Source organism: Neisseria wadsworthii 9715 (assembly GCF_000227765.1).
GTDB lineage: Bacteria > Pseudomonadota > Gammaproteobacteria > Burkholderiales > Neisseriaceae > Neisseria > Neisseria wadsworthii.
Genome location: NZ_JH165159.1, coordinates 1256798 through 1312686 on the forward strand (window position 1 = coordinate 1256798; position 55889 = coordinate 1312686).

Below are 55889 nucleotides of genomic sequence, written 5' to 3' on the forward strand. Positions count from 1 at the left end.
CAGGCTGTTTAACTTCAGGCTGTTTAACTTCAGGCTGTTTAACTTCAGGTTGTTTAACCTCAGGTTGTTTTTTAGGGTTGGAGTCTTTGCCGCTGTTGGCAATAGCAATGCCTGCGATTGCTGTTGTGGCAACGCCTAAGCCGATTAGGCCTGTCTGAAAACTGGTGAGTGTGCCGCCAATGGCTACTTGTTCCGCTACGGGTGCGGCCGCTTCAACCGGTGTGGCGCCGAGTGTGCCTAAATGGCCGGCGTTGGTTGTAGGGTAGATATTTTGGTAGTTTTGTAAGATTAGATCGGGTAGGCCATCAGTGTTTGAGTTGAGATGCACCCATAAATCTTCGTTAACCAGCTGCACTTCGGGCTGGGCGATCAGTTTGCCTTGTTCGTCGAAAATTTGGTAAACGGTATCTGGTTGGGCGGGTAGAGAAAGGGGTTGGTCAGAGGTAAGCGTGATAGATTCAGTTTGTCCATTGTGAGTAATATTGAGTTTGTAATGTGTCATGGTAATCGTTCTTTAATTATGTAAATTGAATATTTAAAGCTAATGTAATTTAATTATAGATTAAAGTAATTTCTTTAGATATTACTTTTATGGTTACTATTTTAAAATTTAATTATCTTTAATAATCTTTAAATAGGCGTTATGCATATATTGCTTTTGATGTTTGTTTTTAAAAAGATAAATTGTAAAGAGTAAAAAATAGATGCCTGTCTGAAAATGTTACAATCGCATTTTCAGACAGGCATTGTGAATTTATGGCAAAAGCACCGAAAACCGTTTACCAATGCAGCGAATGCGGCGGCACCACATCCAAATGGCAGGGCAAATGCCCGCATTGCGGCGAATGGAACACCTTGCAGGAAAGCCTCGTGGCACCTGAACCGAAAAACGTGCGCTTCCAATCGTGGGCGGCGGATACGGCACAAGTGCAGGAGCTTTCTCAAGTAACCGCCACCGAAGTGCCGCGCGAACCCACCGGTATGGGCGAACTCGACCGCGTATTGGGCGGTGGTTTGGTGAGCGGCGCGGTGATTCTGCTCGGCGGCGACCCCGGTATCGGCAAATCGACGCTGCTTCTGCAAACCGTGGCGATGATGGCGAAAAACCGCACAGTGCTGTATGTATCCGGTGAGGAATCCGCCCAACAAGTCGCTTTGCGGGCGCAACGCTTGGGCTTGCAAAGCGAAGGCGTGAACCTGTTGGCGGAAATCCGCATGGAAGCCATTCAGACGGCCTTAAAACAACACGAACCCGCCGTGGTGGTGATCGACTCGATTCAAACCATGTATTCCGACCAAATCACTTCCGCACCCGGCTCCGTATCGCAAGTGCGCGAGTGTGCCGCGCAGCTCACCCGCATGGCCAAGCAGATGGGCATTGCCATGATTTTGGTCGGCCACGTGACCAAAGACGGAGCCATCGCCGGCCCGCGCGTGCTCGAGCACATGGTCGATACCGTACTCTATTTCGAGGGCGACCAGCATTCCAACTACCGCATGATACGCGCCATCAAAAACCGTTTCGGCGCAGCCAACGAGCTGGGCGTTTTCGCAATGACCGAACACGGCTTAAAAGGCGTATCCAACCCTTCGGCGATTTTCCTCGCCAGCTATCGCGACGACGTGCCCGGCTCATGCGTGTTGGTTACCCAAGAAGGCAGCCGTCCGCTGTTGGTGGAAATTCAGGCATTGGTTGACGACGCACACGGCTTTACGCCCAAGCGCCTCACCGTCGGCCTCGAACAAAACCGCCTCGCCATGCTGTTGGCCGTTTTAAACCGCCATGCCGGCATTGCCTGTTTCGACCAAGACGTGTTCTTGAACGCCGTGGGCGGCGTAAAAATCAACGAACCCGCCGCCGACCTCGCCATCATCCTCGCCATGCTTTCCAGCTTCCGCAACCGCCCGCTGCCCGAAAAAATGGTGGCATTCGGCGAAGTCGGTTTGAGTGGCGAAGTCCGCCCCGTTGCGCGCGGGCAGGAACGCTTGAAAGAAGCGGAAAAACTCGGCTTCAAACGCGCTATTGTGCCTAAAGCCAATTTGCCGCGTAATCCTAAAGATTTTCCGGGCTTATTGATTTACGGGGTGAATAGTTTGCAGGAAGCGGTGGATATCGTGAAATAACTGAAAACAATGGAATACAGCCTGTTTTTATAAATTTGCGACATTTTCAGATATTGTTTGTGATGTTGGTCATCCGTTTTGCGGAGGAGAATGATTTTTTCAAGATTGCACCTGATGGTGAGCCAACTTAAAAATAGATACTCCCCATACTTGTGTTTGGACCGAGTACCTTGAGTTTTAATAACGTTGAAAGCTATAGCAAACTTGTTTTGGGTTTGGGCTATTTCTAACAGCGATATTGTTTTGCCGTATTATTCTTGTTTTTTTGATTTCTCCGCCAGCATGGCACGCAAACCGGCCAGATTGCTTTTGCCTTCTTCTTTACTCACAATCGGCTCGCCGCCTTTCCTGCCGAGAATGCGCAAATCTTCCTGCGGCATTTCGTCGATAAAGCGGCTAGGTTCGGGAAACTGCCATGTGCCCTGCCGTTTGCGCTTCACGCAGTGGGTGAGCGTGAGCTGGCGTTTGGCTCTGGTAATGCCCACATACATCAGCCGACGTTCTTCTTCAACATTGCTTTCTTCAATACTGTCGGCGTGAGGCAGCATGCCTTCTTCGCAGCCTACGAGAAACACATACGGATATTCCAAACCTTTGGAGGCGTGTAGGGTGGAAAGTTTGACCGCATCTGTTTCTTCTTCGTTTTTGCCTTCGAGCAAGGTCATCAGGGCGATAGTTTGGGCGATTTCGATGATGTTTTTGCCGTCTTGCCCGCCTTTGCGCGCCAGCCAGTCGGTGAGGTCGGTAACGTTGCGCCATTTGATTTCGCCGGCTTTGCCTTCTTCGCTGCCGAGCAGATGGGCTTCGTAGGCGATGTCGGAAAGCAGGTTGTTGACGAGTTCGCCCGCGTCGTCGTGTTCGGCACGGGCGCGGTAATCTTCCATTAAGGCCATGAATTGTTGCAGGTGCTCGCGGTTTTGCGCGTTTAAGACGGCCTGTGCTTCGGGGGTTAACGCCGCTTCATATAGACTGCATTCGTGGCTGTGGGCATAGGCGTTGAGCTTGCCGAGGGTGGCTTCGCCGATGCCGCGTTTGGGCGTGGTAACGGCGCGTAAAAAGGCGGGATCGTCGTTGGGATTGGCAAGCAGGCGGATGTAAGACAATACGTCTTTGATTTCGGCTTTATCAAAAAAACTCTGGCCGCCTGAAAGCTGGTAAGGCACGCGCGCGCTGCGCAAGGCTTCTTCAAATACCCGCGCCTGATGGTTGCCGCGGTAGAGGATGGCGAAATCGGCGTATTGGGTTTTGTCGCCGCCCACCAGTTTCTGTTTCACAATCTGGCTGACCACCCATTCGGCTTCATGCTGTTCGTGCTGACAGGCGACGATTTTGATGTGTTCACCCATGCCGAATTGCGACCACAAGGTTTTTTTGAACAGCTTGGGGTTGTTTTCAATCACCTTGTTGGCCACTTTCAATATCCGCGCGGTGGAGCGGTAGTTTTGCTCCAGCTTGATCACTTTCATTTGCGGATAGTCTTCCTGCATTTGGCGTAGGTTTTCCATGTTTGCGCCGCGCCATGCGTAGATGGATTGGTCGTCGTCGCCCACGGCGGTAAACATGCCTTCCGCGCCGGTGAGCAGCTTCATCAAAGTGTATTGGCAGGCGTTGGTGTCTTGGCATTCGTCCACCAGCAGATAGCGCAGGCGGTTTTGCCATTTGTGGCGCACGTCGCTGTTTTGCTGCAACAGCACGGCGGGCAGGCGGATTAAGTCGTCGAAATCGACGGCCTGATAGCTTTCCAGCGTGGCCTGATAGCCGGCATACACTTTCGCCATTTGGCTTTCCCACTCATTAGAGGCCGTCTGAAGAATCTCTTCGGGCGTTTTCAAATCGTTTTTCCACAAAGAAATCTGATGCTGGGCTTTGAACACCGCTTCTTTGCCGGTGCTGCCGAGCAGCTCGTTGACGATTTTTGCGCTGTCGGTGCCATCGAGAATGGAAAAGTTTTTCTTGTAGCCGATGTTGGCGGCCTCTTCACGCAGAATACGCATGCCGAGCGAGTGGAAAGTACAGATGGTCAGGCCGCGCGTTTGGCTTTTCGGCAGCATTTTGCCCACGCGTTCCTGCATTTCTTTGGCGGCTTTGTTGGTGAACGTGATGGCGGCGATGTGGTGGGCGGGATAGTTTACTTGCGTAATCAGGTATTTGATTTTTTGGGTGATCACGCCGGTTTTGCCGCTGCCCGCGCCTGCCAAAACGAGCAGCGGGCCGCCGAGGTATTGCACGGCTTGTTGTTGCTGGGGGTTGAGTTTCATAGAGCGGTCATCAGTAAGAAATGCGGCGGAAATTATATCATTGTGCATTCATGCCTGTCTGAAATGCGGTTTCAGACAGGCATTTTATTGATTACAATATCCAGATATCCATTTGAAAAAAGAAAGCGCCCAATCATGCAGAAAATCACTTTGGTTGCCGCCTGTGCCGAAAACGGCTGCATCGGCATCGACAACACCATGCCGTGGCACATTCCCGAAGACTTTGCTTTTTTTAAAGCCTACACTTCGGGCAAGCCTGTGGTTATGGGGCGGAAAACTTGGGAGTCGCTGCCGAAAAAGCCGCTGCCCGGCCGCCGCAATATCGTGATTACGCGGCAGGCGGATTATGCCGCCGAAGGTGCGGAAACAGCCGCTTCTTTGCAGGAAGCGCTTGTAGCCTGCGCCGGTGCGGAAGAAATCGTCATTATGGGCGGCGCACAGATTTACGCTGAATCCATGCCGCTTGCCACCGATTTGCGTATTACCGAAGTGAAGCTCAATGTGGCGGGCGATGCGTTTTTCCCGCCGATTGATCAAACCGTTTGGCAGGAAGCTGAGCGGGAAGAGCATGAAAGCAGCAAAGGCATAGGCTATGCTTTCGTGCATTACCGCCGAGCATGAATGCCTGTCTGAAACACTGTCTATCATTATGCAAAAGGATTTTAGGATGACACAACGATTATTGTGCGTCGCCTTATTGGCAGCATCGCTCGCCGCTTGCAGCGCAACCCGAAACAAAGAAGACGCGCAAACCCTGCGCGCCCGTCTTGCCGAAGCGGAAACCGCCGCACGGCTTTCCGCAGAAAATACCAAGCGCATAGAAGGCATGTATTCCGATATTTACTTTGAACTCAACAGCTTGACCGTTAAAAATTTCGAAGCCAAAGTAAAGCGCGGCGACACGTTTTATGCCTATATCGGCCGCCCCAACTGCGGCGACTGCAACGCGTTCGAGCCGCTGCTCAAACGTTATGTCAAGCAGCATAAGCTGGAAAACAAGCTTTATTTTGTCAACGTGTACCGGCTGCACCAAGACAAAACCGCATGGGCTGCGTTTAAGCAGACTTATGGTTTGAGCGGCACGCCCGTGCTGGCGAAATACAGCAAAGGTAAACAGGTGAACAAACTGGATTATGAAGATAACGGCGGCATTTCGGGCGATGACTTGGCAGCATGGCTCAAGCAGAACAAGCTCTAATCAGAAATGCCTGTCTGAAAAGGTTTCAGACAGGCATCAACCATCAAACCAAACAAATCATAAGGAGAAACCATGAGCGTTATCTTACAATTCGATTTCGAACTGCCGCCCGAAGTGTTGGGCGACGCACTCTCGGCCAGCGCGCAGGATTTGGCAAAATCCATCACGCAGGAGCCGGGTTTTATCGCAAAAATCTGGACGGAAAATCTGCAAACCGGCGATGCCGGCGGCTTATATCTGTTTGAAGACGAAGCCAGCGCTTTGAAATATGCCAAAATGCACAGTGCCCGTGCCGTACAAATGGGTGGTGTGAATCCGCGCTTTAAAATTTATACGGTCAACAAAACGCTCAGCAGCATCACTTCAGGCGACAAATTTACCCGTATTTTGGCGGAGTGAGCCGGTGTTATAGTCAACCTGCTGAATTCTAACAACAACGTCATACTCGGGCTTGACCCGAGTATCTTGAGTTCCAATAACTTTAGGAGATACTCGGGTCAAGCCCGAGTATGACGAGTGTACTATTTTTAAGTTGATTCACTATAAATCCACCTGTAATGCTTGAAATAAGTTTGTCTGCCATAAAAATGCCTGTCTGAAACCGTTTTCAGACAGGCATTTCGACAATGCGTTACGCTATTGGGTGTGTTTGCCTTCGGCCTTGTCGCGCAATACGCGGCGCAGAATTTTGCCCACGTTCGATTTGGGCAGCTCTTCCCAAAATTCAATATCGCGCGGCACTTTGTAGGGCGTGAGCAGGCTGCGGCAATAGGCGATAAGCTCTTCTTTATTCAGCGATTCGTCTTTTTTCACCACAAACAGCTTCAATGCCTCGCCCGTTTTCTCGCTGCTCACGCCGATGCAGGCGGCTTCGGTTACTTTCGGATGGCCGGTTACCACATCTTCCACTTCGTTCGGGTACACATTGAATCCCGACACCACAATCAAATCTTTTTTGCGGTCTACGATTTTCAGCCAGCCTTTTTCATCCATCACGGCAATGTCGCCGGTTTCCAGAAAACCGCGCGTATCAATCACTTTGGCGGTTTCTTCGGGGCTGTTCCAATAGCCTTGCATAACTTGCGGCCCGCGTATCCATAATTCTCCGGCCTCGCCTTGGGCCACTTCGCTGCCGTCGGCGGCGCGCAATTCAACTTCCGTGCTGGGCAGGGGCAGCCCGATGGTGCCGGTGTATTCTTTGATATTCAAAGGGTTGCAACACACGCCCGGGCTGGCTTCGGTAAGCCCGTAGGCATCCACGATGGCTTGGCCGGTGAGCGCTTTCCAGCGTTCGGCCACGGATTTTTGGGTGGCCATGCCGCCGCCCAAACACAGGTGCCAAGTGCCGAAATCCACCTGCTTTAATTCGGTGCGGTTCAAGAGGCCGTTGTAGAGCGTGTTCACGCCGATAAAGACGCTGACGCTTTCTTTTTTCAACTCTTTAATCAAGCCTTTTAAATCGCGCGGATTGGCGATAAGGATATTTTTCGCGCCGGCCTGCGTAAAAATCATCAGGTTTACGGTAAAAGAGAAAATGTGGTAAAGCGGCAGGGCGGTTACGACGGTTTCTTTGCCTTGCGCAAGCTTGGGTTTGATCCATTCGGCAGCCTGCATCATGTTGGCGCAGATGTTGCCGTGGGTAAGCATGGCGCCTTTGGCCACGCCGGTGGTGCCGCCGGTGTATTGCAGCAGCGCTAGGTTTTCGCGTTTCAGGTCGGCGGGTTTCAGGGTGTTTGCCATGCCTTCTTTCAAGGCCTGTCTGAAAGGGGTGAAATGTTTGATTTGAAAAGGCGGCACCATTTTTTTGACTTTGCGGACGATGAAATTCGCCAGTATGCCTTTGAATGTGCCGAGCATGTCGCCTATGCTCGCCATAACCACATGTTTGATCTGCGTGTTGGGCAGAATTTCGGCCAAGGTGTGCGCGAAATTTTCCAATACGATAATGGTGCTTGCGCCGCTGTCGTTTAATTGGTGTTCCAGCTCGCGCGGGGTGTAGAGTGGGTTGACGTTAACAACCACCATGCCGGCTTTCAGTGCGCCGAAAATGGCAATCGGATATTGCAGCAGGTTGGGCATCATCACGGCCACCCGCTCGCCTTGCGGCAGCTTGAGTTTGTTTTGCAGAAAAGATGCGAAACGGTTAACGCATTTCGACATCTCGCCGTAGCTGATGCTTTTGCCTAAGCTTTTAAACGCCGTTTGATTGCGGAATTTGGCCACGCTTTGCTCAAACACATCAATGATGGATTGGTAGCGGGTGGCGTCGATTTCTGCATCAATTCCCTTTTCGTAGCTCTGTAACCAGATTTTTTCCATTCAGGATCCTTATTATGAGGCCCGGCGGGCGGTTCGGGTGATTATAGCGGCTTTAATGTAAAGCTGTGAAAATAGCAATGCCTGTCTGAAACTTTTCAGACAGGCATTGCAGAAATATCTGGTTTGAATTAGGCATGTCGGGTAACGATAACCGGTTTGTCGGTGGCAATAATGATGCCGCCGCCCAAGCATACGTCGTCGTCGTAAAGTACGGCGGATTGCCCCGGTGTTACCGCCCATTGCGGTTCGTCGAATATCAATTGCGCGGTGTCATTATCTAGATAGCGCAGTTCGCAGGCCGCATCGGCCATGCGGTAGCGGGTTTTGCAGGTGTATCGGCCGGGTTTGGGGCGCTCGGACAGGGTGAAGCTCAAATCGTTCATGGTCAGGCTTTGGGTGTAGAGCAGGGGATGGTCATGGCCTTGCACCACGATTAATTCGTTTCTGGTCAAATCTTTGCCGGCTACAAACCACGGCTCGCCCGCGCCGCCGATGCCCAAGCCTTTGCGCTGGCCTATGGTGTAAAACATCAGGCCGACGTGTTCGCCCACTTTTTTGCCCTCGGGCGTAACCATGTTGCCGTTGTCGGTGGGCAGGTATTTTTGCAGAAACTCGCGAAACGGGCGCTCGCCGATAAAGCAGATGCCTGTGCTGTCTTTTTTGGCGGCGGTCGGCAGCTTGGCTTCGGCAGCCAAGCGGCGCACTTCGGGCTTTTCCAAATCGCCCAGCGGGAAAATGGCGCGTGCCAGCTGGTGCGGTTGCAGGCGGTAGAGAAAATAGCTTTGGTCTTTGTTGGCATCCAATCCTTTGAGCAAGTAATGCACGCCGTTGCGCACTTCTTTGCGCGCATAATGGCCGGTGGCAATCACGTCTGCGCCTTGCTCTATGGCGTAGTCGAGAAAGCATTTGAATTTGATTTCGGCATTGCACAACACATCAGGGTTCGGCGTGCGGCCTGCTTGGTATTCCTGCAGGAAATAGGCGAATACTTTGTCTTTGTATTGGGCGGCGAAATTCACGATGTCGATGTCGATGCCTACGATGTCGGCCACGGCGATGGCGTCGAACGAATCCTGCTTGATGCTGCAATATTCGTCGCTGTCGTCGTCTTCCCAGTTTTGCATAAACACGCCGCGCACATTATGCCCCTGCTGTTTGAGCAGGTAGGCGGTTACGGAAGAATCAACACCGCCGGATAAACCGACGATGATATTTTGCGGAGCGTGGGAAATGTTCATTGCGAAAATATGGGGAATCATGCTGAATTGGAAAGAGGCGTAACTTTAACATATTTTTCAGACAGGCATGGCCCGATAAAAAACCGGCGTTTTGCTTAAGCCCAACGCCGGTTCGTTTTAAGAAGCTTCCGCCCGAATCTGTTTTAAAAAGCGGCGGGTGCGTTCGTGTTGCGGGTGCTCGAACAAATCTTTCGGTTTGCCTTGTTCGACAATCACGCCGCCGTCCATCACCACCACGATGTCGGCTACTTCCATAGCAAACTTGATTTCGTGTGTAACCACCACCATCGTCCAGCCTTCGCGTGCCAGCTCTTTCATGGTGTTTAGCACTTCCTGCACAAGCTCGGGGTCAAGTGCGGAAGTCGGCTCGTCAAACAGCATTAATTCGGGGCGGATGGCCAAAGCGCGGGCAATGCCTACGCGCTGTTGCTGGCCGCCGGAAAGCTGGAAAGGATAAAGCTCGGTTTTGTCGCCCAAGCCCACTTTTTCCAAAAGCTTCACCGCTTCCCCGCGCGCTTGGTCTGCCGATTTGCCTTGCACGGCCACCGGCCCTTCCATCACATTTTCCAGCGCGGTTTTATGAGGGAAAAGATTGTATTGCTGAAACACCATGCCGGATTTTCGGCGCAGCGCGAGGATGTCTTTTTTGCCCGGTTTTTTGCCGAAATCGATATTGAGCGGTGTTTCATTATCGAATTTCACCGTGCCAGCTTCCGGCATTTCCAGAGCATTAAGGCAACGCAGAAAGGTGGTTTTCCCGGAGCCGGAAGGCCCGAGAATCACCACAACCTGGCCTTTGGCGATGTTTAAATCAATGCCGCGCAAAATGGTGTTTTGGCCGAATGTTTTTTGAATATTGCGGATTTCTATCATAGCGGCTCCTTATTTCGCCACATAGCGGTCGAGGCGTTTTTCCATTTTGCCCTGCATGTGCGTCAGCACGGTGCAGATTACCCAATAAATCAAACCGGCTTCGGTGTAGATCAGGATGAATTCGTAATTGCGCGCCACAATCACTTGTGAGGCTTTCATCAATTCGGGAATCAATACCAACGAAGCCAGCGAGGTTTCTTTTACCAAGCCGACAAAGGTGTTCGACAAAGGCGGCACGGCCACGCGCAAGGCCTGAGGCAGCACGATGCGGCGGAAGGTCTGCATATAGGTCATGCCGATGGAAAAACCGGCTTCCCATTGCCCTTTGGGAATCGACAAAATGGCAGAGCGCACGGTTTCGGAAGCATAGGCGCCGATATTGAGTGAGAACGCGATAATGGCCGTGGGCACGGGATCGAGCTTGAGGCCGATTTCAGGCAGGCCGTAGAAAATGATAAAAAGCTGAAGCAGCAGCGGCGTGCCGCGGATAACCGACACATAAAAACGGGCCACACCGTAGAAAAACTTGTGTACCAAACCTTCCTGCGGCACCACACGGATTAGCGCCACAGCCAATGCAATCAGCAAACCTATGATAAATGAAACGATAGAAAGCGGAATGGTATAAACCAAAGCCGCTTTCAATAAAGGCCAAAATGCGTCGATAACGATTTGGGCCTTCGCCTCATTCATAAACGGCAGAGCCGCCAGAATATTATTTAACACTTATGTCTTCACCAAAAAATTGTTCGCTCAGCTTTTTCAACGTGCCGTCTTTTTGCAGCTCAACCATCGCTTCGTTCACTTTGGCTACCGCAGCATCTTCGCCTTTACGGAAAATCAGGCCGGAACCGCGCAATTCGCCGGCGTCGGCAACCAGTTTGATTTCCAAGCCGCTGTCGGTGTGTTTTTTCAGATAGTCCAAAATGGCCAGGTGGTCGTTTAAGGTTAAATCGACGCGTTTTTGTTTGACCAGCTCAATCGCTTGCGCCATGCCGTCTACGCCGGTGATTTTTGCACCGTATTTCTCGGCCATTTCGCGGTAGTTGCTGGTTAGCGATTGGGCGGCATCCAAGCCTTTGATGTCGGCCCACGATTTAACGCGCGCATCGTCTTTGCGCGCCAATGCGGCCGGGCCGCTCCAGCTGTATGGTTCGGATTTGTCGTATTTGGCCTGACGCTCGGGGGTGGTAAGGCTCACTTGGTTGGCGACTATATCGAAACGTTTGGCATCCAAACCGGCCAGCATGGCATCCCATTGGGTTTCTTTGAAATCCACTTTCACGCCCAGTTTTTCAGCCACCGCGCGGGTAACTTCCACATCGTAGCCGGTGAGCTTGCCGCTTTCATCGTGGTAGGTAAAAGGCGCGTAAGTGCCTTCGGTGCCCACAGTGATGGTGCCTTTGTTATTGATGCGGTCGATTAAAGGCGCATCCGCGCCCACTTGGGTGCCTGAAGCGGCCTGGTTGGTGTCGTTTTTACTGCAGGCGCCCAATGCGAGGGCAACAGTTGCTGCCAGTGCGAATTGTTTTAACATGTGTATTCTCCAATTTGGGTAAGACGGTTTTGTCAAAAAATGTAATTTTACGCCAAGCGCGTTGCAATACAAAGCACGCTTGGTTCTATGGCATAGAACCATTAATTCTAATGCCTGTCTGAAAATGTTTTGCGGATTTTCAGACAGGCATTGGCATATTCAAACAAACGGCAAATTATTTGCGCTTTTTTAACGTTTTTGATACGCAATCAATATTCAACGCGCCATTCCACTTCGCCGCCCGCGCGCATGGGCACAAGCTCGCCGTCGCCGAAGGGAACGCTTTCGGGCACACGGCCAAGCTGTTTGACCAGGGTAATCGTGCGCGGATTTTCAGACAGGCCGTAGAAACGGGCGCCGTTTTTCGAAGCAAAGGCTTCCAGTTTGTCGAGTGCGCCGGCTTTTTCAAACACTTCCGCATAAAACTCAATCGCATTGATGGCGCTGAACATGCCTGCGCAACCGCAAGCGTTTTCTTTGGCGTGTTTCGGATGCGGCGCGGAATCGGTGCCGAGGAAAAATTTGTGCGATTTGTCGCCGGTAACGGCGGCAACCAAAGCGGCGCGGTGGGTTTCGCGTTTCAATACCGGCAGGCAGTAATGGTGAGGGCGCACGCCGCCCACCAATAAATCGTTGCGGTTGAGCAATAAATGCTGCGGCGTTACGGTGGCGGCCACGTTGTCGCCCGCTTCGCACACTAGCTTGGCGGCATCGGCGGTGGTGATGTGTTCGAACACTACTTTCAGCCCCGGCACTTTTTCTAACACAGGCTTCATCACGTGCTCGATAAATACGGCTTCGCGGTCGAAAATGTCGATATCGGGATCAGTCACTTCGCCGTGTACCAAAAACAGAATGCCTTCTTCGGCCATCGCTTCCAACACGGGAATCAGCTTGAATAAATCGGTTACGCCGGAATCGGAATTGGTGGTTGCGCCGGCCGGGTAGAGCTTGAACGCCACAATGCCTGCCGCTTTGGCTTCGCGCACGGTTTCCGGCGAGGTGTTGTCGGTAAGGTAGAGCGACATCAAAGGCTCAAACGGCAAACCTTCCGGCACGGCATCGAGAATTTGCTGTTTGTAGGCCAGCGCCTGCGCCACGGTGGTAACCGGCGGTTTGAGGTTGGGCATAATCAGCGCACGCCCCATTTGGCGGGCGGTGTAGGGCACTACGGACTTTAACGCGGCGCCGTCGCGCACATGCAGGTGGAAATCGTCGGGCTGGATAATGGTGAGGGTTTGCATGGTGTTCCTTTGCTTGAATGGAGGTTTCAGACAGGCATATGCCTGTCTGAAAGAGTTATTTGTGTTTCAAAACCAGCTTGAACACGCCGCCGTCTAAGGTTTCAGAGGCCAAAAGCGCGTGGCCGGTCTGTTTGCAGAAAGCGGCAAAATCATCGGGTGCGCCGGCATCGGTGGCCAATACGGTGAGTTCGTCGCCCGTTTCTAAAGCTGCTAACGCTTTTTTGGCTCTCAAAATCGGCAGCGGGCATTTCAGGCCGGTTACGTCCAGGGTTTGTTGGGTCATGGTAAGCTTCCTTTTCTCTTATCTTAATATTATAGCTTGTTTCGCCGCGGCGTTTAAGAATGCTACAATGCCGCTTTCTGTTTGATTTCCCGCAAGGAAAACGATATGCAACGCTGGATTCTTTTGTTGGCTTTGGCCGCACCCGCTGTTTTCGCCCAGTCGCGTACCGACAAAGATACGCTGGTTAACACGCGCTATGTCGAGCGTAATCCGAATGAAGCCGATGCTCAGTTTAAAGAAGCGGAGCTGGCATTGCCGCCCATGCCGGGCAAAGACGCGCAATGGTTTGATCTTTATATCAAACCCGATTTTCCGCAGCAGCCGCAAATTGATTTGAACAGTGTCATGCTGGCGCCGGACAATACCGTGCGCTATGTGCTGAACCTTCGTTCCGCGCGCGGGCACGACAATTTGAGCGCGGAAGCCCTTTATTGCTCGGAATCTGCTTTCAGCGCCAAGAAAAAATCGTCTTATAAAGTATACGGCTACGGCGATCCGGTGAATAACCGCTGGATACAGCCGCGCAATCCGCAATGGAAGGAAATCGGCGCCATCCTCAATACCGCTGATCCGGTGCGCGGCGTGTTGTACCGCGCTTTCTGCGAAGACGGCTTGCCGGGCAGCAAAGAAAAACTGGTGCAGCGCCTGAAAGAGCGCTCGGGTACGCAATCCAAATTCCATTGGACCAAATAAAGCCCGCTTTTGATGGACGCCCATTTTCTTTTTCTGCTGCTTATCGGTTTTCTGGCCGGTTTGATGGATGCGGCGGTTGGCGGCGGCGGGCTGCTTCAGATTCCCGCGCTGTTTAACACGTTTCCCGCCGCCGCTCCTGCTTCGGTTTTGGGTGTGAACAAATTCGCTTCCGTTTGCGGCACGTTTACCGCAGGCGTCCAATTCGTTCGCAAAATCCGCGTTCCGTGGAAAATGCTGTTGCCGGCTGCTTTGCTGGCTTATGTTTTTTCCTATCTCGGAGCGGGGTTGGCCAGCCATATCCCCGTGCATTATATGAAGCCCGCCATGCTGGTGGTGATGGCGGTAATGTTTGTGTACACATTTTTCAAAAAAAGCCTCGGGCAGGCTGTGCGCAGCAGCGCGCTTACCCGCAAAGAATATGCACTCGGCCTGTTTTTCGGCGCACTTATCGGTTTTTACGACGGCATTTTCGGCCCCGGCACGGGCAGCCTGCTGGCTTTTGTGTTTGTGCGCTTTTTCTCGTTCGACTTCATCACGGCCACCGCGTCTTCCAAAGTCATCAACATCACCACCAATCTTGCAGCGCTGAGCTTTTTTATTCCGAACGGCCACATGGTTTGGGCATGGGCGTTGCCGCTGGCTGCGGCGAACCTGTGCGGCGGCATCACAGGGGCGCATCTGGCCATCAGGGGCGGCACGCGCTTTTTGCGCTACGGTTTTATGGCGTTGCTGCTGGTTTTAATCGGAAGGTTCGGCTGGGATGTGGCGCAAACCATGCCTGTCTGAAATCTTTTCAGACAGGCATGGCCGATATTGTATAATGCAGCCTTTTTTAGCAATGAAATAAAGCACATGAGCAATCACAACGAACAGCAGACACTGGATATTCCCGAAGAACACAAGCGCAGCATCCGCAGCTTTGTTTTGCGCCAAGGCCATATGACGGCGGCGCAGCAGCGTGCGATTGATACCATGTGGCCGCAATTCGGCATCGACTATCAAAACGGTACGCTTGATCTGAACGAGGCGTTCGGCCGCGACAATCCGAAAGTGCTGGAAATCGGCTTCGGTATGGGCGTGGCGACAGTGGAAATTGCCAAACGTCTGCCTGAAAAAGATTTTTTGGCGATTGATGTGCACGGCCCGGGCGTGGGCAATATTTTGAAACTGATTGAAGAAGAAAAAGTGTCCAATATCAGGGTGATGCGCCATGATGCGGTGGAGGTGGTGGAACATATGCTGGCCGACGGCAGCTTGGATGGCATCCATATTTTCTTTCCTGACCCTTGGCACAAGAAACGCCACCACAAACGCCGCCTGATTCAAGCGCCTTTTGTGGCGAAATTGTTGCCCAAGCTGAAGCAGGGCGGCTATATCCATCTGGCAACCGATTGGGAAGAGTATGCGGTGCAGATGCTGGAAGTGTTGAGCGGCTTTGATGAGTTGGAAAACACGGCGCAGGATTATGCCCTCACGCCGGATTACCGGCCTGAAACCAAATTCGAAGCCCGCGGCAAACGGTTGGGGCACGGTGTGTGGGATTTGGTGTTTAAGCGGATAAGATAAGCTACCGTTAACCGCGCATTCTGTTACCGGTATATGATGCCTGTCTGAAAACCGTTTTTTCAGACAGGCTTTTTGTTTGCTTATCGCAAAGAAACTTATTTTTCCACGGTTTCGTCATACTCGGGCTTGACCCGAATATCTCCTAAACTTGCTGGAACTCAAGATACTCGGGTCAAGCCCGAGTATGACGAGAGTACTATTTTAAGTTGATTGACTATATTTGTTATCGGTTATGTCATTACAGCAAGCGCTCAATCGGCATCACGGAAAATATTTTGGAAATCAGCCGCTTCCATAATTTCGCTTCCGGCTCGTGTTTGCTGACCTGATTATCCTGCGGGTCTTGCCATTGCAGCCGGTTGTTCGGGCCGAGTGTTACTTTGTAGGCAATGCGTGGGGCGTTTTGTTGGAGCGATTGCTGCATCAGCTCGGCCAGCCTCGGGTCTTCAATTACTACGCCCATTTCTGTGTTCAAGCGGGCGGAACGGGGGTCGAAGTTGAAAGAGCCTATGAAGATGCGTTTGCGGTCGACGATAAAGATTTTGGCGTGCAGGCTGGAGGAAGAGCTGCCGACCAAGCCTTTGTCTGTGATTTTGGGCACGGAATGGATGGCCTTCAGCTCATAAAGCTCGATGCCTGCCTGAAGCAGCTTTTTGCGGTAGCGGGCGTAGCCGGAATGCACGGCGGCAACGTCGGTGGCTTGAAGCGAATTGGTGAAAACGGTGATGGCAACTTTGTCGCGGCTTAATTCGGCAAGGGCTTCCGTGCCTTGTTTGGTGGGAACGAAATAGGGCGAAACGATATAGATTTCCTGCTCGGGCGAGCCTAGGGCTTCGTCGATTTTTTCGGTAATCAGGGGCTTGTTTCTGCTTCTGTCCAAGCCTTTGGCCGGGTCGTCGCTGATGTATTTGGTGGGGGCGTAAATCCAAGGGATGCCGCTTTCTGTGATGGCGCGGTTCAGCGGGGATGATTGCAGCCTGCTTTGATAAAGTGCGCGTAATTCTTTGTCTTTTTCGCTGACATAATCCAATTCAGCCCTGCCTTTTTCAAGGTCGGCATGTTTGGCGATGTCTGCAATCGGATAGCTGGATTCGCTGGCCCAATAGCGGTCGAAATCGCCGGAAACCTGACCCACTACACTGCCGGTAGCCAGAATATCGAGGTCGGCAAAGCCTACGTCGTTGGAAATATTGAAGTATTCGTCGCCTATGTTGCGGCCGCCGAGTATGGTGGCTTTGTTGTCGGCGGTGAAGGTTTTGTTGTGCATGCGGCGGTTGAGGCGGGGAAAATCGTGCAGATAGCCCAGGCTGCGCATGCTTCTGCTGGCGAAAGGGTTGAATACGCGGATTTCGATATTGGGGTGTTCGTCGAGCGCGGTGAGGATGTTGTCCATGCCGCGCGTGTTGTTGTCGTCGAGCAGGATGCGCACGCGCACGCCGCGTTTGGCGGCCGCTTCCACCATTTGCATCAGCAGCTTGCCGGATACGTCGTTATGCCAGATGTAGTATTGGATGTCGAGCGCTTCTTCGGCCGATGAGATGAGGGTTGCGCGGGCGATGAATGCGTCGTGCGGGTCACTGAGCAGGTAGATGCCGGATATGTCTGCTTTGAGGGTTTGCACAGGATTGCTGTTGTGCAGCACTTTGTGTACGCGCGTGGCGTTGGGCGCTTTGATGTAGCGGCTGCTGCTGCGCTTTTCCAGCGGCGGCAGCGTTTGGCAGCCGGCAAGCAGAAGGATAAGTAAAAAGGCGGGGGTGTGTTTCATCACATCTTTGTTTCAGACAGGCATGGGTATGGGGGAATGCCTGTCTGAAAATATAGGATAAATTTTGTTGGGTTATTGTAATGAAAAAGGCATAGCTTGTTTTGTTGGTTATATTAAAGGGCTTGATTTTGGGATGTAAGGCGCTTGGGCGCAATGCCCGTCTGAAAAGGGGTTTCAGACAGGCATTATGGTTACAGCACGGTATGAGGCGGCTCGTAGCGGATGATGTCGCGGATTTGGTTGCGCTCGTCGAGCAAAACCACTTTGGGTTCGTGTGCGGAAATTTCCGGCTCGGAAAGCATCACATACGACATGATAATCACGATATCGCCTTTCTGCACCAGCCGGGCGGCGGCGCCGTTCAGGCAGACCACGCCGCTGCCGCGTTCGCCGGGGATGGTGTAGGTTTCAAAACGCTCGCCGTTGTTGTTGTTGACGATTTGTACTTTTTCGTTAACGCAGATGCCGGCTGCATCGAGCAGGTCTTGGTCAACGGTAATGCTGCCGACGTAGTTTAAGTCGGCTTCGGTTACGACGGCGCGGTGAATCTTGCCGCCGAGCATAGTGCGGAACATATGGTTTGGCTTTCTTGGGATATGTGTGTTTGGAAGAGGCAGGATGATGCCTGTCTGAAAAATGCAAAGGCGGCATTGTACACGCTTGGCCGGAATATTTCCCGAGTTTGTTTCAGACAGGCATTGCGGTGCTCAGCAGCCTGTGTGTTCCTTAAACCATTTCATATAAGGGCGGTTGCCGCGGTGTATCGGCAGCATTAAGATTTGCGGGCATTCGTAGCTGTGGTTTTGCAGGATGATTTTTTCGACCGCACCGAAATGACAGCGGGCGGTTTTGATGGTGATGCGGATTTCATCATCGCTGCATATTTTACCTTCCCACATATAACGGCTTCGGATGTTTTCGTATTGGACGCATGCGGCAAGGCGGTTTTCCAGCAACAGGCTGCCGATGCGCTCCGCTTCTGCGGGTTCGGCAACCGTTGTGGTGATGATAACGGGTTTGAACTGGGGCATTTCAGATAACCTTATCTAAAATTCAACACGGGCCAGCCTTTTTCTGCGGCCTCTTGCTGCAAGGTTTCATCGGGGTTGACGGCCACGGGGTCGCTCACTAGGCGAAGCAGCGGCAGGTCGTTTTTCGAATCGCTGTAAAAATAGGTTTTGCCGTAGCTTTGCAGGGTTTCGCCGCGTGCCGCGAGCCATTCGTTCAGGCGGGTGATTTTGCCTTCTTTCAGGCTGGGGGTGCCGGTGTAGTTGCCGGTGTAGCGGCCGTCGGCGCCGGTTTCAAGCTGTGTGCCGATGATATTGGTAATGCCGAAAAGGTGGCAGATGGGGGTGATGATGAATTCGTTGGTGGAGGAAATCACCAAAAGCTCGTCGCCCGCATCGCGATGGCTTTGAACCAGCATTTTGGCCATCATGGAAATATGCGGAGCGATAAATTCGGCTACGAATTCTTGGTGCATTTTTGCCAACTCTTCTTGGCTGAAGCGGCTTAGGGGCTCAAGGTGGAATTTGAGGAATTCGTCGATGTTCAGACAGCCGTTTTGGTAATCCTGATAAAACTTGTCGTTTTGCTTTTGCGTGTGTTCGATATCGACCAAGCCTTTTTTCATCAGGTATTGCGGCCATGAATGGTCGGAATCGGTGTTGATTAAGGTGTTGTCTAAGTCGAAAATGGCAAGGTTTTTCATTCTGCTTCCTGTTGTTTCAGAAGTTGGCGTAAAAGCGGCAGGGTGATGCGCTTTTTCATGGTGAGGGAATAATTGTCTAAAGCGTCGAGCATATTCATCAGGCTGCCCAAATCGCGCCGCCAATGCAGCAGCAGATAATTGAAAACGGCGGGATCGACGGGAATGCGCCGTGTGCGGGCGAGGCTGGAGAGGGCTTGGATTTTTTCTTCGTCGGTGAGCGGCTTGATTTCGTAAACCAGGCAATAAGCCATGCGGGTGCGCAAATCTTCGCGTAAGCACAGATGCTGCGGTTTTACGTCGGCACTCAAAAGCAGGGAACCGCGGCCGCTGTTGCGGTAGCGGTTGAATACGGCAAACAGCAGGGATTGCTCTTCGGCGTCTAAGCGCTCCACTTGGTCAACCGCCAGATAATCCGCCTCGCAGGCTTCTTCGGTAAGCGGCTCGGTGTGCGCATCTATATAGCGGGCGCGTTTGCCGCTTTGCCGGGCTTTGTCGGCCCAGGCGCGCAAAAGGTGGCTTTTGCCGGAACCTTCTTCGCCCCAAACGTAGAGAAACTGGTTATCCTGCTCTTTTAAAACGTGTACCAGCTCGCTGTTGGCATTGCCCAGAAATTCGTCGAAGCCCGGATATTCATGGCTGGCAAAATCGAAAATAAGCTGGTTCACGGGCTGGCTCGGGTTGGAAAGGATGGGGAATTGTACGTTGTTTTAACGAATAGCCGCAAGCGTGTGCGTTTATCTGAATCAATTTGGCAAGCGGAGGGTTTGGCTTTAAAATGCGCCGATTTTTGCAAGATTTTAAACACCTTACATCATAGAGAATATATTGTGATTGCCACTGTTATTGATTTTATTCTGCATATCGACCAGCATTTGCAGGCTTTATCTGCCGATTACGGCCCCTGGATTTACGCGATTTTGTTTTTGATTGTTTTCTGCGAAACCGGATTGGTGGTTACGCCGTTTTTACCCGGCGATTCTTTATTGTTTGCAGCAGGCGGTATCGCGGCTGTGGGCGGCATGAATATCCATTTGATGGTTTTGCTGCTGCTGATTGCTGCGATTGTAGGTGATGCGGTTAATTTTATGATTGGTAAATATTTTGGTGCTAAGTTATTTGCCAATCCTGATTCTAAAATCTTCAAACGCAGCTATCTTGATAAAACCCATCAGTTCTACCAAAAATACGGCGGTAAAACGATTATCATCGCGCGCTTCGTGCCGATTGTGCGCACGTTTGCACCGTTTGTGGCCGGTATGGCACACATGAATTACGCCAGATTTATCCGCTTCAATATCATCGGCGCGGTTTTATGGGTGGTGCTGTTTTCTTATGCGGGCTATTTCTTCGCCAACATTCCTGTGGTTAAAAACAACTTAGGCTTGGTATTGGGCGCAATTATTGTCGTGTCTGTTATGCCTGCGGTGATTGAGGTGGTGCGCGCCAGAATGGCGGCTAAGAAAAGCTGAGCCGTATTGAATAGATGACAATGCCTGTCTGAAAATCTTGCTGCGGAGCATGGTGGTTTTCAGACAGGCATTCTGTTATCCGTTATAATTCGGTTCTTTCTGTTTAAGTATTTCAAAAGATGAATGTTTCTTTGGTTGAGCGTATCGAATCGGTTTTGCCGCAAACGCAATGCCGAGAGTGCGGTTATGAAGGCTGCAAGCCTTATGCGCAGGCACTGGTGCAGGGAGAAGCTGAGGTAAACCTGTGTGCGCCCGGCGGCGGTGAAGTGGTGCAGGATATTGCGGCTTTGTTGGATCGCCCCGCGCTTGCTCCGGCTAAAATCCAAGAAAAAGCCTTGGCGTGGATTGACGAAGCGGTGTGCATAGGCTGTACGGCCTGCATCCGCGCCTGCCCGGTGGATGCGATTATGGGCGCGTCCAAGCTGATGCACACGGTGATTGCGTCTGAATGCACGGGTTGCGGCTTGTGTGTGGCGCCTTGCCCGGTCGACTGTATTTATATGCAGCCGGTTCAGGCTGATTATCTGCCGCTTGCCAGAGAGTTGGCATCAAATGCGGAGCCGCGTTTTGCTGCCGCTTCGCATGCCAAAGCCCGCTATGAATGGCATGAGGAGCGCAAAGCCCGCGATGCTGCCGAGCGCAAGGCTTATTTGGCCGAAAAAGAAGCGGCTGCCAAAGCGCGTATGCAGCAACCGGCCGAGCAGGAGCGGCAGAAAGCCGCGTTTAACCCTGCCGACTTGATTGCACAAGCAATGGCGCGTGCGCAGACGCAGCAGGAGCGGCGTATTGTTCCGGCCAACAGAGAAACGTTTAAAGAGCAGCAAATCAGAGAAGCCAAAGAGCGCGCAAGTTACCGCCGCGCGCTGCGGGATGTGAAATACGGCAGCGAAGCGGAAAAAGCCGCCGCTATCGAATATTTGCGTGAATACAAAGCGGCGCAGGAAGCCAAAATGCAACAAGACAAAATTTGAAATGCTGCTTGAGATAGATGCCTGTCTGAAAAAATAAGATTGAAGGAAAAATATGCTCCCTTTTGATTCGGCAGCCCGAAGCCAACTGGCTGCTTTGCTTGATCCGAAAGCCGCAAGCGGCAATACGATGCGGTTGGATGAAGTGCAGGCATTTATGCTTGCCATATTGAGCGGCCCTGATAAAACCGAGCCGCACGTCTGGTTGCCCGAAGTTTTGGGCGGCGAGGATGTGTTTGACCGGAACGAAACAGAAGAAATCCAAATGCTGGTGTTGCGTTTGGCTTTCGATTTGAAAAAGAAACTGGAAGCAGGGCGGCTGCCCGACTTGCTGCTTTACGACGATGAAAACGGCCAAAGCGATTTTTACACTTGGTGCAATGCTTATCTGTATGCTTTGGACGTGGTAAAAACCGATTGGTTTGAAACCGCAGGCGACGATGATTTTGAAGACCTGTTTTATCCGGTAATGGCGCTCGGCGGCATGTACGACGAATACCGCAACGACAATGCCGTGCTCACTTTTACCGAAGCGGAAACCGCAAAAATGGAGCAAGACCTGCCTTATGCCTTAATGGAAATCTATACCTATTGGCATAAGAATAAATAGTCTGAGCCGACAGAATGCCTGTCTGAAAAGTAGTTTTCAGACAGGCATGCGTTATACCGGTTTTAGAAACGCTATAGTGAATCAACTTAAAGAATAGTACGCTCGTCATACTCGGGCTTGACCCGAGTATCTTGAGTTCCGGTAATTTTAAGAGATACTCGGGTCAAGCCCGAGTATGACGGTATCGTTATTAAACTTAAGTAAATTGACTATACGGCACGCTTAATCAGCCGTTAATAGGTTTAGGGCTTCCTGATATTTTTCCACGGTTTTCCGAATCACGTCTGCGGGCACTTTGGGTGCCGGTGCCTGTTTGTTCCAGCCGCTTTGTTCCAACCAATCGCGTACAAACTGTTTGTCGAACGAAGGCGGGTTGGTGCCGACTTGGTATTGGTCTGCCGGCCAGAAACGGCTGGAGTCGGGTGTGAGCACTTCGTCCATCAGCGTCAGCGTGCCGTTTTCATCGAGGCCGAATTCGAATTTGGTGTCGCAAATGATGATGCCGCGGGTTTTGGCATACTCGGCTGCTTCGGTGTATAGGCGGATGGCTTTGCTGCGCACTTCTTGCGCCAGCTCTTTTCCGATGATTTTTTCACATTCTTCAAAGCTGATGTTTTCATCGTGGTCGCCCACCGCCGCTTTGGTTGAGGGCGTGAAAATCACTTCAGGCAGCTGCTGCGCTTCCTGCATGCCTTCGGGTAGCTTGATGCCGCATACCGAGCCGGTTTTTTGATAATCTTTCCAGCCGCTGCCTGCCAAATAGCCGCGGACGATGGCTTCCACTTTAACGGGGGTAAGTTTTTTGGCAACCACGGCCCGCTTTTCCAGCTTGTGCGCTTCGGCTTCGGGCAGAACGTCGTAAACCGTGTCGCCGGTAAAGTGGTTGGGCATAATGTGGGCAAGTTTGCCAAACCAGAAATTGGAGATTTGGGTGAGTATTTCGCCTTTGCCCGGAATAGGGTCGTCGAGAATCACGTCAAAAGCGGATAGGCGGTCGGAAGCGACCATGAGCATGCGTTTATCGTCGATCTCGTAAAGATCGCGGACTTTTCCTGAGTAAATCTTTTTTAAGCTGATATCGCTCATGGTGCTGTTTTCCTATGTTGATTGTTGAAAACGATATTTTAGCAGGATTCTAAACCTGTAAAACGAAAAACACCCGCAGTTTTGCTGCGGGTGTGGCGGGATGGGGAGGATTATAAACCTGAACCTGCCGTTTGTGCCTGCTGTTGGATATCGTCAAGCTGGCTGTTGGCGGATACGGTGGTGTAAAGAGCCTGGGTGGCTTCCTGAATTTGCTCGTAGCTCCACGCATCGCCGTTGTTGAACAGGAATTCTTCAATTTGGTAATCGGCATCGTCAAACCATTGGCTGATGGTCAACGTATCGTCCGAATCTTTCAAACCGATCACCAAATCGCCTCCGGAGCGTGAGAGTTCCAAATCGTCTGCCGAGATGCCTCTGCCGAAAGAGATGCGGTCATTGCTGATTTCGCTTTGGTCGTAGTCAACGATGGTATCGTTGCCGTAGCCGCGTCCGAACAGGTAGGTGTCGAAACCGCTGCCGCCGTTGAGCAAATCATTGCCTGTACCGCCATCCAGAATGTCGTTGCCGTCGTGGGCAAAAATCTGGTCGCAGCCGTCGCCGCCCAGCAAGATGTTGTTGCCGTCGTTGCCGTGCAGCAGGTTGTTCAACTCATTGCCGGTCAGGTTCAGATCATCGTCGCCCAGCAAGGTGAGGTTTTCCACATGATCGCCGGCGGTATAGCTGATGGAGGTTAATACGGTATCAATGCCTTCATCTGCACACTCAACCACGGTATCTCCGGCTTGGTCGACATAATAAATGTCGTCGCCTTCGCCGCCTACCATGAAGTCGGCGCCGGATTCGCCGTCCAGAATGTCATCGCCCGCGTGGCCGTACATATTGTCGTTGCCGGCGCCGCCGCTGAGGTCGTTTTTACCGTCATTGCCGTGCAACACATTGTCCAGCTCGTTGCCGACGGCGTTTAAGTCATCGTCGGTCATCAGGTGTACATTCTCTACATTCTCAGGCAGGGTGTAGCTGATGCTGCTGAATACATGGTCGTTGCCTTGATTCGCAAATTCGATGACTTTATCACCCTCTGAATCAACATAATATACGTCGTCGCCATGGCAGCCGTACATAGAATCATTGCCTGCTTCGCCGTCCAATACGTCGTCGCCGGGGCCGGAATAGAGTTTATCGTCGCCCGCGCGGCCTGAAATATCTTCGTCGCGTGCTGTGCCGTGAATGATGTCGTTTTGGTCGGTGCCGGTAATGATAATTTTTTCGCCGGTACCGTTGTTATCCACCCATTTTTTATCGCAAGGATGGTCGCCGCAGCCGTTATCGGTAGCAGGTTTGTTTTCTACGCCGTCTTCCGCTGATGAAGGGGCGTTTTGATCCGGGGTGTTTGGGTCGTCGACCGGTGCGGAAATGTTGATGGTGGTAACATCATTTTGAGCCGGGTCGTTGGTTGCATTGTCCGGTGTAGCTGTGTTTGGCACGTTTGCCGGCTCTTGGTCGGCAGGATTTTGTGTGCCGTTATCGCCGGTCGGAACGTCGTTTGATGTTTGCGGGTCAACCGGTGCGGGCGCTGTGGGGTTTTGCTCATCGTCGTTTGCAGGCACATCTGTTACTGCCGGTACGTCGGTTACCGGTTTTTCGACATCGCTGTTATCGTCTGCAACGGGGTCAATAGGTGCATCGGATGTTGCAAATGTGTCGTCGGGATGATTGGGCGCAGTAGGTTGAGTGTCATCGGCAGGCGTCTGCGGATTGCCAGAAACCGGCACATTTACAGGAATTTGTGTATCCACAGCATCGGGTTGGCTGTCGATCGGCGTATTTTGCGCCGGATTGTTGTTTGTAAAAGGATTTTCTTGCCCGGTGGCAGTATCTTCTACAACCAACTGATCTTCTGGAAGGACGTTTAATACGTTATTATCCATATGTATACCTCATGATTAGGGGGAAATGGCAGAACTATGCCGAATTAAATTTGTCTGAATTAATTCAGATGGATATTTGATTGTAATAATCCAATTGTAATAAATAGTGGGTTGATATTCAATATGCTTGGTATTTTTCCATGTGAATATTAGGAATGTGTATGATTTTTGTATATTTGCTATAAGATTTAATTGTTGTTGGTAAAATATCAAAGATAGGCGCATGTATAGATAAATGCCTGTCTGAAAAAGCTTTTATGCAGGTTTAATCGACTTTTCTATATTCGGGGAAAGGCATGATGAAATTGATAAAAACAACGGGTTTGACATTATTTTGTGTCGGTTTTTCTGCGTGTATTTTTGCGCAAGAAGTGCCTGTTGTGCCGACCAATACCCGTATCATTTATGAAGGCGGCCAAGCGGTGGGTAAAGGGTCGGTTAGGGAATATTCCGAGCGCACCGGTTCTTCCGGTAGCTTTAGCCTCAACGTAGGCAGCGGCAAGGCTTATAACACGCGCATTGAAATCGGCACGGTTTATCCGGATTCTTATTATTATGATTATGACTACCGCTACCCGAGGCGGCATCATGTTGATGATTATTTCCGCTGGAAAAACCGCATGCGCTTGGAAGCTCAGCGCAAAGAGGCGCAAAACCTATCGCCTAAAACGAATAACCGGCTGTATAACGAAGTGGTAACGCAGCAGAGGTTGAAGGAGCGGCGGCGTGATCCCGATGCGCAGTTCGGGCATCCGCCTTATGATTACCGGCAGGGTGACCGAATCAGGATAGAGTGGCGCCGTTAAACCAAACAGGCTTAAGCAGCTAGAATGCCTGTCTGAAAAGTTTCAGACAGGCATTCTGTTTTTTAGCCTGCAATTATTTAGAACGCCTGCACGTTAAACATCAAGTCAATTTTGCGCCATTGTTCCGTTTCGTAAATCAACGAATCGGCAATCAGCAGGTTTTCATCCAGCCAGTTTTGGTTGATGCGTAACGTGAAATGCCGTTTTTCGGGATCGAAACGCAATTGGGTGTAAGGCGGTAGTGTGAAAGAGAGGCGGGAGCGGTGGAAGAGCACAGCCAAACGCAAAGCTGCAATGGCAAACCACATCATGCGGTTACCATCTACCAAGTCGACCATTTTGCGCAGGTCGCCGCGCTGGCCGAGGGTAAGCATGGAAAGAATATGCTGCTCTTTGCGCGAAAAGCCCGGCATATCGGCGTTTTCAAGGATATAGGCGCTGTGTTTGTGGTAGGCCGTGTGGGCGATTTCGATGCCGATTTCATGCACTTGTGCGGCCCAGTTGACATATTGCTGCCAATAAGCCAATTCCTGCACGGAAGCCGTTTGAGCAAGGCTTTCCATGAAAATTTTGGCTGTAGCAGCCACCCTTGCCGCTTGGCTGGGCGAAACATGGTAGCGTTGCTGGAATTGCGTGATGGTTTGGTCGCGCATATCGGCGTTGAGCTGGCGGCCGATTAAGTCGTAAAACACACCGTCGCGCAGCGCCGCTTCGGTAACCATCATTTTTTGAATGTCCAATTCTTCAAACGCCGCCATCATCACGGCCAAGCCGCCGGCGAATACTTCAACCCGTTCCGGTTTCAAACCTTCAAAACGCACTTTTTTCACGTTACCGGCTTGGCAGATGCGCTCGGCCAGCTTCTGCATGCCGGCATAGGTGATGTCATCGCCCATTTTTAAATCGTTGGCTATTACATCACGGATCGATTTGGCTGAGCCTGAAGTGCCTACGCTGAAATCCCAGCCCGTGCGTTTGTAGGATTTGCTGATGCGTTGGATTTCGGCGCGGGCGGCGTTGATGGCGGTTTTGAAGTCTTTTTCGGTGATTTTGTTTTGAAAAAAGCGCAGGCTGTAGGTAACGCAGCCAAGCGGCAGGCTTTCGGTGTTGGTGGGTTCGAGTGAGGAACCAATCACAAATTCGGTGGAACCGCCGCCGATATCGACTACCAACATGCGTTCGCCGTTGGGCGGCAGGGTGTGCACTACGCCGGTGTAAATCAGGCGGGCTTCTTCGCGGCCTGCGATGATTTCGATGGGAAAGCCTAATGCGGCTTCGGCACGGGGCAGGAAATCGCCGATGTTTTTAGCAACTCGGAAGGTGTTGGTTGCCACGGCGCGCACTTGCTCGGGCGAGAAGCTGCGCAGGCGTTCGCCGAATTTGGTCAGGCAGTTGAGCGCGCGCTCTTGCGAGGCTTGGTCGAGGTTTTTGTGTTCGTCCAACCCTCCGGCAAAGCGCACCATTTCTTTGATGGAATCGAGCACTTTGAGCTGGCCGTTATGATTTTCGCAGATTTGCAGGCGGAAGCTGTTGGAGCCTAGGTCGACTGAGGCAAGCATTTGAGGTGTTGTCATGATACTTCGGGGAGTAGGTTTTTCGGTTGTTTTCAGACAGGCATAGATAGAGTGTCAGATGCCTGTCTGAAAGCTGTATTTCAATTTTGGATTATGGTTAAACTCTTTCAAAATAAGCGCTTTAACGGCTTGCCGCGGGGGCTTGGTGGGCGAACTGAATTGGGCAGCTTATGAATGCAGTTTGCTTTATGGCAGGCAGCCGCTTTTTAAGCACCCGGTATGTTACTGTTTGCCGGATGGTTTGTCATCATTTTATTGACGTTTTCCGGTGAACATTAAATGCCTGTCTGAAATAGTTTCAGACAGGCATTTTTTATGCTGATTTGGTTGAGCTTAAAAACAGCTTATAGGCGGCATTGCCGGTTTCGTCATGGCAGTTGTAGCCTACGTTTTCGAGGAAGTCGCTAAAAGAGGCGGTTTCGTGCTCCGGTACGTCGATGCCGACCAGAACGCGCCCGTAATCGGCGCCGTGGTTGCGGTAGTGGAACAGGGTAATGTTCCAGTTGGTCTGCATGTGGTTGAGGAAGCGTGCGAGTGCGCCGGGGCGTTCGGGAAATTCGAATGTAATCAGGCGCTCGTTGCTGATTTTATCGGTGCGCCCGCCTACCATATAGCGGATGTGGATTTTGGATATTTCGTCGCCGGAGAGGTCGATATTCGGCAAACCGGCTGCTGTCAGTTCTTTACTGATCCGGCTGATGTCGCGCGGGCTTGAGGTTTGGATGCCGACAAAAATGTGTGCGATGTTGTCGTCGCCGTAACGGTAGTTGAATTCTGTGATATTCCGGCTGCCTAAGGCATTGATAAATTTTCGGAAGCTGCCGGGCGTTTCCGGAATGGACACCGCAAAAATGCCTTCGTGGCCTTCACCCAGTTCGCTGCGCTCGGAAACATGGCGCAGGCGGTGGAAATTCATGTTTGCGCCGCTGTTGATGGCGATTAGAGTTTGGTTGCGGCAGTCTTCCCGTTCAATATAGGCTTTGAGGCCGGCTAATGCGAGAGCACCTGAAGGTTCGGTGATGCTGCGGGTGTCGTCGTAAATATCTTTTACTGCGCCGCAAATGTCGTCGGTGTCAACCAAAATGATTTCGTCAAGCAGGTCGCGGCAGAGCGTGAAAGTTTCTTCGCCTACCAATTTAACCGCCGTGCCGTCGGCAAATAAACCTACATCTTTTAACTCTACTCGTTCGCCTTGTTCGATTGATTGCTTCATGGCGCAGGCATCATAGGTTTCTACGCCGATCACTTTAATTTCCGGCCGCACGTTTTTGATGAATGCGGCCACTCCTGCGGCCAAACCGCCGCCGCCTATGGGTACGAAAATGGCGTGGATGGGCTTGGGATGTTGGCGGATGATTTCAAGGCCGATGGTACCTTGACCGGCGATCACATAGGGGTCGTCGAAGGGTGGGATGTAAGTTAGCCCGCTTTCTGTTACCAGTTTCATGGCATGGTCGTAAGCATCGTTGTAAGACACGCCTTTGAGCACTACATTGCCGCCGCGCGCTTTGACTGCATCTACTTTGATTTGCGGTGTGGTTTCAGGCATCACGATGGTGGCATCACAGTTTAAATACTGGGCGGATAAAGCCACGCCTTGAGCATGGTTGCCTGCGCTCGCGGTGATTACGCCTTTGGCCAGAGCTTCCGGCGAGAGTGAAGCCATTTTGTTATAGGCGCCGCGGATTTTGAACGAAAAAACCGGCTGCAAGTCTTCACGTTTGAGCAGGATTTGGTTCTCCATTCTGCGTGAAAGGCTGCGGGCCGGATCTAAAGAGGTTTCTGTGGCAACATCGTATACCGAAGCGGTGAGGATTTTGGTGAGATATTGGGAATGCAATTTCGGGTTCATGATAGGGATGGCGTTGGTTGCAGAGAGTGTCTTCTTTAAAATTTAGATAAAGTCAAAACCATACTCTGAGCGGCACGATAGTGCAAGTGGAAACTGAATTCATGTATAATCCGCTGAAATTTCAACTAAAGCTGCACTTTTGTTTGCGCAGTTTCCTGCTTGATTTCCCTTTAATTGAGTGTAATTTTAATATTGATGTTATGAAAAAAACCATTTCCTGTCTGCTTCTGGCGGCGGCTTGCTCCGCTTTCGCTGCGGATGCCGCAAAAAAGGATACTGCGCCGGCGTCACAAACCGTATCTGCTCCGGCTGCTCCTGCCGCAAAAGCAGCTTCTTCCGTAGAGACAAAGGCTGCGACGCAACAAAAGGAACAAATTGCCGGAATGCCCAAACTGCCGGAATTGGCGGCTACGGCTTATGCGGTGATGGATGTGCAAAGCAAGCAGGTTTTGGGGGCGCATAATTACGATGCGCAGGTTGAGCCGGCCGCGCTGACCAAACTAATGACGGCCTATCTGGTATTCAAGGCTTTGGATGACGGTGTGCTGAAACCCGACCAAATGCTGACGGTATCCGAACGTGCCTGGAAAACCAGCGGTTCACGCATGTTTTTAAGCCCGAACAAAACCGTGAGCGTGAGCGATTTGCTCAAGGGTATGCTGGTGCAGTCGGGAAATGATGCGACTGTTACGCTGGCTGAGGTGTTGGGCAACGGCTCCGAGGCCGAGTTTGTGAAAAAAATGAACGAACAGGCCACGCGTTTAGGCATGCTGGATACGAGTTTTAAAAATGCCACAGGCGAATCGGCAGACGGCCATGTTTCCACCGTAAAAGATCTGATGAAGCTGGCGGTTGCCGTTGCGCAGGATTTCCGCCGCTATTATCCGATTTTTTCTATGAAGTCTTTTACTTATAACGGCATCGAGCAGCCAAACCGAAATTTGCTGCTGTACCGTGATGCCAGTATCGACGGCATGATTACCGGTCATTCTCCCACTGCGGGTTACAACTTGATTTCTTCCAGTAACCGCAACGACAGGCAGGTGATTGCCGTGTTGGTAGGGGCGGAAAGTCCTGAATTGCGGGCGGCTGAGAGTGGCAAGCTGTTGAACTGGGCCCTGCATTCGTTTGACACGCCCAAACTTTACAATGCCGGTCAGGTAATTTCTCAGGTGAAGGTTTACAAAGGGGAAAATAAGGCTGTGGACGCGGGTTTTATTGAAGCGATTTACCTTACTATTCCACATGCAGAGGGGAAAAATATCAAACCTGTGTTGGAAACCGTGCAACCTGTTGTGGCGCCTGTGCGCACCGGCCAGGTAGTGGGTAAGTTGAAGATTATGTATGAAGGTAAGCTGCTGGCCGAGCGCGATGTCGTGGCGCTGAACCAAGTGGAGGAAGCGGGCTGGTTTGTCCGTATTGTGGATAATATCAAGCTTTGGTTTAAGAATATTTTCGGCTGATTTCCGTTATGGACAATGCCTGTCTGAAAAAGCTTTCAGACAGGCATTGTTTTATCAACCTACTTTGTTTTATCAACCTGCTTTGCCGTCTACCCTCGGGCGCAGCAGCCACGGGGTATAGCGCCATGCATAAAGCATTAGCGACACGGCAAATAAGGCGGCGGAAAGTCTGATGCTGTGATCGTAGGCGGTAGGGTTAACCGTTGCCGTGAATGCAGCTACGGTGCGGATGGCAGTCGCTGCAAGCATCAGTACGAAAGCAGTTCCCATCAGTTTGGGCGCAGGGTAGAGCGGTCGGCCGGTGTGGCCCAGCGCAGTGCGCACCATCATCCCCACGGTTAGCATGCCGATGCCGCCCACAGCTACCAGATGCACGCCGGTACTCATCATTGCAGGCTTCCAGAAAGCCGTGCCCATTACTATCAGCCCCAAAGATGTAGCGGCATAGCCTGCGAACAGAATCCATAATAAAGGCTCGGCCAAGGCTTTGGGTTCGAACCAACGGCCTGTCTGAACCAAACCGATAATACCTGCGGCCAGTGCAAATAAAGAGGCGGGAAGCAATGCTGTGTTCAAACTCATTAACAACGCGGTAGCCATCGGCAGCAGCAATGCACTCAAGGCCAACCACATCGGGTTTGCCACTTGCTCTGTGCCCAATCTGCGCGAAGTGAAGAATGAAATAATCCGTGTACCTACCAGGCCGATAAAGCCGGCCACCATTACCAAGCCTGCCAGCAGCCCGTTGTGCAACGCGGCGGCATTGAAAGAGGATAGCTGTATGTGAAACAGCAATAAGGTTGTGCCGAATAAAAACAGGGCGGCCACGGCGATGTAATTGCGCGAATTGCGGCTGCGTACCACGGAAATGCCCATAAACCAAGCAGCCAACCAGAAAAATGCCACACCGAATAAGCCGGAGGCGGCTGCAAGCGGTGTAAAGGCAAACAGGCGCGAGAGCAGCCACAAGGCAACCAATGTAATCAACGCGCCGCCGCGAGTGGGCGGCTGCCCTGTCCAAGTGGCGGAGGCAGTCAGCAAGAACGCCACCACAATCGCACCTGAATAGCCCCATATCATTTCGTGGGCATGCCAGAAATAGGCGGGCAGAGTGGCAGTGCCTTGATAGCCGAAAGCCCAGAGCATCACAGACAAAGCGCCGTAAACAGCGGCAAGCGGGTAAAGCGGGCGGAAAGCCATGGCCCAAACGGGATGATGGGTAAAAGACATGGTGGTTCCTTATGGCGTGGTTAACGGCAGTTTAGGGTTCGGACAGGCAATGCTCGGTAATCTGCCCAAACAACACCCTTTCTTCAAATCGAGCATGGTCGCGCAAGGTTTGGGCGAATTGCAGGTTCCATTGCGGATCGTCAAAACGCGGATTGTTCAGCATCTCGCGCAACACGGCATGGTCTTGCTCGAAGCGCTCTTTCAAACCGGCATCGGGCAGCCGCTGCCAATAGGCGGCAAACCAGGCTTCTTCCTGTGTGAAATGCTCAAGCAAACCGGTTTTGTGCTGCTCGATATCTTGCGCGTGGTTCAGTTCGGGATTGCGCAGAATGCGTACGCACAAAGCCAGCGCGTGATGATGCTCTTGCGAAAGGCCGATAAGCTCCGGGTGGCGTTTCATGTGGGGTTCCTTATTTTCAGACAGGCATTGCCTTAACCGTGGCGTCTGATTATGCCTTTTGTGTATAATGTGCATATATTATGAAACTTTAGATAACAAACCGCAACTATGTATCTGACACAACATACCGACTTCGGGCTGAGGGTGTTGATTTACGCCGCAGTCAACGATGATGATTTGGTCAACATCAGTGAAATCGCCGGCATCTATCAAATTTCCAAAAGCCATTTGATGAAAGTGGTAACCGCTTTGGTTAAAGGCGGTTTTCTAACCAGCATACGCGGCAAGGGCGGCGGACTCAAGCTGGCGCGGCCTGCCGGGGAAATCAATATCGGGCAGGTTGTCCGCTGTTTGGAGCCTATGGTGTTGGTGGAGTGCATGGGCGACAAAAATAATTGCCTGCTCACGCCCGACTGCCGCTTGGCCGGCATATTGAGCGGCGCGGCGCAAGCCTTTTTGACGTATTTGGAAGGGTTTTCGCTGGCAGATTTGGTAAACAAACCCACTTTCCGGCTGCTTTACCGCGTGGATTCAGACAATCAGGCTGCCAGGTTATAACATTTATCGCAGCACAGAATGCCTGTCTGAAAAATGTTTCAGACAGGCATTCGGGCTAAATGAAGCCAATTCTGTTACACTTCTGTCTGTTTTCAGTTATCACGTTTTCTTATTTCCAAACACTATGAACATTCCGAAAAAACTCGTTATCGCCAGCCGCGAAAGCCGTTTGGCCATATGGCAGGCCGAGCATATTCAAGCACGTTTGCAGGCGCTTTATCCCGAGTGTGAAGTCAGCATTTTGGGCATGACCACGCGCGGCGACCAGATTCTCGATAAAACTTTGTCTAAAATCGGTGGTAAAGGCCTGTTTATTAAGGAGCTTGAACAAGCCTTGTTGGACGGCCGTGCCGATTTGGCCGTGCATTCCCTGAAAGACGTGCCGATGGAATTGCCGCAGGGCTTTGCGCTGGCGGCCATTACGGAGCGCGCCAGCCCGTTTGACGCTTTCGTGTCCAACCAATACGAACGTTTGGAAGATTTGCCCAAAGGTGCGGTAGTCGGCACTGCCAGCCTGCGCCGTGAGGCGCAATTGCGCGCGCGCTTTCCTCATTTGAACGTGCGCCCCTTGCGCGGTAATCTGCAAACCCGTTTGGAAAAGCTGGATAAAGGCGAATACGACGCCATCATTTTGGCAGAAGCCGGCTTGCAGCGTTTGGGGTTGGCCGATCGCATACGCACCGTTTTATCTCCTGCCGACAGCCTGCCAGCAGCAGGACAAGGTGTGTTGGGCATCGAAATCGCAGCGAACCGCTATGATTTGTTTGAAATATTAAATCCCCTGAATCATCCGCTCAGCAACGCCTGTGTTACTGCCGAGCGCGCACTGTCCCGTGCTTTGGGCGGCAGCTGCCAAATTCCATTGGCTGCTTATTGCACTCAAGAAGACGGCCTGCTTACCTTGCGCGGCATGGTCGGCCATCCCGACGGCTCGGTTATGCTGGAAGCATATGCGCAAGCCCCGTTGGCTTACGCCGATGCCTTAGGCCGAGCCGTTGCTAAAAAACTGGCTGACGATGGCGCGGAAGATCTGATTGCCGCCGTGTTGGGCGAGCAAAACACAAACAGTTGAAATACTTTTTCAGACAGGCATTTGAAAGCGAATGCCTGTCTGAAAACTTGGATTCAGATAAAACATTATGCCGACCATTCTGCTTGTCCGCCCCGCCGAACGTGCCGCTGCAGATGCATTGATTTGCAAAGCGGCAGGTTGGCGGGGCGTGCCGTTTAGTGTGCTTGAAATTGTGCCGGACGAAACGCAGTTGGCAGCATTGCCGGCGAAATATGATGTTGCCGATGCGGTGTTTTGGGTTAGCCCCAGCGCGGTTCAGACAGGCATTGCTGTTATCGACTTTGCATGCCTGTCTGAAAAACCGAATATTGCCGTGGGGCGGGCTACTGCAGATGCTTTGTGGCAGGCAGGCTGCACAACAGTTTATTCTCCGGAAAACGGCAACGACAGCGAAGCGGTTATCTGTTTGTCCGTTTGGCAGAATCTGCCACTCAATGCGCGGGTGTTGATTGTGCGCGGCAAAGGCGGGCGCCCTTATTTGGCTCAAGCCTTGAGTGAGCAGGGTATGCAGATTGAGTTTGCCGAAGTCTACCGGCGCGAGCTGAAAACGCCCGATTGGCAGGTTTTTGCTAAGGAAAAGCCTGATGCTGTTTGGATTACTTCGGTCGAAACCGTGAGGCAGTTTTTCTCTTCAATGCCGGATGAATTAGTGCAAGCAGCCAAATCCTTGTTATACTTTACGCATCACCCGCGTATTGCAGACGCTTTGCAGCAACATGGAGCCGCGCGGATTGAGCTGATTCAACAATTCGATGTGCCGAATTTAAACCGCTATACGGAGCAAGCCGATGAGCGATGAAAACGAGAAGAAAGAGCCGGTGCCGACACAATCTGCACCCGCACAACCAGAACCGCAACATGAAAATACAGGAAACATTATGAGCGAACCGAAACAAGAACATTTCCAGCACAATACACAACAGCCCGCTCCGGTGGTGATTAAACAATCGGGCAGCAGAGGTTTGGCTGCGGGTGCGCTCATTTTGGCGCTTTTAGGTTTGGGCGCAAGCGGCTTTCTGTTTGTGCAGGGTCAAAACGTATTGAAAAATCAAGAGCTGAACATTGAGCAAAAACTTGATAAAGCTGCATTGGGTGAAAGCCAGAACGCAGGCATGCTGCAAGATACCTTGCGCAAACAAGACAGCATTGCCGCAGCATTGGCAAAGTTGGATAGTGAAAACCGTCAAAATGCCGAAGGCGTAGCCAATGCCCAGCGCGCCTATCAGGAGCTGCTCAAAGGCCGGATAAACTGGCTGGTGGATGAAACTGAAGTTACTTTAAACGTAGCTGCGCAACAGCTTTTACTCACGGGCAATGTGCCCGTAGCAATAGAAGTGTTGGAAAGCGTGGAAAACCGTTTGAGCCGTTTCGACCAACCGGAATTATTGCCGATTAAGCAGGCGGTAAGCAGCGATTTGGCTGCTTTGAAAAACCGCACTTATTTGGATGTGTCCAGCGCATCATTGCGTCTTGACCGTTTGGAAAGCGCAGTTGCCGGGTTGCCGCTGGTGTTGGAAGGCACGCTCCGGCCTGGAGAGGCTGCGCCTGAAGTTGCAGCCGATACGGCTTTGACTTGGTGGGAAAACGCTTGGAACAAAACATTGGATAATCTGAAAGGTTTGGTGGAGGTGCGCAAGCTCAACAGCAACGATGCCATGCTGATTTCTCCTGAGCAGAATTTCTTTATTAAAGAAAACTTACGCTTGCGCCTGATGGATGCACGTTTTGCCCTGATGCAGCGCAACGGTGAAATTTACCAAACCGATTTGAATACAGCAGAGGGCGCAGTAAAACAATATTTCGACAGCCAATCTCCAGTAACGCAAACCTGGCTGAAAGAGCTTGCGGAATTGAAGGCGCTCGATGTTCGTTCTATTTCGGATGATTCGCTCAAAGCCAGTTTGCAGGCAGTGCGGAATTATCAGGATAGTATACGCACGCATCAGGGTACAGTTACTATCCCCGCTAATCCAAAAACGCAAGAGCAGCCAACTGCTTCTGCCTCGTCTGCAACATCAGCAGATGTTGCACCGCAGTCTGCCGCTTCTGATGCACCCGCTGCTGCATCTGAGCCGAAAGCCCAAAACGCTCCGGCTGCGTCTGATGCCAAAGCTGCACCGGAAAAGAAAACAGATAAGCCTGCCCAACCTTCTGCCGGCGGCGAAAAAGCTGCTAAAGGAGCATAAGCATGAAAAGCTTAATCTGGATTATCATTTTATTTGCCGTAGCGGTGGGCTTGGCAATAGCGTCAGGCATTTACACGGGCAATGTGTATATTGTGGTGGAACAAACACTGATGCGGGTTAACCTGCATGCCTTTATTCTCGGCTTATTGTTGGCCGTGGTGTTGCTCTATATTTTGGTGCGCATTGTTGCGGCATTTCTGAATATTCCCGGCAGTATGCAGCGTTTCGGAAACCGCCGCAAAGAACTGAAAGCAGGCAGCGACCTTCAAGCAGCGGGTTTGGCTTATTTTGAGGGCAAATTTCAAAAAGCGGAGCAGGAAGCGGCCAAAGTGCTGGCCAATAAAGAAGCCGGCAGTAACCGCTCATTGGCTTTGATGCTGGCAGCGCATGCAGCCGATTCCATGGACGATGTGGAGCTGCGCGACCGCTATCTGTCCGATATTGCCAAATTGCCGCATAAAGACCAGCTTTCCCGCTATTTGCTGTTGGCAGAAAGCGCGCTCAACCGCCGTGATTATCCGAAAGCGCTGGAAAATATTCAGGCTGCTGCGCAAATCAATCCCACGTTAACCCGTTTGGTCAAACTCAAATTGCGCTACGCATTTGATCACGGCGATGCGGCAGAAGTGTTGGATACTTCGGCCAAGCTGCAAAAAGCAGGCGCCATCAACGACCATGAAGCAAGCCAATATCAAGATTGGGCATACCGCCGCCTGCTGGCGATGGCAACCGACTCGGGCAGCTTGAAAGCTTGTCTGAAACGTGTTCCGGATTCATTGAAAGCTACTGATTTGTGTGTGTTGATTGCGGAGAAATATGAATCTTTGGGTTTATATAATCAGGCTGTTGCATGGGTAAGCAAATATTACCCGCAAACACGTAAAGCGGATTTATTGCCACCCTTCATCCAAAGTGTTCAATATTTGAGCGAACGCGAGCAGCGTAAAGCGATTGATATGACCACCCAGTGGCTGGAGCAGTATCCGGAAGATTCTCGCCTGTTAATGTATGTCGGGCAGTTGGCATATTCCCAGCAATTATGGGGAAAAGCACAAGGCTACTTGGAAGCGAGTTTGACATTGGCGCCAAGCATACAAGCCCGTTTGGCTTTGGCTAAAGTGTTTGATGTAACCGGTGAAACCCGTAAAGCTGAAGAGCAGCGTATGTTGGCTTTGGTAGGCGTGGAGCATGATGAGCGTGAAATGCTGCTGCCGAAAGAGGTAGAAAAAGCGTAAACGGATTGCCGTTCGCTACAATGCCTGTCTGAAAATTGTTTTCAGACAGGCATTTTGTTTTATACATCTGATGAAACTGGTGTTTACACTCCGCGTGCACGGTTTTCATGGAACTGGGCCTGCCAGTCGGCAAACTTACCCTGCTCGATGGCTTCACGCATTTCCGCCATAATCACTTGGTAAAAATGCAAATTATGAATGGTGTTTAACTGCGCGCCAAGAATTTCGCCTGTTTTGTGCAGATGGTGCAAATAGGCGCGGCTGAAGTTTTGGCAGGCATAGCAGGAGCAGCTTTCATCTATCGGACGGGTGTCGTGTTTATGCACTGCGTTTTTGATTTTCAAATCGCCAAAACGGGTAAAAAGCCAGCCGTTTCGGGCATTTCGAGTCGGCATAACACAATCGAACATATCCACACCGTGGGCCACGCCGCAGACCAAATCTTCCGGTGTGCCCACGCCCATTAAATAATGCGGCTTGTGTGCCGGCAATATCGGGCCGACGGCGCGCAGCATGCGGTACATTTCTGGTTTGGGTTCGCCGACAGAAAGGCCGCCAATGGCCAATCCGGGAAAGTCGAAAGCCTCCAAACCTTTTAGCGATTCCTCGCGCAAGTCTTCATACATCGCACCTTGAACAATGCCAAATAGTGCATTAGGGTTGCGCAAATCTTCAAATGCTTTTTTCGAGCGTTCTGCCCAGCGCAAACTCATTTGCAGCGATTTTCTTGCTTGCTCGTGAGTGGCTTCACCCGGAGTACATTCGTCCAGCTGCATCACGATATCGGAATTCAGCACGGTTTGGATTTTCATTGAAATTTCGGGCGACAAAAACAACTTATCACCATTAATAGGGCTTTTGAATGTGCAGCCCTCTTCAGTCAATTTGCGCATATCGGAAAGCGAAAATACTTGGAAACCGCCTGAGTCGGTAAGAATAGGTTTATTCCAACCGATAAATTGATGCAGCCCGCTGAATTGTTCGATCACTTCTAAACCCGGGCGTAACCATAAATGATAAGTATTGCCCAGGATAATTTGTGCCCTGATATCATGCAGGTTTTGCGGCGTCATGGCTTTAACCGAGCCGTAAGTGCCTACCGGCATAAAAACCGGTGTTTCGATGGTGCCGTGGTTGAGTTCCAGCGTGCCGCGCCGGGCGTGGCCGTCGGTTTTGTGTAGGGTAAATTTCAACATATTTATCGTCATATAATTAATTTGCCGCAGATTATAGCCGAAAACCTGAAACGCCTGTCTGAAAGCGCGTAAACATCTTGCCAGAAAAGCAAAAATAATCATATGTCCGCTTGCCAATCAATATGGCTATCGGCTAAAATTTCATGCTTGTTTGCACAGGCACATAGCTCAGTTGGTTAGAGCATCACCTTGACATGGTGGGGGTCGTTGGTTCGAATCCAATTGTGCCTACCAAATCAGTTAATTATTTTAAAACGGCCATATTTCGTTTGGCCGTTGTTTTGTAGGTTTTCGGAGTATTTTTTAATGTTGAACATCACCTTGCCCGACGGCTCAGTCCGCCAATACGAAGCCCCTGTAACAGTGGCGAAAATTGCTGCGTCTATCGGCTCGGGTTTGGCTAAAGCCACGGTTGCGGGCAAGGTAAACGGTGTGTTGGTGGATGCGTGCGACCCGATTAGCGAAGATGCAAGCGTGCAAATTATCACACCGAAAGATCAAGAAGGCGTAGAAATCATCCGCCACTCCTGTGCCCACTTGGTAGGCCATGCAGTTAAGCAGCTTTACCCTGATGCAAAAATGGTTATCGGCCCGGTAATTGAAGAAGGCTTTTACTACGATATCGCCACGGAAAAGCCGTTTACTCCGGATGATGTTGAGGCGATCGAAACGCGTATGAAACAGCTGATTGCTCAAGATTATGATGTAATCAAAGTTATGACACCGCGCGCAGAGGCTGTAAAAACTTTCGAGGGGCGCGGAGAGGAATACAAGCTTCGTTTGATTGAAGATATGCCAGAAGTGGAAGCAATGGGCTTGTATCATCATCAAGAATATGTCGATATGTGCCGCGGCCCGCATGTGCCTAATACACGATTCTTAAAGCACTTTAAGCTAACCAAGCTCGCAGGTGCTTATTGGCGGGGTGACAGCAATAATGAAATGCTGCAACGTATTTACGGTACTGCCTGGGCCAGCAAAGACGACCTCAAAGCCTATATCACGCGCATGGAAGAGGCGGAAAAACGTGATCACCGTAAATTGGGTAAGCAGCTTGATTTGTTTCATTTGCAAGACGAAGCGCCGGGTATGGTATTCTGGCACCCGCGTGGTTGGACTTTATGGCAGGTTATTGAGCAGCATATGCGCAAAGAACTTGATGCCGCAGGTTATCAAGAAATTAAAACCCCGTTGATGATGGATAAAACCTTCTGGGAAAAATCCGGCCACTGGGAAAATTATCAGGAAAATATGTTCGTTACCGAATCGGAAAAACGAACTTATGCCGTTAAACCTATGAACTGCCCCGGCCACGTTCAGATTTTTAACCATACCCTGCGTTCTTATCGCGATCTGCCCATGCGCTTGGCGGAGTTTGGCTCTTGTCATCGCAATGAGCCTTCCGGCGCCTTGCATGGTTTGATGCGCGTGCGTGGCTTTGTGCAGGATGATGCGCATATTTTCTGTACCGAAGAGCAGATTACACAAGAAGCCAAGGCATTTAACGAATTGGTTATGAAAGTGTATAAGCAGTTCGGCTTTGATAATGTAAGCGTGAAACTGTCGCTGCGTCCTGAAAAACGTGCCGGTTCAGATGAAACTTGGGATAAGGCCGAGCAAGGTTTGCGTGAGGCGTTGACTGCTTGCAATATCGAATGGGAAGAATTGCCCGGCGAGGGGGCTTTCTACGGTCCTAAAGTTGAATATCATATTAAAGATGCCATCGGCCGTTCATGGCAATGCGGTACGATCCAGCTGGACTTTGTTTTGCCGGAGCGTTTGGGTGCAGAATATGTGACCGAAGATAATGGTCGAGCCCGTCCTGTAATGTTGCATCGTGCGATTCTCGGTTCTATGGAGCGCTTTATCGGGATTCTGATTGAAAACCACGCAGGTTCTTTTCCGTTGTGGCTTGCGCCTGTGCAAATGGTGGTGATGAATATCACAGAGAAACAAGCAGACTATTGTCGTGAAGTAGTCGAAAAATTGTGTGCTGCGGGCTTTCGTGCCGAACTGGATTTGCGTAACGAGAAAATCGGCTACAAAATCCGCGATAACAGTCAATACCGTTATCCCTATCAAATTGTTGTGGGCGATAAAGAAAAAGAAAACGGCCACGTTGCCGTGCGCCGAAAAGCGGAGGACTTGGGCAGCCTTTCCGTAGATGAATTTATCGCTCGTTTGAATGAAGAATTGAAAACAGAGTTTTAATCCTGATTCAAGTTGACAGGATGAAATGCCTATCTGAAAAAAGTTTCAGACAGGCATTTGCAAGTTAAGGTGGAATTTACCGGCCGGTTGAAACCGGGCTGGTAATATTAAACCTAAATAAAGTTTAGGGCTGTATGGATAGAAGCCCTGTTAACCTAGTAATTTTTATAAGGAGTATAGTCATCGCACAAGAACGCGAAGCACGAATCAACGGTGAAATCACCGCAAAAGAAGTGCGCTTAATCAGTGGCTCAGGCGAACAGCTTGGCATCGTTTCATTACGCGACGCTCTGGCTATGTCGGAAGAGCAAGATGTGGATTTGGTTGAAATTTCTCCAACTGCAAAGCCGCCTGTGTGCAAACTCATGGATTTTGGCAAATATAAATACGAGCAATCGAAAAAACGTGACGAAGCCAAGAAAAAACAAAAACAGGTGCAAATCAAAGAAATCAAATTCCGTCCCGGCACAGATGAGGGCGATTACCAAATCAAAATGCGCAATATCAACCGCTTTTTAGAGGATGGCGATAAAGTAAAAGTTACTTTGCGTTTCCGCGGCAGGGAGATGGCTCATCAGGAATTTGGTGCGCAATTGCTTGAACGGGTTAAAGAAGATTTGGCGGAAGTGGCGACTATCGAGCAGTTTCCGAAAATGGAAGGCCGTCAAATGGTTATGATGATTGCGCCGAAAAAGAAATAAGGCTATAATTTAAAACTTGCTTTGATTTGCCGCGTTAGAGCAGGTTCACTTAGCGGCGAAAACCGTGATATAGGGGTTTCAAGTATTTTTGAACAAGATTCAAAATCCCCTTATATCTTATCTAATAAATGATATGGAGTATCCCCATGCCTAAAATGAAAACCAAGTCAAGCGCTAAGAAACGCTTTAAAGTACTGGGTAACGGTGGAGTGAAACGCGCCCATGCGTTTAAACGCCACATTCTGACCAAGAAAACCACTAAAAACAAACGCCAATTACGCGGTACCGCTATGGTAAATGATCGTGATTTGGCTTCTGTTGCTAAAATGTTACCCTACGCTTAAGGAGTTTAAAATATGCCACGCGTAAAACGCGGTGTAACCGCACGTGCCCGTCATAAAAAAGTATTAGCGTTAGCCAAAGGTTATCGCGGTCGTCGCAAAAACGTCTATCGTGTTGCCAAACAAGCGGTAATGAAAGCCGGTCAATATGCTTACCGTGACCGTCGCCAACGCAAACGTCAGTTCCGTCAATTGTGGATTGTCCGTATTAATGCAGGTGCCCGTCAAAACGGCTTGTCTTACAGCAAATTCATGAACGGCCTGAAACGCGCCGCTATTGAAATCGACCGTAAAGTATTGGCTGACTTGGCTGTATTCGATAAAGCAGCATTTGCACAACTGGTAGAAAAAGCTAAAGCTGCTTTGGCTTAATATCTCATCCGGTTTTATCAAAAAAGGAAACTTAGGTTTCCTTTTTTTAATTTCGGATGAGTGCTAAAAAACAGCATCATGCTACTGTTTTTTAAAATATATTTGCGTTACAATACCTGATTTTTCAGATAGGCATTTATGCCTTTCTGTTGCCAATATCGATGGTGTGATTCCGACACTATTAAAACAATATAGTTTTAACTACCCATTTGAAAATACTGCATTATGCCAAACGTAGACCAAATTGCAGCTGCCGGCATTGCTGCCGTGGAATCTGCCCAAGATTTCAATTCCTTAGAGCTTATTAAAGCGCAATATATGGGGAAAACCGGCGAATTAAACCTTTTGCTAAAACAGCTTGGTCAAATGTCGCCGGAAGAGCGTAAAACCGCCGGTGCTCATATTAATGAATGTAAAAACCGCTTTCAAGAAGCTTATAACAACAAACGTGATGCGTTAAATGCGGCCAAGCTGGAAGCCCAGCTGGCAGCGGAGGCTTTGGATGTTACTTTGCCGGGTCGGGGTCAAAGCGATGGTGGGCTGCATCCGGTAACTTTAACGCTTCAGCGGGTGGTTGAGCTGTTTCACGGAATGGGTTTCGAGGTTGCCGATGGGCCTGAAATCGAGGACGATTTTCATAATTTCCAAGCCCTGAACATTCCTCAGAATCATCCCGCACGCGCGATGCAGGATACTTTTTATGTTGAAAACGGTGATGTTTTGCGCACCCACACTTCGCCGATTCAGATTCGTTATATGCTGGATAAAAAAGAGCCTCCAATTCGGATTATTGCGCCCGGGCGCGTGTATCGGGTGGATTCCGATGCTACGCATTCTCCCATGTTTCATCAGGCTGAAGGTTTGTGGGTAGAAGAAGGCGTGACGATGGCGGATTTGAAAGCGGTATTCACTGATTTTATTCGCAGATTCTTTGAGCGTGATGATTTGCAAGTGCGCTTCCGTCCTTCATTTTTCCCATTTACCGAGCCGTCTGCAGAAATCGACATTATGGGTGATAACGGCAAATGGCTTGAGGTGGGAGGCTGCGGCATGGTACACCCGAATGTGTTGAATAATGTGAACATTGATCCTGAAAAATATACCGGTTTTGCTTTTGGTATCGGTTTGGATCGTTTTGCTATGTTGCGCTACGGTATCAATGATTTGCGCTTGTTTTTTGACAATGATCTGAATTTCTTGCAGCAGTTTAGATAACGCGCGGTTAGTGGATTATGAACCGTTTTCAGACAGGCCTTATTTTTAAGTTAAGAAAACAAAATGCCTGTCGGAAAATGCAGTTTGCCAATACTTTTGAATACCGTTAAATCAATCAATATCTGAAATAAAGCGAGATTAAACATGCAGTTTTCCTACTCATGGCTGAAAACACAAGCCGATCCCAATCTTTCCGCTGATGAATTTGCCCACTTGTTGACAATGTCCGGCCTTGAGGTGGAAGAAGCCGATAGAGCAGCTCCTGATTTTACAGGTGTGGTTGTTGCAGAAGTTAAATCTGTAGCAAAACATCCTGATGCAGACCGTTTGAATGTTACCCAGGTAGATGCAGGTACGGGTGAGCTGATTCAAATCGTTTGCGGAGCACCGAATGTCCAGGCAGGCATTAAAGTACCGTGTGCCTTGCCGGGTGCGGTATTGCCAGGTAACTTTAAAATCAAACCCACGAAAATGCGGGGGCAAACTTCCAACGGCATGTTGTGTTCGGCAAAAGAATTAGGCCTGTCTGAAGATGCAAGCGGTTTGTTGGTGTTGTCTGCCGATGCGCCGGTAGGAAAAAATATCCGTGATTATCTGGATTTGGATGATACGGTATTCACGCTGAAAATCACGCCTAACCGCGCGGATTGCCTGAGCATTAAGGGCTTAGCGCGGGAAGTTGCCGCTTTAACGCAATGCGAAAACCATTTGCCGAATATTATGGCCGCCAAAATCACCAGTACAAAAATTCAGCCCGTGCGTATCGATGCGTCTGCGGATTGCGGCCGCTTCATCAGCCGAGTAATTGAAAATGTGAATGCTAAGGCGGCAACACCTGAATGGATGAAGCAGCGCTTGGCACGTAGCGGTATCCGCTCGATTTCCGCTTTGGTTGATATAGGCAACTATGTGATGCTGGAGCTAGGCCAGCCTATGCATATTTTTGATGCGGACAAATTAAGCGGCAGCATTATTGTCCGCAGGGCCAGAGAAGGCGAAGAGTTGGTTTGTTTGAATGAGAAAACTGTATGCCTGTCTGAAAACACTTTGGTTATTGCTGATGAGAAAAATGCACTTAGCATGGCCGGTTTAATGGGTGGTGAGTCCAGTGCGGTTTCTGATGATACGCAAAATATTGTATTGGAATCGGCTTGGTTTAAGCCGGAAATTATTGCCGGAAAATCCCGCCAATACGGTTTCGGTTCCGACTCTTCTTTCCGCTTTGAAAGAGGTGTGGACTGGACTTTGCAAGCCGATGCCATAGAGCGGGCTACGGAATTGGTGGTACAAATCTGTGGCGGGCAAGTTGGCGAAATGCAGGAAGCAGCGGGCAAACTGCCTGCACAAAATACGGTGAGCCTGCGTTTGGCGCGTGTAGAGAAAATATTGGGTGTACATATACCTGTTGAAAAAATCGAAACCATCTTGAGGAATTTGGGGCTGAATCCGGTTGCGACATCTGATGGTTTTCAGGTGACCGCACCAAGTTTCCGCTTTGATATCGAAATCGAAGCAGATCTGATTGAAGAAATCGGCCGCGTATATGGTTATGAAAATATTCCTGATGACTACACGTCAGGCCGCTTGAAGATGTTGCGTTTACCCGAAACTCAAAAATCACGTTTCAGTATTTATAGCCACATGGCTGCGCGCGGTTATCAGGAAGTGGTGAGTTATGCATTTGTGAACGAGCAATGGGAAGCGGATTTTGCCGCTAATGATGCCCCTATCCGCCTGCAAAACCCACTGGCTGCACAATTTAGCGTGATGCGTTCTACCTTGATCGGCGGGCTGGTTGAGATTCTTCAAAACAACCTGAACCGCAAACAAAACCGCGTGCGCATATTTGAAGTGGCCCGGGTTTTCAATAAAACTGCCGATGGCAGATTCTCGCAAAATGAAAGAATCGGGGCGTTGGTGTACGGTTCGGCCAAGCCCGAGCAGTGGGCGGAAAAAAACAGACCGGTTGATTTTTATGACCTGAAAGCAGATGTGGAAAGCCTATTGGCAGGTAAAAACGCGCATTTTATTAAAGCGGAGCATCCGGCTTTGCATCCGGGGAGAACGGCAGAAATCCGGATTAACGGCAATACCGTCGGGTTTATGGGCGAGCTGCATCCGCAATGGCTGCAAAAATATGATTTGCCGCAAGCCGCGTTGCTATTTGAATTGGACGTGGCCGCCGTAAGCAATACGGAAAAAGCGGTTTACCAGCCGGTTTCCAAATTCCAGCCGGTGCGGCGCGATTTGGCTTTTGTGATGCCTGAAAGCGTTTGCCACGCTGATTTAATCCGAGCTTTGCAAACAGTGAACAACCCGCTGATTCAGGAAATTAGCGTGTTTGACGTATATCGCGGTACAGGCCTGCCTGAAGGAATGAAGAGCATTGCGGTGAAAGTGATTCTGCAAGGTTTCGATACCACGCTGACCGATGCGGAGGTGGAACCTGTTATGGCGGAATTGGTTAAAGCGGCGGAAACGACAGGCGCTGTTTTGAGGGCTTAAATATTTAGTATTCGCTTGAATTTTAAGTGAAAATTAGTGATAATTCTCTATTGTTTCAAAAAGAAGGTAATCAAATGACTTTAACGAAAGCCGAATTAGCCGACATCTTGGTGGAAAAAGTAAGCAACGTATCCAAAAACGATGCAAAAGAGATTGTTGAGCTTTTCTTTGAAGAAATCCGCACCACTTTGGAGCGCGGTGAAGAGATCAAAATCTCAGGCTTCGGCAATTTTCAATTACGCGACAAACCTCAACGTCCCGGCCGCAATCCGAAAACCGGCGAAGAAGTGCCGATTTCTGCCCGCCGCGTGGTAACGTTCCACGCAAGCCAAAAATTAAAAGGCATGGTAGAACACTATTATGACAAACAAAACTAACACATTGCCCCCTTTGCCCGCCAAGCGTTATTTTACTTTGATGGAAGTATGCGAACTGGTGCAAATCAGCCCTGCGCAATTTGCCGAATGGCAGAATGCAAACGGTGTTGTCATTGGTTATGGCGGTGAATTTTATACCCGTCAAGATGTGGTGAAGCTTCGTCAGCTTAAAGGCACTTTTGCGCCTTTTATTGACGAATTTAACCACAATGCACTTGATGCCGAAGGCAAGCCCGCTGCGGATGCCCAAGAGGTGAGGGAAGCGTTGGAGCAGATGTTGGGCAATGTTGAAAAAGCCCTTGCCAAGCAATAGCGTTTTCCATATAATTTCAGACTTTCTTGAGTCGGAGTGTGGCGCAGTCTGGTAGCGCACTTGCATGGGGTGCAAGGGGTCGAAGGTTCGAATCCTTTCACTCCGACCAAAATCAAATTTGAAACCCAGCTTTATTAAAAGCTGGGTTTTTCATTTTTCGGCCTATAAAGCAGGCAAGCTTATTTTTGATACAAGGCAGCGAGCCGAAGATAGTTAAGCCAGCCTGCCAGCAAGGGCAACAGCACATATAAAACCGTGCTTAAAATCAAGGTATTCCACGGAATCTCTATGTCGCTTACGCCGAGCAATACGCCTGCAATCGGAGCATACGCCACAATCATAATCAAATCATTGACCGAAACCTGCACCAAAGTGTAATTGGGGTCGCCTTTGACCAGTTGCGACCACACAAACACCATTGCCGTACACGGTGCCACGCCCAGCAAAATCATGCCGGCAATGTATTCTTGTGCCGACTGTGCGTCCACCCAACCTGCAAAAAACACCCGAAAAAACAACCAGCCCACAAGTGCCATCGTAAAAGGCTGTTATCAAGCTATGGCATTCATCTGCTTTGATGGTGGTTAAAAATTGCCCAAGCCTTTTAAGATGGGGCAGTCGGGATTGTCATCGCCCCCGCAGGCATCGCTCCACGCTTGCAGGGTGTGTTGCATTGATTTTAATTCTTTGATTTTATTGGATAAAAAATCAATATGACTGGCGGTGAGCGTTTTGACCTGAGCACTTGTGCGGTGTGGATTGTCTTGCAGTGCCAAAAGCTCGCCAATCTGTGCAAGCGAAAAACCGACGCTGCGGGCTTTGGCGATGAATTTTAGCCGAGCGATGTCATTGGAGTTATAAATCCGATAACCTGCTTCACTGCGTGATGGGTTAATTAATAAGCCTGCTTTTTCATAATCACGGATTTGTTTGACGGAAAGTTGGGTAGATTTAGACGCTTGTCCGATGTTCATTGTTGCTCCTTATTGAGTGGTGTGTAAAAAAATGTTATCAAGTAAAAATAACCCTTGACCCTAACGCAAGGTTAGGGTTTATGATACGCACATCAAAACAAAAAAGCAATGCTTTTAATCGCTTAAAAGCACTTTGTTTTGATAATCCACTTTAACTTAACATTCGGAGAAACTGTTATGAACGCTGATTTTGTTCAAAACCGACACGCCCATTGCGGCTGCCAGTCTTGCACGGGGCAAAACTGCCGTCCGGACTGCCAATGCCAAAACGGCAAGCCCTGCATTTGTGATGACTGCACTTGCAACGGCTGTGCGTGTGAATCGTAAAACCAAATAGTGAAATGGACATTGGGCGAATCTGTCATTTGCCCAATGTTATCAATGCCCATTTTGACAAGGAGAATCCAATGACATTCATCAAAAACCGTGCCGTACATCTTGTCGCTGCCGCTGTTGTTTTGGCGACTTTAACCGCTTGTGCCGACGGCAAAAACGAAGTGCCGACGCACTCGATGGTGGGCGACAATAACCACACCCAAACCACCCACGACAGCCCAAATAACCAAAACGAGCACGCAGCGGTGAACCACGCTAATATGAACCACTCTGCTATGGCGATGGACACTCAAAATGCTCCGCCCCATACCCAAGCCTATCTTGCAATGATGAACAAGATGGGCGATGAGATGAGCAAAGCGGGCAATCTTGCCGATGCTGATACCGCTTTTGCCAAAGGTATGATTCCGCACCATATCGGAGCAGTTGAGATGGCAAAAGTACAGCTTGAATTTGGCAAAGACGAAACAATGAGAAAACTTGCCCAAGTGATTATTGATGGGCAACAAAGTGAAATCGACCTGATGAACGCTTGGCTGGCGGGTAAAGACACCGCAACCCAAAACCCGCAAGCCCCGCACGCCAAGGCCTATGCCGCAGACAAGGCGCACCACGAGGCGATGATGGCGGCAATCAATGAGCCAAACCCTGATGTTGCCTTTGCTAAAGCAATGATTCCGCATCATCAAGGGGCGGTCGAGATGGCAAAAGTGCAATTACAGTTCGGCAAAGACGAAAAAATGAAAAAGCTCGCTCAAGACGTCATAAAAGCCCAAGAACCTGAAATCAAGCTGATGCAAGACTGGCTAAAACAGTAGGGGCAATAAAGCAAAAGCACCGCTTTTGATAAAGCGGTGTTTTTTACTTTAAAAAACTTTCAGGCTGCCTGAAAAATTTATATTTCCAAAAATGAAAACCAACTTTCCAAAAAAACGCCATTCCATTGCCAATTATAAAATTTTAGGGGCTTAGGAAGCAAAAATATTAAATTGGGTTATTTCGAAGCATCTTCATTAATGTTTTACCTAAATCTTCATGCCGGTGGTTAAACCTAAACTCCGTTTCTTTGAGATGCAGATAAAACATTTCTTTGGAAATACCATGAAATTTAGCCAAACGCCCCTTAGCATAACTCCAAAAAGATTCAATACCATTGATATGTTGCTTTCCTCGAGCAAACTCATTGGAACCGTGATGGACACGGTAATGCTTCTCATAGCCCATATCGACAAGACCGTCATATGCTTTCCAGCCGTCAGTATTGATTTCACTGTCAGCAGATATGCGGCCACGTATGACCTTGATTAGTGAGGCTTTCGAAGCGTTGGGAACAATTTCCGTATAGACCACGCCATTTCGTTTCAGTATGCCAAATACGATGGTTTTACCTGAAGCCCCGCGACCGCGCTTACCTCTGATACGTCGTGCGCCAAAGTAAGATTCATCTAGTTCGACAATACCGGACAACAGTAGTACAGGACTGATTTTGTTACAGCTTCAGCAGCTTGCAAAATCGTTCTCTTTGAGCTAAAGCGCAGCAATACCTTAGCAAAAGTTACGTTTATTTACTATATAATTTTATTTTTCAAATTCAGCTGCTTTTCATTTCTTATGCAATCCCATATCGCCGCTTTTGATCCGCTGGCCATTCCTATTCAAGGTACAAACCTTATCGAAGCTTCTGCCGGTACAGGCAAAACTTTTGGTATAGCTGCTTTATTTACCCGATTGGTTTTGCTGGAGAAAATGTCGGTTGAGGGTATTCTGGTGGTAACGTTTACCAAAGCGGCTACGGCGGAATTGAAAACCCGTTTGCGTTCGCGTTTGGATGAAGCGCTCCGCTGGCTGGAAAAGCCGGATGATCAGAAGCCTTTGATTGACGATTTTCTCCGCGAGCTGTTGGACAAAGCATTAAGTCGGGAGCAGAAAGCGCTGTTGGTTTTGCGCTTGAAAGCGGCGATTTCGCAGTTTGATAATGCGGCGATATATACCATACACGGGTTTTGCCAGCGTTTGTTGCGCGATTACGCATTTTTTTGCCAAGTGCCGTTTGATATGGAACTGGAAACCGACGGTGATGAGCGTTTATTAACGGCGGCACAGGATTTTTGGCGCGAACAGGTGGCGCATGATTCTGAGATGGCGCGTTTGGTGTTTGAACATAATCTCACGCCAGAGTCGGTGCTTGCTAAAATGCGCACTTATATCGGCAGGCCTATGTTGCGGTATGAGACAAACAGGGTAGATTTGGCCGAAAGAGAAGCCGAACTGTCAAAAGTATGGGCAAAAGTGTGCGCAGGATTAACGGAGCTGGAAGCAATATTTAAGCAAATTTATCCTGTAATCAATAAAAAAACATATGCCCTAAAAAGCGTGCAAGAGTTGTTTGCAGCTTTACAGCAGGATGCGGTAAACCCATGCCTGTCTGAAAAAAAAGAACTTTATAAAAAGTATTTGCCGAAATTTGATTTGGAAATTTTGAAAAGTAATGTCAACAAAGGCAAAACGCTGGATGAAAATGCCGATAAGTTAGGCCTTTTGGCCGATTTAGGTCGGGGCATCGAAGCCAAGCAAGCTGCGGAGCAGGCCGCCATTGCCGCATTGCAGCTGGAGTTTTTGAACTACATGAAAGACGCTGTTGCGCTGCGCAAGCAAACACATCGGGAGCGGGGTTATGACGATTTGCTGCTGGATGTTTATGCCGCACTCGATGAAAACAGCCCGCACAGCGGGGCTTTGGCCGAGATGGTTGCCGACACTTGGCGGGTGGCGCTGATTGATGAATTTCAAGATACCGATCCGCTGCAATACGGCATTTTCCAAAAAACATTTATCCGCCACGGCAATCCTTTATTTTTGGTAGGCGATCCCAAGCAGGCGATTTACAGCTTTAGGGGGGCGGACATTCATGCCTATCTGAAAGCGGCGAAAGATGCCGACCATCACTATACTTTGGCGAAAAATTACCGCAGCCACGATTCGCTGATAAAAAGCATCAGCCTGTTTTTCCGGCAGAAAACCCACCCTTTTGTACTCAAAGGCATTGATTACACCGATGTGTCGGCGGCGCGCGCCGATGCCTGTCTGAAACCTGTGAATCATGCTTTGCGTGTGCGTTGGTTGAATGAAGATGGCGAAGCGTCGCTGAGTAAAGAAGTGTTGCGCAGCCGTGCCGCCGAATATTGTGCCAATGAAATTGCCGCCATGTTGAACCGGGCGGCCGAGGGCGTATTGAACTTAAAAACGCGCCCTTTGCAATCCGGAGACATCGCCGTGTTGGTACGCACGCGCGACGAGGGCAGCATGATCGGCGCGGCTCTCAAAGCGCGCGGCATACAGAGCGTGCTGCTGCAACGCCATTCCGTGTTTGCCGAGAAAGAGGCGCGCGCGGTGGCGGCTTTGCTGGCTTTTTGGCTGCGTCCGCAGGAAACCGAGACGTTGCGTTTTGTGTTGGGCAGCGTTTTATTCGGCCAAACGGCGGAGCAATTATATGCGCTGAACCAAAACGAGCATCAATTGCTGGATTACATAAACGCCGCGCAAACCGCTTTGGCTACTTGGCAGAAACACGGCATTTATCCGGCGATGCAGCAGTTTGCCGCCCGTTATGATTTGGAAGGCGGCCTGCTGTCGGCGCGCAATGAGCGCAGCCTGACCAATTATCATCAGATTGTCGAGTTGTTGGCCGAAGAAGACGAACGGAGCCGATCGCCCGAGTCGCTGCACCAATGGCTGAAAGCGCAAATCAGCGAAGCGCAAAACGGTAAAGAGGCAGGTGAAAACAAAACTTTGCGGCTGGAAAGCGATGAGGCTTTGGTGAAAATCGTAACCATGCATGCGTCGAAGGGTTTGCAATATCCGGTGGTGTTTTGCCCGTTTGTGTGGGATGCAGCGGATTATAAAACGGAAGATTGGCAGGTTATCAACCGTGAAACGGGCAGCCAATTGGTGTCTGCGCTCGAGCTGATCGACGAAGACAAAAATGCTTTGGCTGATGAAGAATTGGGCGAGCGGCTGCGCCTGCTTTATGTGGCGATGACGCGTGCCGAAGAGCAGCTTACCATTTATGCAGCTTACTTTAACGGCAGTGCCAGAAACACGTTTTCTTATCTTTTGGCAGGCAGCGAAGAAGCAACGAGGGCAGAAATAGAAGCTGAGTATGCGGCAGAAAAAAAGACCAACAAGGCGGAAGGAGAAAAAAAGATGCTGCTGCAAAATTGGCAGCGTTTGATACAAAATGCGCCTGAGGATACCGATATTGCTTGGTTGCAGGGTGCGCCAGAAACTGCCGGAGTCCGCCCTCAAGCTTATTCTGAAAACAGGTTTCAAGCTTGGACGCCGCCGGCGCGTGCGTTTGAACACATCCGGCATACCAGCTTTACCGGCTTGCTGCGCGATTTATCCGCCGCTGCCGCACCGGAGCGCGAAGAGTTGCAACCTGCGGTAGATGCGGCAGAAGCAGGCTTGGCACAGAGCAATTTGGCAGAAAGCCTGTCTGAAAACAGAATGGTGGGCGATGATGTTTACGATATCCACCATTTTCCGCGCGGAACCCATGCGGGCGTGTGTTTGCATGAGCTTTTGGAGCATTTTGAATTTAACCGTCCGGCATCCGAGCAGCAGGCACAAATTGTAGAAACGCTGGCGCGCTACGGTTTTGGTGAAGAATGGCTGGATGCAGTATGCGGTATGCTGGATAAGGCGGCGCATGCCGAATTGTTTAACCGTTTGGCCTTGGCGGATTTGCCCGCCCGAAACCGTTTGCCGGAAATGGATTTTATGCTCAAAGTGGAAGAGTTCAGCCCGGCCGGGCTGAAAGCATGGTTTGCGCGCCCGAATCTCGCATTGCCGCCGGGCTGCATTGCCGTCGCGCAGCATTTGGATTTCGACACGGTAAAAGGGTTTCTCAGCGGTTTTATCGACATGACCTGTATCGACGGCGAAGGTAATGTCTGCGTGATTGACTATAAATCCAATTATCTCGGCGCAGGGCAGCAAGCCTATACGCAGGACGCGATGGATGAAGCGATGGCGGCGCACCATTATTATCTGCAAGCCATGATTTATGCCGTGGCGGTTGCCCGCTATTTGCAGCAGCAAAATGCCGAGTTCAACACCATTTGCGTACGCTATTTATTTTTGCGCGGCTTGGGCAGTGAAGATGGCGGCGTATGGCGCTGGCAGCTCGATAAGGCGGATTTGCAGGAATGGCTGTGAATCAGAATGCCTGTCTGAAACAGGATGCGGCAGCTGGGAAGGCGGGTTAATCGGCGGGGCATTCCGCTTTTCAGACAGGCATATCCAAACCCTGCGATTTCAGGTATATTCCGAAAAAACAAACCGCAAACAGACAACCGACAAAGGATTTTCCAAATGTTCAAACGCCCGGAAGAGCTTATCATGGCCGTGCTTGCCGCCCTTTGGGTGGTACTCACTTTTTTTCTCGTTTCCTATTTCGGCGCACCCACGCAAACCGCGCTGCTGATTTCCGCCTTAACCTTGATTTGGGCGGGCGTGTTTTTCATGTTGTGGCAGCGCCATTTGACCAGCTGGATTTGGCCGGTATTTTTAGGCTTGCTGGTGGCTTGCTGGTGGCCGTATTTGGATTGGTATGCCGTACGCGATTTAATCGCGGCGGGTGTGTCAGGCGAAACCATCGTAGTGGGCAAGCCGTGGTATGCCACTTGGACATTCAAAGTGATTTTGGCCATCGTTCCGATGGTGTTGGGTTATGGCCTGAAATGGAAATTTGCCCGTAAGGAAATCAATACCATACCTTGATATCGGATTGAAGAAATGCCTGTCTGAAAACTTTTTTCAGACAGGCATTTCTTATCAAAACATTTATCTCACATGAGGCAACACGGCCAACACCGCCGACAAACTGGCTTCGCCCAAGCGCAGGGAGCGCTGGCCGTTCCAGCCGAAATCGTCGTCGGGCATATTGTTGTTGTCTTTAAACGGCATTTCCAAAGTGTAGGAGAGGCAGTTGAACGTGTTGCCCACATAGTTGGCGGCGAGCGTTAAATTGGCTTGGCCGGGTTCGTCTTTCGGGTAGCCGAATTCATCCTGAAAATCGGGGCTGGCGGTTTTGAGTGCGGCTTTGAAGCGGTCTTCCAAGCCGGCGATGCGCGCGTTGTAGTTGGGCACGCCTTCTGTGCCTGCCGCGAAAACATAGGGAATGGCTTCGTCGCCGTGGATGTCGAGGAATAAATCCATGCCGGTTTCATGCATTTTTTGGCGAACATAAAACACTTCAGGGCTTTTTTCCGGCGTCGGCTCAAGCCATTCGCGGTTGAGGTTGGCGCCGGCGGCGTTGGTGCGCAGGTTGCCCAAAGCAGAGCCGTCGGGGTTCATGTTCGGCACAATATAGAACGTGGCTTGGTCGAGCAGGGCGCGGGCGGTCGGGTCTTGCGGGTCGAGCAGGCGGGCGAGCAGGCCTTCGATAAACCATTCGGCCATGGTTTCGCCCGGATGCTGGCGCGCGATAATCCACACTTTCAAATCGCTTTCAACCTGATTGCCGACGGTAAGCAGGTTAATGTCGCGGCCTTCGACGGTGCTGCCCAAATCTTCGATTTGGCAAAGCCCGCTACCTTGCGCATCGCCGAGCAGGTTGAGGTGTTGTTCGCCGGAGTAAGGCTCGAAATAGGCGTAGTAAATGCTGTTGGCCAGCGGTGTGTGTTCGATGGTAAGCACGCCGTTTTCATAGCGTGTGGGCACGCGGAACCAGTTTTGCCGGTCGTAGGAGGCGCAGGCTTGGTAATCGATCCAGCCGTCGGGATAGGCGCATTGTGCCGCATTTTCAAAATGCATGGTGCAGGGCGTGTAGGCCGCGCCCTGCAGGCGGAAATAAAACCATTGGGCGAAGTCGGACGCATTATCGGGGCGGATTTCGAGGCGGATGTTTGAAGCGTCGGCCAAGTCTTTCACAACCACGGCGCCTGCATCAAAACGGGTGCTGATTTTCAACATGCTGCTTTCCTGTATCGGCATTAATAAATTGGGATATTATAAAGCCGCGTCGGGCGATTGTGAAAGGGTATGGCTGCAAACGCGAAGTGCGGGCATGCCGTTTTCACCGCTAGCGGCGCAATCGGGTAGAATAAGCGGAATTTTCAGACAGGCATTTGATTCATGAGCGACATCCAATCTTTTTCCAACCGTTTGGGCAAAAACATCAAGCATTATTTGAAATGGGCGCGGCGCAACGGCATTGAGGCGTGGCGAATGTATGACCGCGATATTCCGCAATTCCCGTTTGCGGTTGATGTGTACGGCGAACAAATCCATCTGCAGGAATACGATACCGGTTGGAAAATGGCGCCGGAAGAATATGAAGTCTGGCTGGCCGAAGTGGTAGAGGCGGTGGCTTTTGTAACCGGATTTCCCGCAACGCATATTCACTTGAAGCGGCGCGAACGGCAGAAAGGTACGCAGCAATACGAGAAAACCGGTAAGGCGGGCGAGGATTTTATCGTGCACGAAAACGGGTGCAAATTCTGGGTGAATCTGGAAAAATATCTGGATACCGGCCTGTTTCTCGACCATCGCAACACGCGCAAAAAAGTGGGAGAGATTGCGCAGGGCAAGCGCTTTTTAAACCTGTTTTCCTACACCGGAAGCTTCACCGTTTATGCGGCCACGAGCGGCGCGGCGAGCAGTGAAACCGTTGATTTGTCGAACACTTATCTGGATTGGGCGCGCCGAAATTTTGAATTGAACGGCATAGACGAAACCCGGCATCAAATCATCCGCGCCGATGTGTTCCAATATCTTCAGGCAGGCATTCGCGAAGGCAAACGTTTCGATCTGATTGTGATGGATCCGCCGAGCTTTTCCAACAGCAAAAAAATGCTGGATATCCTCGACATCCAGCGCGACCATGTGCGGCTGGTTGATGATGCGATGAAGCTGCTGGTGCCTGAGGGCATTTTGTATTTTTCCAATAATCTGCGCAGCTTTAAGCTGGATGACGCGTTGACTGAGCGTTATCAGGTAAAAGACATTTCCGCCCAGTCGGTGCCGGAAGATTTCCGCAACAAAAAAATTCATCAGTGTTGGGAAATCAGGCGCCGTTAAATGCCTGTCTGAAAAGGATGAAAAGGATGAAAACGATGAATATCAAAGTTTTACTGATC

General features: G+C 50.4%; 54 protein-coding genes, 2 tRNA genes and 1 pseudogene (1 of these 57 cut by a window edge). 32 read left to right on the forward strand and 25 right to left on the reverse strand.

The window, feature by feature from the left end; translation table 11 throughout:
* On the reverse strand, positions 1-502 hold a 502-nt coding region (locus tag HMPREF9370_RS05685), incomplete at its 3' end, for a hypothetical protein (RefSeq protein ID WP_009116424.1).
* A gap of 254 nt (positions 503-756) precedes the next feature.
* Here HMPREF9370_RS05685 and radA point away from each other — a divergent pair.
* Entirely contained in the window at positions 757-2124 is a 1368-nt protein-coding gene (radA, locus tag HMPREF9370_RS05690; RefSeq protein ID WP_009116425.1) for a DNA repair protein RadA, read from the forward strand.
* Between the two features lie 251 nt (positions 2125-2375).
* Here the strand turns inward: radA and rep are convergent, their stop codons facing one another.
* Positions 2376-4382 carry a DNA helicase Rep gene (gene rep / locus HMPREF9370_RS05695; RefSeq protein ID WP_040667493.1) on the reverse strand — a complete coding sequence of 669 codons (2007 nt, stop codon included), beginning with the start codon at positions 4380-4382 and terminating at the stop codon, positions 2376-2378.
* Positions 4383-4517: 135 nt separating this feature from the next.
* Here rep and HMPREF9370_RS05700 point away from each other — a divergent pair, with 135 nt between their 5' ends.
* The 3 genes from HMPREF9370_RS05700 to HMPREF9370_RS05710 all read left to right on the forward strand — a co-directional run bounded on the left by HMPREF9370_RS05700 (position 4518) and on the right by HMPREF9370_RS05710 (position 5979).
* Positions 4518-5003 carry a dihydrofolate reductase gene (locus HMPREF9370_RS05700; protein WP_040666967.1) on the forward strand — a complete coding sequence of 162 codons (486 nt, stop codon included), beginning with the start codon at positions 4518-4520 and terminating at the stop codon, positions 5001-5003.
* Between the two features lie 46 nt (positions 5004-5049).
* On the forward strand, positions 5050-5580 hold the full coding sequence (locus HMPREF9370_RS05705) for a thioredoxin family protein (protein WP_040666968.1): 531 nt from the start codon (positions 5050-5052) through the stop codon (positions 5578-5580).
* Positions 5581-5652: 72 nt separating this feature from the next.
* Positions 5653-5979, forward strand: a complete 327-nt coding sequence (locus tag HMPREF9370_RS05710) for a monooxygenase (RefSeq protein WP_009116429.1) — start codon at positions 5653-5655, stop codon at positions 5977-5979.
* Between the two features lie 237 nt (positions 5980-6216).
* Here HMPREF9370_RS05710 and HMPREF9370_RS05715 read toward each other — a convergent pair whose 3' ends face one another.
* The 7 genes from HMPREF9370_RS05715 to HMPREF9370_RS05745 all read right to left on the reverse strand — a co-directional run bounded on the left by HMPREF9370_RS05715 (position 6217) and on the right by HMPREF9370_RS05745 (position 13074).
* Entirely contained in the window at positions 6217-7899 is a 1683-nt protein-coding gene (locus HMPREF9370_RS05715; RefSeq protein WP_009116430.1) for an AMP-binding protein, read from the reverse strand.
* Between the two features lie 128 nt (positions 7900-8027).
* Entirely contained in the window at positions 8028-9137 is a 1110-nt protein-coding gene (mnmA, locus tag HMPREF9370_RS05720) for a tRNA 2-thiouridine(34) synthase MnmA (RefSeq protein ID WP_040666969.1), read from the reverse strand.
* Between the two features lie 117 nt (positions 9138-9254).
* Complete coding sequence (locus tag HMPREF9370_RS05725) at positions 9255-10010, reverse strand: amino acid ABC transporter ATP-binding protein (protein ID WP_009116432.1); 756 nt, start codon at positions 10008-10010, stop codon at positions 9255-9257.
* A 9-nt stretch (positions 10011-10019) separates the two neighbouring features.
* Positions 10020-10736 carry an amino acid ABC transporter permease gene (locus HMPREF9370_RS05730; RefSeq protein WP_009116433.1) on the reverse strand — a complete coding sequence of 239 codons (717 nt, stop codon included), beginning with the start codon at positions 10734-10736 and terminating at the stop codon, positions 10020-10022.
* Positions 10726-11547 carry an amino acid ABC transporter substrate-binding protein gene (locus HMPREF9370_RS05735; protein ID WP_009116434.1) on the reverse strand — a complete coding sequence of 274 codons (822 nt, stop codon included), beginning with the start codon at positions 11545-11547 and terminating at the stop codon, positions 10726-10728. The genes HMPREF9370_RS05730 and HMPREF9370_RS05735 overlap by 11 nt, the downstream gene beginning before the upstream one ends.
* A 209-nt stretch (positions 11548-11756) precedes the next feature.
* Positions 11757-12791: a dihydroorotase gene (gene pyrC / locus HMPREF9370_RS05740; RefSeq protein ID WP_009116435.1), complete on the reverse strand. Its 1035-nt coding sequence runs from the start codon at positions 12789-12791 to the stop codon at positions 11757-11759.
* 55 nt (positions 12792-12846) lie between these two features.
* Complete coding sequence (locus tag HMPREF9370_RS05745; protein ID WP_009116436.1) at positions 12847-13074, reverse strand: sulfurtransferase TusA family protein; 228 nt, start codon at positions 13072-13074, stop codon at positions 12847-12849.
* Between the two features lie 105 nt (positions 13075-13179).
* On the opposite strand from HMPREF9370_RS05745, the gene HMPREF9370_RS05750 reads away from it, so the two are divergent.
* The 3 genes from HMPREF9370_RS05750 to trmB all read left to right on the forward strand — a co-directional run bounded on the left by HMPREF9370_RS05750 (position 13180) and on the right by trmB (position 15333).
* Complete coding sequence (locus tag HMPREF9370_RS05750) at positions 13180-13767, forward strand: CNP1-like family protein (RefSeq protein WP_009116437.1); 588 nt, start codon at positions 13180-13182, stop codon at positions 13765-13767.
* Positions 13768-13779: 12 nt separating this feature from the next.
* Positions 13780-14553 (forward strand): sulfite exporter TauE/SafE family protein, encoded by a 774-nt coding sequence (locus HMPREF9370_RS05755; RefSeq protein ID WP_009116438.1) that lies wholly within the window; start codon positions 13780-13782, stop codon positions 14551-14553.
* Positions 14554-14619: 66 nt separating this feature from the next.
* Positions 14620-15333 carry a tRNA (guanosine(46)-N7)-methyltransferase TrmB gene (trmB, locus tag HMPREF9370_RS05760; protein WP_009116439.1) on the forward strand — a complete coding sequence of 238 codons (714 nt, stop codon included), beginning with the start codon at positions 14620-14622 and terminating at the stop codon, positions 15331-15333.
* Positions 15334-15571: 238 nt separating this feature from the next.
* Here trmB and HMPREF9370_RS05765 read toward each other — a convergent pair whose 3' ends face one another.
* From HMPREF9370_RS05765 to hda, 5 genes are all read right to left on the reverse strand, one after another.
* Positions 15572-17098 carry a phospholipase D family protein gene (locus tag HMPREF9370_RS05765; RefSeq protein ID WP_009116440.1) on the reverse strand — a complete coding sequence of 509 codons (1527 nt, stop codon included), beginning with the start codon at positions 17096-17098 and terminating at the stop codon, positions 15572-15574.
* Between the two features lie 191 nt (positions 17099-17289).
* The gene (panD, locus tag HMPREF9370_RS05770; RefSeq protein WP_009116441.1) at positions 17290-17673 is read right to left on the reverse strand and encodes an aspartate 1-decarboxylase; all 384 of its coding nucleotides are present in this window, start codon (positions 17671-17673) and stop codon (positions 17290-17292) included.
* 132 nt (positions 17674-17805) lie between these two features.
* On the reverse strand, positions 17806-18129 hold the full coding sequence (gene cutA / locus HMPREF9370_RS05775; protein ID WP_009116442.1) for a divalent-cation tolerance protein CutA: 324 nt from the start codon (positions 18127-18129) through the stop codon (positions 17806-17808).
* Positions 18130-18140: 11 nt separating this feature from the next.
* Positions 18141-18809 carry a histidinol-phosphatase gene (locus HMPREF9370_RS05780; protein WP_009116443.1) on the reverse strand — a complete coding sequence of 223 codons (669 nt, stop codon included), beginning with the start codon at positions 18807-18809 and terminating at the stop codon, positions 18141-18143.
* Complete coding sequence (gene hda / locus HMPREF9370_RS05785; protein WP_009116444.1) at positions 18806-19474, reverse strand: DnaA regulatory inactivator Hda; 669 nt, start codon at positions 19472-19474, stop codon at positions 18806-18808. Before hda ends, HMPREF9370_RS05780 begins: the two co-directional genes overlap by 4 nt.
* Before the next feature lie 162 nt (positions 19475-19636).
* On the opposite strand from hda, the gene HMPREF9370_RS05790 reads away from it, so the two are divergent.
* The 3 genes from HMPREF9370_RS05790 (at position 19637) to HMPREF9370_RS05800 (ending at position 21856) form a co-directional block, all read left to right on the forward strand.
* Positions 19637-20278, forward strand: a complete 642-nt coding sequence (locus HMPREF9370_RS05790; RefSeq protein WP_040667495.1) for a DedA family protein — start codon at positions 19637-19639, stop codon at positions 20276-20278.
* A 119-nt stretch (positions 20279-20397) separates the two neighbouring features.
* A complete protein-coding gene (locus tag HMPREF9370_RS05795) occupies positions 20398-21249 on the forward strand; it encodes an RnfABCDGE type electron transport complex subunit B (protein WP_009116446.1) in 852 nt (283 codons plus the stop codon).
* Positions 21250-21301: 52 nt separating this feature from the next.
* A complete protein-coding gene (locus tag HMPREF9370_RS05800; RefSeq protein WP_009116447.1) occupies positions 21302-21856 on the forward strand; it encodes a UPF0149 family protein in 555 nt (184 codons plus the stop codon).
* Between the two features lie 222 nt (positions 21857-22078).
* Here HMPREF9370_RS05800 and HMPREF9370_RS05805 read toward each other — a convergent pair whose 3' ends face one another.
* Complete coding sequence (locus tag HMPREF9370_RS05805) at positions 22079-22942, reverse strand: phosphoribosylaminoimidazolesuccinocarboxamide synthase (RefSeq protein ID WP_009116448.1); 864 nt, start codon at positions 22940-22942, stop codon at positions 22079-22081.
* 110 nt (positions 22943-23052) lie between these two features.
* Positions 23053-24831: a calcium-binding protein gene (locus HMPREF9370_RS11620; protein ID WP_009116449.1), complete on the reverse strand. Its 1779-nt coding sequence runs from the start codon at positions 24829-24831 to the stop codon at positions 23053-23055.
* A gap of 296 nt (positions 24832-25127) precedes the next feature.
* Between HMPREF9370_RS11620 and HMPREF9370_RS05815 the strand changes: the two genes are divergently transcribed.
* Positions 25128-25637: a hypothetical protein gene (locus HMPREF9370_RS05815; RefSeq protein WP_009116450.1), complete on the forward strand. Its 510-nt coding sequence runs from the start codon at positions 25128-25130 to the stop codon at positions 25635-25637.
* Between the two features lie 77 nt (positions 25638-25714).
* On the opposite strand, the gene ppx is transcribed toward HMPREF9370_RS05815, so the two are convergent.
* On the reverse strand, positions 25715-27211 hold the full coding sequence (gene ppx / locus HMPREF9370_RS05820) for an exopolyphosphatase (RefSeq protein ID WP_009116451.1): 1497 nt from the start codon (positions 27209-27211) through the stop codon (positions 25715-25717).
* A gap of 313 nt (positions 27212-27524) precedes the next feature.
* Positions 27525-29063, reverse strand: a complete 1539-nt coding sequence (ilvA, locus tag HMPREF9370_RS05825) for a threonine ammonia-lyase, biosynthetic (RefSeq protein ID WP_009116453.1) — start codon at positions 29061-29063, stop codon at positions 27525-27527.
* A 200-nt stretch (positions 29064-29263) separates the two neighbouring features.
* Here ilvA and HMPREF9370_RS05830 point away from each other — a divergent pair, with 200 nt between their 5' ends.
* Positions 29264-30526, forward strand: a complete 1263-nt coding sequence (locus tag HMPREF9370_RS05830) for a D-alanyl-D-alanine carboxypeptidase family protein (protein WP_040667497.1) — start codon at positions 29264-29266, stop codon at positions 30524-30526.
* A 72-nt stretch (positions 30527-30598) separates the two neighbouring features.
* Here the strand turns inward: HMPREF9370_RS05830 and HMPREF9370_RS05835 are convergent, their stop codons facing one another.
* Both HMPREF9370_RS05835 and HMPREF9370_RS05840 read right to left on the reverse strand, forming a co-directional pair.
* Positions 30599-31756 carry an NnrS family protein gene (locus HMPREF9370_RS05835; RefSeq protein ID WP_009116455.1) on the reverse strand — a complete coding sequence of 386 codons (1158 nt, stop codon included), beginning with the start codon at positions 31754-31756 and terminating at the stop codon, positions 30599-30601.
* 31 nt (positions 31757-31787) lie between these two features.
* Positions 31788-32156, reverse strand: a complete 369-nt coding sequence (locus tag HMPREF9370_RS05840; protein ID WP_009116456.1) for a hypothetical protein — start codon at positions 32154-32156, stop codon at positions 31788-31790.
* Positions 32157-32264: 108 nt separating this feature from the next.
* Here HMPREF9370_RS05840 and HMPREF9370_RS05845 point away from each other — a divergent pair, with 108 nt between their 5' ends.
* The 5 genes from HMPREF9370_RS05845 (at position 32265) to HMPREF9370_RS05865 (ending at position 37207) form a co-directional block, all read left to right on the forward strand.
* On the forward strand, positions 32265-32714 hold the full coding sequence (locus HMPREF9370_RS05845; RefSeq protein WP_009116457.1) for an RrF2 family transcriptional regulator: 450 nt from the start codon (positions 32265-32267) through the stop codon (positions 32712-32714).
* A gap of 124 nt (positions 32715-32838) precedes the next feature.
* Positions 32839-33786, forward strand: coding sequence for a hydroxymethylbilane synthase (gene hemC / locus HMPREF9370_RS05850; protein ID WP_009116458.1), 948 nt, complete (start codon positions 32839-32841; stop codon positions 33784-33786).
* Positions 33787-33853: 67 nt separating this feature from the next.
* Entirely contained in the window at positions 33854-34585 is a 732-nt protein-coding gene (locus tag HMPREF9370_RS11795) for a uroporphyrinogen-III synthase (RefSeq protein WP_009116459.1), read from the forward strand.
* Complete coding sequence (locus tag HMPREF9370_RS11625; RefSeq protein ID WP_009116460.1) at positions 34575-35972, forward strand: uroporphyrinogen-III C-methyltransferase; 1398 nt, start codon at positions 34575-34577, stop codon at positions 35970-35972. The genes HMPREF9370_RS11795 and HMPREF9370_RS11625 overlap by 11 nt, the downstream gene beginning before the upstream one ends.
* 2 nt (positions 35973-35974) lie before the next feature.
* The gene (locus tag HMPREF9370_RS05865) at positions 35975-37207 is read left to right on the forward strand and encodes a heme biosynthesis HemY N-terminal domain-containing protein (protein ID WP_009116461.1); all 1233 of its coding nucleotides are present in this window, start codon (positions 35975-35977) and stop codon (positions 37205-37207) included.
* Between the two features lie 83 nt (positions 37208-37290).
* Here the strand turns inward: HMPREF9370_RS05865 and tgt are convergent, their stop codons facing one another.
* Complete coding sequence (gene tgt, locus HMPREF9370_RS05870; RefSeq protein ID WP_040667499.1) at positions 37291-38403, reverse strand: tRNA guanosine(34) transglycosylase Tgt; 1113 nt, start codon at positions 38401-38403, stop codon at positions 37291-37293.
* 157 nt (positions 38404-38560) lie between these two features.
* On the opposite strand from tgt, the gene HMPREF9370_RS05875 reads away from it, so the two are divergent.
* From HMPREF9370_RS05875 to HMPREF9370_RS05920, 10 genes are all read left to right on the forward strand, one after another.
* Positions 38561-38637, forward strand: a tRNA-Val gene (locus HMPREF9370_RS05875).
* A 72-nt stretch (positions 38638-38709) separates the two neighbouring features.
* Positions 38710-40614 (forward strand): threonine--tRNA ligase, encoded by a 1905-nt coding sequence (gene thrS / locus HMPREF9370_RS05880; RefSeq protein WP_009116463.1) that lies wholly within the window; start codon positions 38710-38712, stop codon positions 40612-40614.
* Between the two features lie 134 nt (positions 40615-40748).
* A complete protein-coding gene (gene infC, locus HMPREF9370_RS05885) occupies positions 40749-41315 on the forward strand; it encodes a translation initiation factor IF-3 (RefSeq protein ID WP_009116464.1) in 567 nt (188 codons plus the stop codon).
* A 146-nt stretch (positions 41316-41461) separates the two neighbouring features.
* The gene (gene rpmI / locus HMPREF9370_RS05890) at positions 41462-41659 is read left to right on the forward strand and encodes a 50S ribosomal protein L35 (RefSeq protein ID WP_040666974.1); all 198 of its coding nucleotides are present in this window, start codon (positions 41462-41464) and stop codon (positions 41657-41659) included.
* Between the two features lie 12 nt (positions 41660-41671).
* Positions 41672-42028: a 50S ribosomal protein L20 gene (gene rplT, locus HMPREF9370_RS05895; protein ID WP_009116466.1), complete on the forward strand. Its 357-nt coding sequence runs from the start codon at positions 41672-41674 to the stop codon at positions 42026-42028.
* Between the two features lie 225 nt (positions 42029-42253).
* Positions 42254-43243, forward strand: a complete 990-nt coding sequence (gene pheS, locus HMPREF9370_RS05900; RefSeq protein ID WP_009116467.1) for a phenylalanine--tRNA ligase subunit alpha — start codon at positions 42254-42256, stop codon at positions 43241-43243.
* A gap of 144 nt (positions 43244-43387) precedes the next feature.
* Positions 43388-45748, forward strand: a complete 2361-nt coding sequence (pheT, locus tag HMPREF9370_RS05905) for a phenylalanine--tRNA ligase subunit beta (protein WP_009116468.1) — start codon at positions 43388-43390, stop codon at positions 45746-45748.
* A 74-nt stretch (positions 45749-45822) separates the two neighbouring features.
* Positions 45823-46125: an integration host factor subunit alpha gene (locus HMPREF9370_RS05910; RefSeq protein ID WP_040666975.1), complete on the forward strand. Its 303-nt coding sequence runs from the start codon at positions 45823-45825 to the stop codon at positions 46123-46125.
* Positions 46109-46438, forward strand: a complete 330-nt coding sequence (locus tag HMPREF9370_RS05915) for a hypothetical protein (protein WP_009116470.1) — start codon at positions 46109-46111, stop codon at positions 46436-46438. The genes HMPREF9370_RS05910 and HMPREF9370_RS05915 overlap by 17 nt, the downstream gene beginning before the upstream one ends.
* Positions 46439-46470: 32 nt before the next feature.
* Positions 46471-46547, forward strand: a tRNA-Pro gene (locus tag HMPREF9370_RS05920).
* Between the two features lie 70 nt (positions 46548-46617).
* On the opposite strand, the gene HMPREF9370_RS05925 is transcribed toward HMPREF9370_RS05920, so the two are convergent.
* Both HMPREF9370_RS05925 and cueR read right to left on the reverse strand, forming a co-directional pair.
* Positions 46618-46974 carry an arsenic resistance protein gene (locus HMPREF9370_RS05925; protein WP_009116471.1) on the reverse strand — a complete coding sequence of 119 codons (357 nt, stop codon included), beginning with the start codon at positions 46972-46974 and terminating at the stop codon, positions 46618-46620.
* Between the two features lie 48 nt (positions 46975-47022).
* Complete coding sequence (cueR, locus tag HMPREF9370_RS05930; protein ID WP_009116472.1) at positions 47023-47412, reverse strand: Cu(I)-responsive transcriptional regulator; 390 nt, start codon at positions 47410-47412, stop codon at positions 47023-47025.
* Positions 47413-47819: 407 nt separating this feature from the next.
* Between cueR and copM the strand changes: the two genes are divergently transcribed.
* Entirely contained in the window at positions 47820-48566 is a 747-nt protein-coding gene (copM, locus tag HMPREF9370_RS05935; RefSeq protein ID WP_040666976.1) for a CopM family metallochaperone, read from the forward strand.
* 166 nt (positions 48567-48732) lie between these two features.
* Here copM and HMPREF9370_RS05940 read toward each other — a convergent pair.
* Positions 48733-49215 (reverse strand): annotated as a pseudogene (locus HMPREF9370_RS05940) (IS1595 family transposase); the annotation flags it as partial.
* A 144-nt stretch (positions 49216-49359) separates the two neighbouring features.
* Here HMPREF9370_RS05940 and recB point away from each other — a divergent pair.
* Complete coding sequence (gene recB / locus HMPREF9370_RS05945) at positions 49360-52965, forward strand: exodeoxyribonuclease V subunit beta (protein WP_009116476.1); 3606 nt, start codon at positions 49360-49362, stop codon at positions 52963-52965.
* Positions 52966-53121: 156 nt separating this feature from the next.
* Positions 53122-53529, forward strand: coding sequence for a hypothetical protein (locus HMPREF9370_RS05950; RefSeq protein ID WP_040666977.1), 408 nt, complete (start codon positions 53122-53124; stop codon positions 53527-53529).
* 63 nt (positions 53530-53592) lie between these two features.
* Here the strand turns inward: HMPREF9370_RS05950 and HMPREF9370_RS05955 are convergent, their stop codons facing one another.
* Positions 53593-54723, reverse strand: a complete 1131-nt coding sequence (locus tag HMPREF9370_RS05955) for a M14 family metallopeptidase (RefSeq protein ID WP_009116478.1) — start codon at positions 54721-54723, stop codon at positions 53593-53595.
* Between the two features lie 162 nt (positions 54724-54885).
* On the opposite strand from HMPREF9370_RS05955, the gene HMPREF9370_RS05960 reads away from it, so the two are divergent.
* Together HMPREF9370_RS05960 and HMPREF9370_RS05965 are read left to right on the forward strand one after the other, a co-directional pair.
* Complete coding sequence (locus HMPREF9370_RS05960; protein WP_009116480.1) at positions 54886-55830, forward strand: class I SAM-dependent methyltransferase; 945 nt, start codon at positions 54886-54888, stop codon at positions 55828-55830.
* Between the two features lie 35 nt (positions 55831-55865).
* Positions 55866-55889: the beginning of a hypothetical protein gene (locus HMPREF9370_RS05965; protein ID WP_040667505.1), read on the forward strand. It continues 204 nt past the right edge of the window; 24 of the gene's 228 nt are visible here — the first part of the coding sequence; it begins with the start codon at positions 55866-55868; the stop codon falls past the right edge of the window.

Excerpts from the sequence above, each read along its gene's own strand:
- HMPREF9370_RS05910 (WP_040666975.1), top strand. The coding sequence starts at position 45,823 with ATGACTTTAACGAAAGCCGAATTAGCCGACATCTTGGTGGAAAAAGTA.
- rplT (WP_009116466.1), top strand. The coding sequence starts at position 41,672 with ATGCCACGCGTAAAACGCGGTGTAACCGCACGTGCCCGTCATAAAAAA.
- HMPREF9370_RS05795 (WP_009116446.1), top strand. The coding sequence starts at position 20,398 with ATGAATGTTTCTTTGGTTGAGCGTATCGAATCGGTTTTGCCGCAAACG.
- pheS (WP_009116467.1), top strand. The coding sequence starts at position 42,254 with ATGCCAAACGTAGACCAAATTGCAGCTGCCGGCATTGCTGCCGTGGAA.
- HMPREF9370_RS05835 (WP_009116455.1), bottom strand. The coding sequence starts at position 31,756 with ATGTCTTTTACCCATCATCCCGTTTGGGCCATGGCTTTCCGCCCGCTT.
- HMPREF9370_RS05865 (WP_009116461.1), top strand. The coding sequence starts at position 35,975 with ATGAAAAGCTTAATCTGGATTATCATTTTATTTGCCGTAGCGGTGGGC.
- pheT (WP_009116468.1), top strand. The coding sequence starts at position 43,388 with ATGCAGTTTTCCTACTCATGGCTGAAAACACAAGCCGATCCCAATCTT.
- HMPREF9370_RS05755 (WP_009116438.1), top strand. The coding sequence starts at position 13,780 with ATGGACGCCCATTTTCTTTTTCTGCTGCTTATCGGTTTTCTGGCCGGT.
- thrS (WP_009116463.1), top strand. The coding sequence starts at position 38,710 with ATGTTGAACATCACCTTGCCCGACGGCTCAGTCCGCCAATACGAAGCC.
- HMPREF9370_RS05915 (WP_009116470.1), top strand. The coding sequence starts at position 46,109 with ATGACAAACAAAACTAACACATTGCCCCCTTTGCCCGCCAAGCGTTAT.
- HMPREF9370_RS05780 (WP_009116443.1), bottom strand. The coding sequence starts at position 18,809 with ATGAAAAACCTTGCCATTTTCGACTTAGACAACACCTTAATCAACACC.
- HMPREF9370_RS05925 (WP_009116471.1), bottom strand. The coding sequence starts at position 46,974 with ATGGCACTTGTGGGCTGGTTGTTTTTTCGGGTGTTTTTTGCAGGTTGG.
- HMPREF9370_RS05700 (WP_040666967.1), top strand. The coding sequence starts at position 4,518 with ATGCAGAAAATCACTTTGGTTGCCGCCTGTGCCGAAAACGGCTGCATC.
- trmB (WP_009116439.1), top strand. The coding sequence starts at position 14,620 with ATGAGCAATCACAACGAACAGCAGACACTGGATATTCCCGAAGAACAC.
- ppx (WP_009116451.1), bottom strand. The coding sequence starts at position 27,211 with ATGACAACACCTCAAATGCTTGCCTCAGTCGACCTAGGCTCCAACAGC.
- HMPREF9370_RS05715 (WP_009116430.1), bottom strand. The coding sequence starts at position 7,899 with ATGGAAAAAATCTGGTTACAGAGCTACGAAAAGGGAATTGATGCAGAA.
- HMPREF9370_RS05705 (WP_040666968.1), top strand. The coding sequence starts at position 5,050 with ATGACACAACGATTATTGTGCGTCGCCTTATTGGCAGCATCGCTCGCC.
- HMPREF9370_RS05800 (WP_009116447.1), top strand. The coding sequence starts at position 21,302 with ATGCTCCCTTTTGATTCGGCAGCCCGAAGCCAACTGGCTGCTTTGCTT.
- mnmA (WP_040666969.1), bottom strand. The coding sequence starts at position 9,137 with ATGAACATTTCCCACGCTCCGCAAAATATCATCGTCGGTTTATCCGGC.
- tgt (WP_040667499.1), bottom strand. The coding sequence starts at position 38,403 with ATGTTGAAATTTACCCTACACAAAACCGACGGCCACGCCCGGCGCGGC.
- rep (WP_040667493.1), bottom strand. The coding sequence starts at position 4,382 with ATGAAACTCAACCCCCAGCAACAACAAGCCGTGCAATACCTCGGCGGC.
- HMPREF9370_RS05735 (WP_009116434.1), bottom strand. The coding sequence starts at position 11,547 with ATGTTAAAACAATTCGCACTGGCAGCAACTGTTGCCCTCGCATTGGGC.
- cueR (WP_009116472.1), bottom strand. The coding sequence starts at position 47,412 with ATGAACATCGGACAAGCGTCTAAATCTACCCAACTTTCCGTCAAACAA.
- HMPREF9370_RS05750 (WP_009116437.1), top strand. The coding sequence starts at position 13,180 with ATGCAACGCTGGATTCTTTTGTTGGCTTTGGCCGCACCCGCTGTTTTC.
- HMPREF9370_RS05805 (WP_009116448.1), bottom strand. The coding sequence starts at position 22,942 with ATGAGCGATATCAGCTTAAAAAAGATTTACTCAGGAAAAGTCCGCGAT.
- copM (WP_040666976.1), top strand. The coding sequence starts at position 47,820 with ATGACATTCATCAAAAACCGTGCCGTACATCTTGTCGCTGCCGCTGTT.
- recB (WP_009116476.1), top strand. The coding sequence starts at position 49,360 with ATGCAATCCCATATCGCCGCTTTTGATCCGCTGGCCATTCCTATTCAA.
- hemC (WP_009116458.1), top strand. The coding sequence starts at position 32,839 with ATGAACATTCCGAAAAAACTCGTTATCGCCAGCCGCGAAAGCCGTTTG.
- ilvA (WP_009116453.1), bottom strand. The coding sequence starts at position 29,063 with ATGAACCCGAAATTGCATTCCCAATATCTCACCAAAATCCTCACCGCT.
- HMPREF9370_RS05745 (WP_009116436.1), bottom strand. The coding sequence starts at position 13,074 with ATGACCCAACAAACCCTGGACGTAACCGGCCTGAAATGCCCGCTGCCG.
- HMPREF9370_RS11795 (WP_009116459.1), top strand. The coding sequence starts at position 33,854 with ATGCCGACCATTCTGCTTGTCCGCCCCGCCGAACGTGCCGCTGCAGAT.
- rpmI (WP_040666974.1), top strand. The coding sequence starts at position 41,462 with ATGCCTAAAATGAAAACCAAGTCAAGCGCTAAGAAACGCTTTAAAGTA.
- radA (WP_009116425.1), top strand. The coding sequence starts at position 757 with ATGGCAAAAGCACCGAAAACCGTTTACCAATGCAGCGAATGCGGCGGC.
- HMPREF9370_RS05960 (WP_009116480.1), top strand. The coding sequence starts at position 54,886 with ATGAGCGACATCCAATCTTTTTCCAACCGTTTGGGCAAAAACATCAAG.
- HMPREF9370_RS05710 (WP_009116429.1), top strand. The coding sequence starts at position 5,653 with ATGAGCGTTATCTTACAATTCGATTTCGAACTGCCGCCCGAAGTGTTG.
- HMPREF9370_RS11625 (WP_009116460.1), top strand. The coding sequence starts at position 34,575 with ATGAGCGATGAAAACGAGAAGAAAGAGCCGGTGCCGACACAATCTGCA.
- cutA (WP_009116442.1), bottom strand. The coding sequence starts at position 18,129 with ATGCCCCAGTTCAAACCCGTTATCATCACCACAACGGTTGCCGAACCC.
- infC (WP_009116464.1), top strand. The coding sequence starts at position 40,749 with ATGGATAGAAGCCCTGTTAACCTAGTAATTTTTATAAGGAGTATAGTC.
- panD (WP_009116441.1), bottom strand. The coding sequence starts at position 17,673 with ATGTTCCGCACTATGCTCGGCGGCAAGATTCACCGCGCCGTCGTAACC.
- HMPREF9370_RS05840 (WP_009116456.1), bottom strand. The coding sequence starts at position 32,156 with ATGAAACGCCACCCGGAGCTTATCGGCCTTTCGCAAGAGCATCATCAC.
- HMPREF9370_RS11620 (WP_009116449.1), bottom strand. The coding sequence starts at position 24,831 with ATGGATAATAACGTATTAAACGTCCTTCCAGAAGATCAGTTGGTTGTA.
- HMPREF9370_RS05765 (WP_009116440.1), bottom strand. The coding sequence starts at position 17,098 with ATGAAACACACCCCCGCCTTTTTACTTATCCTTCTGCTTGCCGGCTGC.
- HMPREF9370_RS05950 (WP_040666977.1), top strand. The coding sequence starts at position 53,122 with ATGTTCAAACGCCCGGAAGAGCTTATCATGGCCGTGCTTGCCGCCCTT.
- HMPREF9370_RS05815 (WP_009116450.1), top strand. The coding sequence starts at position 25,128 with ATGATGAAATTGATAAAAACAACGGGTTTGACATTATTTTGTGTCGGT.
- HMPREF9370_RS05845 (WP_009116457.1), top strand. The coding sequence starts at position 32,265 with ATGTATCTGACACAACATACCGACTTCGGGCTGAGGGTGTTGATTTAC.
- HMPREF9370_RS05830 (WP_040667497.1), top strand. The coding sequence starts at position 29,264 with ATGAAAAAAACCATTTCCTGTCTGCTTCTGGCGGCGGCTTGCTCCGCT.
- pyrC (WP_009116435.1), bottom strand. The coding sequence starts at position 12,791 with ATGCAAACCCTCACCATTATCCAGCCCGACGATTTCCACCTGCATGTG.
- HMPREF9370_RS05955 (WP_009116478.1), bottom strand. The coding sequence starts at position 54,723 with ATGTTGAAAATCAGCACCCGTTTTGATGCAGGCGCCGTGGTTGTGAAA.
- HMPREF9370_RS05725 (WP_009116432.1), bottom strand. The coding sequence starts at position 10,010 with ATGATAGAAATCCGCAATATTCAAAAAACATTCGGCCAAAACACCATT.